Raw genomic sequence first — 57,671 nt, 5'->3', positions numbered from 1 at the left:
GGTATTTGTGAAATAATTAACCACGCTAAAATGATTACAGGTGTGGATAAAGTATTCGCAGTAATAGGTGGATTCCATTTGAGGAGAGCATTACCGACCGAATTATTGAAGATTAGAGAATTTTTTATAAAAGAAAATATAAAAGAAGTCTATGGGTGTCATTGTACTGGTAGTTGGGGAAGGCTTTGGCTGCCAAATGCTAAGGGGTTGAAAACAGGACAAGTGTTATTGGTAGGGTAATGGTGATGAGATTTATTCAGAACGAAAATTTTCATTGGGTTACTACTCAATTTTTCCCGACGTTAAGAATTGGAGTCTTTGTCTTCCTTAAACCATTTGGCCTATAAATAACGATTAGTGAATATTTCCATTGCTGATTTTATTGACATTTATTATTGCATTTTTTCTCATAGAGGGCTTTGTCGGAATTTTCTCAAAAAAGACTCAGAAAACAAAAATTTTGTACAAGTAATCATTGCCACTTTTGGTAATAAAGTGGCATGATGTACCTGTATATTATTCTTAATATTAATGTTTTCTATATTGAATTATATCTTGTTAATTTTATTAATCTTGGTTATTGTTAATTATGCTTATTTGCTTATTTGCTTATTTGCTTATTTGCTTATTTGCTTATTTGCTTATTTGCTTATTTGCTTATTTGCTTATTTGCTTATTTGCTTATTTGCTTATTTGCTTATTTGCTTATTTGCTTATTTGCTTATTTGCTTATTTGCTTATTTGCTTATTTGCTTATTTTTCATGATTTATAAAGAAATATAGCTTAATAAATGTTATTTTCGCCAAATTAATGAAGTGGAAAATTTTATTCATTAATGAACTATATTGAGTTCTTAATCATAGATTAAAGCTATAAATTCAAATCTATTTATCGCATTCTATGATATTTAATTCGTTAAAAAAGAGTTATTATATGAACTTAATGTTTGTATATTGTCACTATTCAAATAGTGCAATATTACTTAATCGGTTTGCATTAAATTAATGTATTGATTTATACCCAATAGATTTCAAGATGGATCGCGACGGTAAGGGAGCGAATCCCCGGGAGCATAGATAACTCTGTGACCGGGGTGAGTGAGTGCAGCCAACAAAGAGGCAACTTGAAAGATAACAGGTATATAAAGTTATTCATTAAATCCTATTACTGATTGGTTGGGATAAGATAGGGGTTACGGTCATGAATCAAGGTCAATTCTGGCATCGGCCAGAAAGAAAAAGGCGTTATTTTGCGGTGATTTTGGCTTCTTTGCTGGTGCTTTCTGGTTGTGACCAGTCTGACAGTTCTGATAATAGTAAAACCGCTCAATCGCAGTCCACAGAAATTCAAAGCGAGAAAACATCTCCGCAATCAAATGTTCCACCAAAATTAGCAAAACAGAAAGATGCGGCATCATTGGCTGAGTTGGCAAAACGCTATGTTGGTAAAGAGGTGACAATTTTAGATGCTTCTGAGCTTCAGCTTGATGGCGCCAGCGCAATGGTGGTGACATTTTCTGTTCCGTTAGATCCAAATCAAAATTTTGCCCAGAATGTTCATTTGGTCGATGTAAAAGAAGGCAAACTTGATGGTGCCTGGGAACTGTCAGATAACATGATGGAACTTCGTCTGCGTCATTTGCCTCCATCCCGTAAGTTGCAATTGGTCGTAGATAAAGGGGTTAAAGGTATTAATGAGCGTCAGCTTGAAGCGGCTTATGAGAAAACCCTGACAACAGCAACTATTTCTCCCTCTGTTGGTTTTGCCAGCAAGGGATCTCTGCTGCCCAGTAAAGTAGCAGAAGGTTTACCTGTGCTAGCACTCAATGTTAATCACGTTGATGTTAATTTTTTCAGGATCAAAGATACGGCATTACCTTCTTTTATTGCCCAGTGGCAATATCGCAATAACCTAAATGACTGGGAATCTGAAGACATTCTTAAAGATGCGGAATTGGTTTATACCGGTCGTTTCGATCTCAATCCAACGCTAAATACCCGCGAGAAATTGCTATTGCCATTAAATAACATTAAAGCGTTGCAGCAAGATGGTGTTTATATGGCGGTTATGCAACAGGCGGGTAAATACACCGATACTAATCCGGCAACCATGTTCACGTTAAGCGACGTTGGGGTTTCTGTGCATAGCTATCTGGATCAGATGGATGTGTTTACCCAGTCGCTGGAGCAAGGCAGTAGCTTGAAAGGAGTGGAAGTACGCCTGTTGGATGATAAAGGGCAGTTATTGTCAAAGACAATGACAGACGGTGATGGACATGCAAGTCTGGAGAAAAGTGCGAAAGCTAAATTGCTACTTGCCACTCGTGATGGGCAAACCAGCATGATAGATTTGGTGTCACCCGCGCTGGATCTGTCTGAATTTGATATTGCAGGTCCACAAGGGTACAGCAAACAGTTTTTTGTCTTTGGGCCTCGTGATCTTTATCGTCCCGGTGAAACGTTGATTGTAAATGGCCTGTTGCGTGATGGTGATGGCCGTGCAATTAAAAGCCAGCCAGTCAAAGTTGATGTGTTGAAAACAGATGGTCAGGTAGCCCGGGGTTTTGTCTGGCAACCTGAAAATGGGTTGTATCAGTATCACTACACTATTCCTCAGTCGGCGGAAACCGGTCTCTGGTCGTTACGTTTTGATTTGGGTGATAACAAGCTTCGTTACTATAAGTTTAATGTAGAAGATTTTATGCCAGAGCGTATGGCGCTGGAAATTAGCCGTGAATTGCAGCCGGTGATGAAAAACCACAATGTGGATTTTGCCATTAAAGGCCGTTACTTGTACGGTGCACCTGCGGCGAATAATCGCTTGCAAGGGCAATTATTTCTTCGTCCGGACCGTGATGCGGTAGCAAAACTACCTAGCTATGAATTTGGTGCTATCAATGAAGAAAATCTCAGCCGTACATTAGATGAGTTTGATCTTACCCTGGATAGTGATGGTGAAACTGCACTGGATGTTAAGGCGGAAAATTGGAGTTCAATCACGTCACCGGTAAAAGTGATTGTACAGGCAAGCTTGCTTGAGTCTGGTGGTCGCCCGGTTACACGTCGCGTTGAGCAAGCCGTGTGGCCAGCAGAAAAACTGGTTGGTATCCGTCCATTATTTGGTCAGAAACAAATTTATGACTATCGCACTGGCCGAGACCAAAGCCGTTATAACGTGGATGAAAATTCATTGGCTGAATTTGAATTGGTCTATGCGGATGCCAATGGTAAAAAATATGCGGCGAAAGATCTGACTGCCCGTCTGGTTTATGAACGTCGTGATTATTATTGGCGCTGGTCGGATGGTGAAGGTTGGCAATCAGGTTATGACCAGAAAGATTTGGTGATGGCAGACGAGCATATCCAGATTGCTCAGGATGGTACGGCAAAAGTCAGCTTCCCGGTTGATTGGGGTTCGTACCGTATTGAAGTGGTTAATTCAGAAAATCAATTAGTGACCAGCGTTAATTTCTGGGCCGGTTACTCATGGCAAGATAATACCGGTGGTACAGGTGCCGTTCGTCCTGATCAGGTAAAATTATCATTGGATAAACCGGCCTATCAGGTGGGCGAGAAAGTAAAATTGCATATGGTTGCACCACAGGCAGGCAAAGGTTATTTGTTGGTGGAATCCAGTGAAGGTCCGCTCTGGTGGCAGGAAATTAATGTGCCGGAGCAAGGTCTGGATGTGGAAGTGCCGATCAATAAAGAGTGGCGTCGTCATGACCTTTATCTGACTGCCGTAGTTGTACGTCCGGGTGATAAATCCCGTCAGGCGACACCAAAGCGTGCTATTGGTGTGTTACATCTGCCGCTGGCAGATGAAAACCGCAAATTGGATCTAACGTTATCTGCGCCAGCAAAAATGCGTCCGAATCAGAACCTGACAGTTAAGGTAAAAGCGACACCACAGCCAGGGCAATCGTTGCCTAAACAGGTTAATGTGTTGCTTTCAGCGGTTGATACTGGCGTACTGAATATCACTAATTTCAAAACCCCTGATCCCTATGGTGCTTTCCTTGGCCGTAAACGTTACAGCGTCGATCAATATGATGTGTATGGTCAGTTGATTGAAGGTGAAGGTCGTCTGGCAAATCTGCGTTTTGGCGGTGATGGTGATGAGGATGCCCTTGACCGTGGTGGCAGAAAGCCATTAACCGAAGTTAAGATTATCGCTGAACAAGCGCAGCCGGTGACATTGGATGAAAACGGGGAAGGGCAGATCGTTTTGCCAATCCCTGATTTCAATGGTGAATTGAGGCTGATGGCTCAGGCGTGGAGTGAGGATGAGTTCGGCCACGGTGAAAGCAAAGTTACCATTGCTGCACCGGTGATTACACAGATGGCATTACCGCGCTTTATGGCTGGTGGTGATCATTCATTGCTATCGCTGGATCTGACTAACTTGACTGAACAGACGCAAAATCTGACTTTAAACTTTACGACTGATGGTCTGATTAAACTAGAAGGTGCTGCCAATAAGGAAATAACCTTGGAAAAAGGTAAACGTACGACAGTTGAAATTCCTGTTACAGCGGATCGTGGTTTTGGTCAGGGGGAAATTTTCCTGACAGTCGATGGTCTTAATCTGCCGAGTGAAGATCTGAAACAGTATAAAAATAGTTGGAAGATTGGTGTGCGTCCGGCACAACCAGCAGAAACTATGTTGTTTGCTGATGTTATCCATCAGGGAGAAAATTGGCAGTTGCCGTTAGATGCAATATCGGGTTTAGCGCCAGAAACGCTCGAAGGTCAGTTGTTACTGACTAGTCGCCCGCCGTTACAGATTTCACGTTATATCCGTGAACTGTACGCTTATCCGTATGGCTGTCTTGAGCAGACTATCAGCGGGCTTTATCCATCACTTTATTCAAATGAAGCAGAGTTGAAAAAACTGGGTATCAAAACGGAAAGTGACAACAAACGCCGGGCGAGTATTGATGAGGGGATTATCCACTTGTTGAGTATGCAGCGCCACGACGGTGGATTTGCCTTGTGGGATAGGGCCGGTGATGAAGAATATTGGTTAACGGCTTATGCCACAGATTTTCTATTCCGTGCAAGTCAGAGAGGCTATAGCGTACCGATTGATGCACTAAATTCTGCTAATAACCGTCTGTTGCGTTATTTACAGGATAAGAGTGTCATTAACTATCGCTACAGTCAGAATCAGGAAGCCATGCGGTTCTCAGCGCAGGCTTATGCTGGTTTGGTGCTTGCCAGTCAGCAGAAAGCCCCGTTAGGCGCCCTAAGACAAGTTTATGAACGTCGTTATCAGGCAGGAAACGGCTTGTCATTAGTACAATTGGGAGTTGCACTGAAATTGATGGGTGATAACACCAGAGCAGATGAAGCGATCCGTTTGGGAATCAATAAAAACCGTAATGATGATTTTGGATTGGGTGATTACGGTAGTGCTATCCGTGATAACGCCCTGATTGTCGCTCTGTTGACTGAAAATAATATGTTGCCAAAAGATCGTGATGAGAAATTGCTGGCGCTGTCTGATGAGTTGCCATCCCGTAACTATTTTTCAACTCAGGAGAGTAATTCACTCTATCTGGCAGGGCGTTTCTTTATCAATACTTCGGAACAACCATGGGAAGCAGTGATTAATCAGCAAGTGCCACCGTTGAGTAGTAGCAGATCATGGAATCAGGTGATGAATGCAGAGCAGATCCTGCAAGGGGTTAATATCAGCAATCGTGGTGACAGTACGCTCTATTCTCGTTTGAATGTAATCGGTTATCCACAGTATGCACCGAAACCTTACTCTAATGTGCTGAATATCCAGCGTAGTTATCTGGATCTAAATGGTAATCTGGTTTCTATTGATCGTCTGAGAAGTGGTGAAATGGTGGTGGTGAAGTTGGTGGTTAACTCAGATAAATCAGTACCGGATGCTTTGGTTGTTGATTTACTGCCAGCAGGTTTAGAAGTGGAAAACCAGAACCTGGCTAATAGTAGTGCCAGTTTGAGCGATAGTGCTGCTAATCTCCAGGAATTGATTGGTGATATGCAACAAGCGACTATTCGTCATACTGAATATCGTGATGATCGATATGTGGCAGCAGTCGCAGTTGATCCATATCAGCCAGTGACATTGCTATATTTGGCCCGTGCGGTGACACCGGGTGTCTACACTATTCCGGCACCTCAGGTCGAATCTATGTATGTCCCTTACTGGCGAGCAGTGGGATCTACCCCTGAAAAACTGGAAGTTGTCCGCTAAACCTAGCTAGCCCTTACGCTTAAGCGTAAGGGCTGATTTCTTGTCAGGTATTCCAATTGATGAAGAAAACGTATCACCTTATTTGGCTGATTGTGCTGTTGTTGTTTCTGATCCCGGCGAGTTTATGGCTGGCAGATAAAGTTTGGCCTTTGCCATTGCGTGAAGCCAAAATGGCACGGATTGTCGTAAGTGAGGATGGTACTCCGCTTTGGCGTTTCGCCGATGATGAAGGGGTTTGGCGCTACCCGGTAACACTGAATCAAGTGTCGCCGGAATATATTCAAGCACTATTGACTTATGAAGATCGCTGGTTCTATCAGCATCCGGGAATTAACCCGATTTCTCTTGTCAGAGCTGCCTGGCAAGATATACGAGCAGGTAAAATTTTGTCGGGGGGGAGTACGTTGTCAATGCAGGTTGCCCGGTTGATTGATCCCCATTCACGTACTTTAGGCGGGAAGCTGAAACAGATCTGGCGTACTTTGCAGCTTGAATGGCACTACTCCAAAGATGATATTCTTGAAATGTATCTGAATCGTGCCCCGTTTGGTGGCACGTTGCAAGGAGTTGGGGCTGCGAGTTGGGCTTATCTGGGAAAACCGCCATCTGAGCTCTCTTCAGGGGAAGCCGCTTTATTGGCTGTATTGCCACAGGCACCCAGCCGTTTAAGACCAGATCGTTATCCTGAACGAGCACAGGCTGCCCGAGATAAGGTGTTGCAACGATTGGCAGAATATAAAGTTTGGCCGGCTGAGAAAGTGGCTGATATTCGGCAAGAAACATTGTGGTTAGCACCTCGACAGGTTCCACAGCTTGCGCCGCTTTTTGCCAGACGAATGGCTAAAGGTCGTCGTCAGGAAATCATCAAAACAACTATTGATGTGGGATTACAACGCCAGCTTGAGGATATGGCGGTAAATTGGAAGTATCAGTTATCGGATAAAACTTCAGTCGGGGTATTGGTGGTCGATCACACTGATATGGCTGTGAAAGCTTATATTGGTTCTCTGGATCTCCGGGATGACAGCCGTTTTGGTCATGTTGATATGATAAGTTCATGGCGTTCGCCGGGATCAACCCTCAAGCCATTTTTGTATGCCATGGCGTTGGATGATGGGCTGATTCATGGGGAATCACTTTTACAGGATGTACCCCGCCGTTTTGATTATTACCGTCCGGGAAATTTCGACAGTGGTTTTAACGGGCCGGTCAGTGCCAGTGATGCATTGGTCCGCTCGTTGAATTTACCCGCAGTACAACTGCTTGAAGCATATGGTGCTAAGCGGTTTACCGCCAATATGCGTAATGTGGGAACTGTATTACGTTTTCCTCCCGGTAGTGAGCCTAATTTGTCATTGATTCTTGGTGGAACGGCAACCCGGATGGATCAATTGGTGGCGGCTTACACCGCGTTTGCTCGTCAGGGGAAGGTTTCTCCTCTGAGATTCACACCGCAGCAGAAATTGCGTGACAGACAACTTTTCTCGCCGGGGGCAGCATGGATAGTCAGGCGGATTATGGCCGGAGAAGGACGTCCACAACCCGATGATGTATTACCGGCACAAGTGCCACTGGCTTGGAAAACCGGTACCAGTTATGGCTACCGCGATGCTTGGGCTATTGGCTTAAATGCCCGCTATACCATAGGTGTTTGGGTTGGCAGGCCGGACGGAACGCCGGTTGTGGGGCAATTCGGTTATGCCACTGCGATTCCGATAATGACTCAGATCAATAACTTGCTGTTGGCGAATATGCATAATGGTGCTAAATGGATTCCTTCTGATCCACGCCCGGCAAGTGTTAGTCAGGCAATAATTTGCTGGCCAGGAGGGCAGAGTCTGCCACAGGGAGATAGTAATTGCCGCCAACGCCGCTTGAGTTGGATACTTGATCATACGGTTCCTCCTACATTGCCAGCAGTGGGGCAAGAAGGTATTTTGGGCATTAATGAACAGGTATGGGTGGATAAAAAAGGGTTGCGTGTCGCTCCTGATTGTCCTGATGCTCAACCTAAAAATATTGCTTTATGGCCGATTACTCTCGAATCATGGTTGCCGGAGGAGGAACGCCGGGCACAACGTTTGCCACCCGTTAATCCGCAATGCCCACCGCTGAAATCAGATCAAGCACCCTTGTTGATCGTTGGTATCCATAACGGAGATGTATTGAAACGGCTTCCCGGTATTGGCAGCCTTGATTTACGTATTACGACTCAGGGGGGGAGTGGGCAGCAATGGTGGTTCTTAAATGGAGAACAGATTATGACCACTGAAAATAATCAGGCGCTGGTACAGACATTGACCCAACCGGGAAAATATCAGCTTAGTGTTTTGGATTTGGGAGGGCAGATAGATTCTGTTAATTTTACCTTGAAGTAAACGATTCAGTTAAAAGTGTGATTTGTACGAAAAAATGGTAATTTTCGCTAAGGAAAATTTAATAGATTGTTATGTTTTCTGTAGGCAACCGTCTTTCGTGCCCCTATAATCAACGCCTCTTTTATCCCTGCTAGGGTTGCGGGATGGGTATTAACCGATCAACTTTATATCGGGAATAAAAAATTAAAATTATCTGTTGCTGAAAGAAGAGCCAAGAGGTTATCCATGACGGTTGAACGTACTTTTTCTATTATTAAACCTAATGCTGTGAAGAAAAATGCTATCGGGTCTATTTATGCCCGTTTTGAAAGCGCCGGGTTTAAAATCATTGCCGCCAAAATGCTTCACCTGACCCGTGAACAGGCTGAAGGTTTCTATGCAGAGCACAAAGGCCGCCCTTTCTTTGATGGTCTGGTGGAATTCATGACTTCGGGTCCAATTGTGGTTCAGGTATTGGACGGCGAGAATGCAGTACAGCGTCACCGCGATCTGATGGGTGCAACTAATCCTGATAATGCATTGGCTGGTACTCTGCGCGCTGATTACGCAGACAGCTTTACTGAAAACGCAGTGCACGGTTCTGATGCTGTTGAATCTGCCAACCGTGAAATCGCGTATTTCTTCACTGAAGATGAAATTTGCCCACGCTAACTGATTTACAGTTAGCCGTAGCATCATTGCATTAAAGTTTGTACAATGCGGCGCCCCGTTGTTAATTCAACGGGGCGTTTATTATTTGTCACTATACTAAATTGATAGTGGTACCCGAATTGAAACTTCGCGTTGAATTCATCAGCGCAGAGCCGAAAGTGTAACAACGAGGCGATGTAAGAAATGTCCCAACCAAATACTGTGGCACAAGTTGCTGTTTCTGTCGTGTCTGAAACTCCAGAAAATAAAAGCGGTAAAATTAACTTACTTGATCTGGACCGCAAGCAAATGCGCCAGTTTTTCGTTGATATGGGGGAAAAACCCTTCCGTGCTGACCAAGTGATGAAGTGGATGTATCACTACTGCTATGACGATTTTGAGCAGATGACGGATATTAACAAAACTCTGCGAGCAAAATTGCAGCAGGTTGCTGAGATTCGTGCGCCTGAAGTTGCAGAAGAGCAACGTTCAGCCGATGGTACGATTAAATGGGCTATCAGTGTTGGTGATCAACAAGTTGAAACGGTTTATATCCCAGAAGATGATCGGGCAACGTTGTGTGTCTCTTCTCAGGTAGGATGTGCACTGGAATGTAAATTTTGCTCAACCGCTCAGCAAGGGTTTAACCGTAATTTGCGGGTTTCTGAAATTATTGGGCAGGTTTGGCGTGCAGCGAAAATTATTGGCTCACTGAAATCTAGCGGTCGTCGTCCGATTACTAACGTGGTTATGATGGGAATGGGGGAGCCTCTGCTTAATCTGAATAACGTGGTTCCTGCCATGGAAATCATGATGGATGATTTTGGTTTTGGTCTGTCCAAACGCCGTGTGACGCTATCGACATCAGGAGTGGTGCCAGCGCTAGATAAACTTGGCGATATGATTGATGTTGCTTTGGCAATTTCCCTGCATGCACCAACAGATGATATTCGTGATGATATCGTTCCTATCAACCGTAAATATAATATTGAGCAGTTCCTTGCCGGTGTACGCCGTTATTTGACTAAATCCAATGCTAATCAAGGGCGTGTGACAGTGGAATATGTCATGTTGGATCAGATTAATGACAGCGTGGAACAGGCACACCAATTGGCTGAATGCTTAAAAGATACACCAAGTAAAATCAACTTGATCCCATGGAACCCATTTCCAGGTGCGCCATATGGCCGCAGTTCTAACAGCCGTATCGACCGTTTTGCCAAGGTGCTGATGGGGTATGGTTTCACAACCATTGTTCGTAAGACCCGTGGAGATGATATTGATGCTGCATGTGGCCAGCTTGCCGGTGATGTTATTGATCGTACAAAACGTACATTGAAAAAACGTCAGGCAGGTGAACCTATTCAGGTAAGAACGGTCTGAATTCAGGCATGTCCTGTAATACAGTAACTGAAATTATTGTTATAATTGCGAATCCTTAATCTAATGAGGATAGTTATGATAAGGACGTTATCGGGAATGATTGTTGCTGCTGCATTATTGGCGGGTTGTTCCAGTCAATCAGTAAACGGAAATAAACAGCGAATAGTGGCAACAGAAACTCGGATTCAACTGGGAATGGCTTATCTGGCTGAAGGCAATTTACCGGCTGCCAGATATCACTTTGATAAAGTATTACTGGCAAAGCCTGACCATTATCAGGCTCAGTTGGGTATGGCATTATATGAGCAATATTCCGGCCAGCCGGAAGCTGCTCGTCAGCGTTATAAAATAGCAATGCAGTATGCGCCAGGAAATGATACGGTATTGCATTATTACAGCGCTTTTCTCTGTGAACAGGGGCAGTATGAAGAAGCCAAAATTTTGTTTGCCGGGAGCAATGCTGACAGGCGTATTTGTTATCAATGATTTGCCGCTAGTAAAATAGCAAATCTATTTCGCCGCGCAGGCTGTTGCATAATGTAAAAATTATCGCAAGAGAAGCAGGCGCGAAGTTTTCCACAACCTGAACAGTGCTGCATCTTCTTGCTAATGAATACTGAAACGACTCCAGAACAAGCTCATTTAACAGCAGGTCACCTCCTGCGTCAGGCCCGCGAACAACATGGGCTAACTCAGCAGACTGTGGCTGATCGCCTGTGTCTGAAACTTTCCACTATTCGCGATATTGAAGAGGACAATATACCGGCCAATATGGCGCCGACTTTTCTACGTGGTTATGTTCGTTCTTATGCTAAGTTAGTACAAATTCCAGAAGCAGAAATTCTGGCAATTCTGGATAAGCATACGCCAGCGAAAACAGCAAAAGTTTCACCAATGCAGAGTTTTTCATTGGGTAAGAAACGCAAAAAGCGTGACAATTGGTTAATGCGGATTACGTGGCTAATTATTTTGGTGGTGATCAGTTTGACTGGAGCATGGTGGTGGCAGAACCACACAGCTCAACAGAAGGAATTGATTTCGATGGCTGATCAATCTGCGGCTCAGGTTGTTCAGCAAGAGACTAACGCTGTGGATTTATCTACGGGAAATCACGAGCAGGCAACACAGTTGCAGGCCAATGAGCCGCCTGTGCCAGTTGTCCCAATGGAAAATGTAGCGCAAGCGAATAATAATAGTAGCGAAGCGACCCAGCCTGTAATATCAACTCAAAAGCAGGCAGTGGAAACACCAGAAACTCATCCACAGACTGTCCCATTACCAACTAATCCGACTAATCAGAGTACAGCTCAAATACCCGATGTTGTGGAAAATAGAACAACGGTAGTGGCTGGTGGTGATAAATTGGTAATGAATTTCAAAGCAGCCTGTTGGTTACAGGTTGTTGATGCTAATGGGAAGACGCTGTTTAGCGGAACTAAAAGGAAGGGGGATAGTCTGAATCTTTCTGGTTCATTACCTTATAAGTTAACTATTGGTGCCCCAGCGGCAGTGGATGTGCAGTTCCAGGGGCAGGTTGTCGATTTGAGTAGCTTTATTAAAGCGGGTCGTATTGCGCGTTTTAAAGTACCAGAAACACAGTAAGTGCTTGGTAATACAGCGTTAGTTTTTATTTCGTAAGTGAGCACATGGAAGTATGGGAGAAACACCAGTATGCATAATGAATCGCCGATAAAAAGACGCAAATCTACGCGTGTTTATGTAGGGAATGTGCCAGTCGGGGATGATGCGCCAATTGCGGTGCAGTCAATGACAAACACACGCACTACAGATGTGGAAGCAACGGTTAAACAGATTAAGTCGCTGGAACGTGTTGGGGTTGATATTGTCCGGGTATCAGTACCAACGATGGACGCAGCAGAAGCATTGAAACTGATTAAGCAGCAAGTTAATGTTCCTTTGGTTGCAGATATTCATTTTGATTACCGTATTGCACTTAAAGTTGCAGAGTATGGTGTTGATTGTCTGCGTATTAACCCTGGTAATATTGGTAATGAGGCACGTATCCGTGAGGTTGTGGCTTCTGCCCGAGATAAAAGTATCCCAATCCGTATTGGTGTGAATGGCGGATCATTGGAAAAGGATATTCAGGAAAAATATGGTGAGCCAACGCCAGAAGCCTTGGTGGAATCGGCTATGCGTCATGTGGATATTCTTGAAAAACTTAATTTTGACCAGTTCAAAATCAGCGTAAAAGCGTCTGATGTATTTCTGGCGGTTGGGGCTTACCGTTTGTTGGCTCAGAAGATCGATCAGCCATTACATCTTGGTATCACAGAAGCCGGCGGCGCTCGTGCGGGTTCTGTAAAATCGGCTATTGGTCTGGGGATTCTTCTGTCAGAAGGTATCGGTGATACTTTGCGTATTTCGCTAGCCGCCGATCCGGTAGAGGAAGTCAAAGTCGGTTTTGACATTCTGAAAGCATTACGTATTCGTTCTCGTGGTATTAATTTTATTGCCTGTCCAACCTGCTCTCGTCAGGAATTTGATGTTATCGGTACAGTTAATGCTTTGGAACAACGCCTGGAAGATCTATTGACACCGATGGATGTCTCAATCATTGGTTGTGTGGTTAATGGGCCGGGTGAGGCGGAAGTTTCCACTTTGGGCGTTACCGGTGCTAAGACGAAAAGTGGTTTTTATGAAGATGGGGTTCGGCAGAAAGAGCGCCTCAATAATGCTGATATGATCGATCAGCTTGAGGCTAAGATCCGTGCTAAGGCATCAATGCTGGATGAAAATAAGCGTATTGACATAAGTCAATTGGATAAATAATAAACCTGACACTGGCTCATAGTTATCGTGAGCTAGTGTTGTTTTTGTTTGCCAATTGAACCTCGTCAGTATTCGCTCCTATAATCAACATCATTTTTGAATTATTAACAGAGATAAAACGTGGCAAAAAATATCCAAGCTATCCGTGGTATGAATGACTACTTGCCAGCAGATACTGCTATCTGGCAGCGTATTGAAAACACTTTAAAACGAGTGCTTGCGGGTTATGGTTATAGCGAAATACGTACACCGATTGTAGAGCAGACCCCGTTATTTAAACGTGCTATCGGGGAAGTGACTGATGTGGTTGAAAAGGAAATGTACACCTTTGATGATCGCAATGGTGAAAGTTTGACCTTGCGTCCTGAAAATACCGCAGGCTGTGTGCGTGCGGGTATTGAACATGGTCTGCTGTACAATCAGGAACAGCGCGTATGGTATATCGGGCCAATGTTTCGTTATGAGCGCCCACAAAAAGGTCGTTATCGTCAATTTTATCAATTAGGTGCTGAAGTATTTGGTCTTCAGGGGCCTGATATTGATGCCGAACTGATTTTAATGACTGCCCGCTGGTGGCGTGAGCTTGGTATTTCTGAACATGTAACGCTTGAGCTGAACTCTATTGGTTCATTGGAAGCGCGTGCCAGCTACCGCGAAGCGCTGGTTGCTTTTCTTGAGCAGCATAAAGATAAACTGGATGAAGATTGCAAGCGTCGTATGTACAGCAATCCATTGCGTGTTTTGGATTCAAAAAATCCTGAAGTTCAGCAACTTCTTAATGATGCGCCGGAACTGTTTAATTATCTTGATGCCGAATCAAAGGAACATTTTAACAGCCTGTGCGCACTTCTTGATGCAGTTGGTATCAAGTACCGGATTAATCAGCGTTTGGTTCGCGGTCTGGATTATTATAACCGCACGGTATTTGAATGGGTGACAACGGCTCTTGGGGCTCAGGGGACTGTCTGTGCTGGTGGCCGGTACGATGGGCTGGTTGAGCAACTGGGTGGCCGCTCGACTCCGGCAGTGGGTTTTGCCATGGGAATGGAGCGTCTGATTCTGTTGGTGCAGGAAACTAACCCAACATTTGTGGCTGAGCTGTCAGTTGCAGATGTTTATCTGGCTTCTTTTGGTGAAGGCAGTCAGCAGGCTGCATTGATTTTGGCTGAACAGGTACGTGATATGTTGCCGCAATTGCACCTGATGATGAACCATGGCGGAGGTAATTTTAAGAAGCAACTAGGGCGTGCAGATAAACACGGCGCTAAAATTGCGTTGATCCTTGGTGAGGATGAAGTACGTTCTGGTCAGGTAGCCATTAAAGATTTACGGACCGGCGAACAACAAACGTTGCCGCAAGGCGAAATTGCCGCTCGTTTGGCTGAACTGTTAGGCTAAGGAGAGACTCTGTGGAAGTCTATACCAATGAAAATGAACAAGTTGATGTGATCCGCCGCTTTTTTGCCAATAATGGTAAAGCGATGGTTTTCGGGCTGGTCCTGGGCGCTGGAGCGCTGATTGGCTGGCGTTATTGGCAATCTCATCAAACAAATCAGTTACAAGCAAGTGCGGAAGCTTTTGAGCAAGTAAATCGTGGCTTAATTTCCGATGTAAAAGAGAGTCATGCTGTTGCTGAGAAATTTGCCCGTGAAGCGAATAACAGTTATGGCGTGATGGCTCATATGCAACTGGCTAAACTTGCTGTTGAAAAGAATGAGTTAGCTAAAGCGGAGCAATTTTTGTCTACAGCGGTAGAGCAGACAAAAAATGAAGATTTGCAGGCTCTGGTTAATATTCGTTTAGCCAGGGTTCAATTGGCAGAAGGTAAAGCGGATGTTGTACTGAAAACACTGGAACAGGTGAAAGGTTCTGGTTGGGTTGCAGTAGCAGAAGATATCCGTGGTGATGCACTATTGAAAAAAGGTGATATTGCTGGTGCTCGTGCAGCCTATACCAAAGGTTTGGGATCAGATTCACCTCAGGCGATCAAATCGATGTTAAATCTTAAATTGAATAACTTATCCAGCTAAGGGGATTTTTTTCAATGCAACTGCGTAAAACACTCTTGGTTGGTCTGGTTACTTCCGTTCTGTTAGCAGGTTGTTCAAGTGAGCAGGATACGGTAACTATGTCACCGTTACCACAGGTTGAAAATCAATTTAACCCAAGCGTTATCTGGGATAAATCTGTAGGTGATGGTGTTGGTCGTTATTACTCTCATTTGACACCAACCTGGCAGGGCTCTGTTGTCTATGTTGCTGATCGTAATGGCATCGTTAAGGCACTGGAAATTGATAGTGGCAAAGAGATATGGTCGGTAAATCTGGCTGAAAAAGTGGGTTTGCTCTCTTCCCGTATACCTGCGTTGCTCTCAGGTGGTCTGACGGTTTCCGGGGATCATTTATATGTAGGTACTGAACGTGCGAAAGTGATTGCGCTAAATACGGCGGATGGTCAGGTTGCCTGGGAATCTGAAGTTGCTGGTGAAGCGTTGTCGCGTCCGGTTGTGAGTGATGGCTTGGTACTGATTCATACCAGCAATGGTATGTTGCAAGCATTAGATGAGTCGGATGGTAAAATTCGGTGGTCCGTTAATATGGACACGCCATCGTTGTCATTGCGTGGTGAGTCGGCCCCTGCTGTGGCTTATGGTGCGGCGATCGTAGGTGGTGATAATGGCCGTGTTAACGCAGTACTGATTTCTCAGGGGCAACTGATCTGGCAACAACGTATCTCCCAGGTAACCAGTTCTACGGAAATCGGTCGTCTTAATGATATTGATATGACACCGGTTATTTCTGAGGGTGTGATATATGCAATAGCATATAATGGTAATTTGGTGGCGCTCGATATGCGCTCAGGTCAGCTTCTCTGGAAACGCGATTTGGGTTCAGTGAACGAGATGGTTGTTTCTGGTGATAATATTTACATTGTTGATCAAAACGATCGGGTTATGAGATTGCGTCAAAGTGATGGTGTGACTCTGTGGACTCAGACAAAATTACAGCACCGTAATCTGACTGCGCCTGAAATGTATAATGGTTATTTGGTTGTTGGTGACAGTGAAGGTTATCTACATTGGTTGAATATGGATGACGGTAAGTTTGTTGCTCAGCATAAAGTTGATAGCTCTGGTTTACTGAGTCGTCCGGTTGTCGCCAGCGATAAACTGATGGTACAGGCGAAAGACGGTACGGTTTATCTGTTTACCCGTTGAGTACTTCTTACTGTCTGTTTACCGGAAATAGAGAATAAAGAGTTGTTATAATCCCACGGCTCCTGAAAAGCACAGGGGCCGTTTCGTCTTTTTAGTGTTTTGTTGCAGCTAACGATGAGTAGCAAAATACTGATTTCAAATTTAGTCATGAGGCATCAACAAATGACACCTGTCGTCGCTCTGGTAGGGCGCCCAAATGTGGGTAAGTCCACGTTATTTAACCGTTTAACCCGTACAAGAGATGCGTTGGTAGCGGATTTTCCCGGTCTGACCCGCGATCGCAAATATGGTCGGGCCGAAGTTGAAGGACAGGAATTTATAATCATTGATACTGGTGGTATTGATGGTACCGAAGATGGTGTTGAAACCCATATGGCGGCACAATCTTTGATGGCGATTGAAGAAGCCGATATTGTTCTGTTTATGGTAGATGCCCGTGCCGGGCTGATGCCGGCAGACCACGCTATAGCAAAACACCTGCGCAGCCGTGAAAAAGCCACTTTTTTGGTGGCGAATAAAACCGATGGTATTGATATTGATACATCCGTAGCTGAATTTTATTCACTTGGATTGGGTGATATATATTCCATCGCCGCTTCTCATGGTCGTGGTGTCACCCAACTTATCGAACGGGCATTGCTGCCTTTTTCCGGTAAAGGTGAGGAAGAAGAGGTTGAGCTGACAGAGGAAGAAGCGAACGCAGCCTATTGGGCCGAGCTGGAGCAGAATGAAGTGGAAATGGCGGAAGAGGAAGAAGATGATTTTGATCCATTAACTCTGCCATTAAAATTAGCCATTGTCGGCCGGCCAAACGTCGGTAAATCTACCTTGACGAACCGTATCTTAGGTGAAGAAAGGGTTGTGGTTTATGACATGCCGGGTACTACCCGTGACAGTATTTATATTCCTATGGAGCGTGATGGCCGCGAATATATCCTGATTGATACCGCGGGTGTGCGTAAGCGGGGTAAGGTTACCGAGACGGTTGAAAAATTCTCAGTCATCAAAACCCTTCAGGCGATTGAAGATGCTAACGTTGTATTACTGGTGATCGATGCCCGTGAAGGCATTTCCGATCAGGATTTGTCGTTATTGGGTTTTATTCTTAATAGCGGGCGTTCATTGGTTATTGCGGTCAATAAGTGGGATGGCATGTCGCAGGAAGATAAAGAGCAAGTGAAAGAAATGCTTGATTATCGTCTTGGCTTTGTTGATTTTGCCAGAGTGCATTTTATCTCCGCTTTACATGGCAGTGGTGTGGGTAACTTGTTTGACTCGATTCTTGAGGCTTATGACTGCGCGACTCGCCGGGTGAATACTGCACTGTTAACCCGTATCATGCGTATGGCTGAAGAAGATCACCAACCGCCGATGATCCGTGGGCGCAGGGTGAAAATGAAATATGCCCATGCTGGTGGCTATAATCCACCCATTGTTGTGATCCACGGTAATCAAGTAGCTAATTTGCCTGATGCTTATAAGCGTTATCTGATGAACTATTTCCGTCGGTCCTTGAAAGTGATGGGGACACCCATTCGGATTCAGTTTAAAGAAGGGGCAAACCCCTTTGCTGATAAACGTAATACTTTGACACCGAATCAGATGCGTAAACGTAAGCGTCTGATGGCTCATCTGAAAAAGCGTTAGTTTCTAATAAAGAGAGGGGGTGGTGATTAACCACCCTTTTTGCTGGCATCCCATATTTGAGTAATTATTTCTGGTGCATCTAATTCTGGAAATATGAAGTGATATTCTTCATTTCCGGTGATGATACAGAGCAGATAATAATGTTGATCAGGACAGGGTGATAGCGGCATAGAATCAGAAAAATTCCGTTCTATAGCCTGAACAAATAGTTGTTTCTGGTGGGGAGATAATGATTTTAAATTCACTGTTTTATCTTGGCTAAGACCCGGTGTAGCAGCAAATCCTCCTTGCAGGGAAATCGTGATTTTACTATCAGTTGTGAGTTCGATGATTTTATTGTTCATGATATACCAGTTTTGCACGGTTAATTTTTACGTTTCTACAGTATAGCGTGAAATTCGGCGTTAACAATTTTAGCACCTTTCATTAGCTATCTTTCTTTATTAATAGGAGCTGTCAGGTTAGGTGTTACAAATAATAGAATATCGCTGGTATTAAACCAGCGATATATTTACAGATTAAACTTTAGTTTCTCCCTTATCTTTTCCTTCGTCTTTGCCTTTATCTTTATCTTTATCTTTATCTTCTTCCTTCACTTTAATGCCCACTTCTTGCCAGCTGTCTATAGCGGCTTTTTCAACATCCTCACCTAAATCACGAGCATGTTTAACTGTTAACTTGGCAAAGGATAAGAAGGTAGTATCGCGTGCAAGATCTTTATCCAGCAGTGTGTTGTACCATATCTTTCCTGCTTTTTCCCAAGCATATCCGCCTAATTTTATCGCGAGATTATAAAAGGCTTTATTAGGAATACCTGAGTTAACATGAACACCACCATTGTCTCTATAAATCGGGTAGTCTTTAAAATCATCCATATGACCAGGCTGAGGATCTTTACCAAGAAGCGGATCATCATATGCCTTGCCGGGTTCTTTCATTGAACGAATCCCTACGCCTTTAATACCTTTGGCCAGTAATTCTTCTCCTACAACCCAGCTTGCTTCATCAGCTTTCTGTTTTAGATAATGTTGCCTTACCAGTGAGCCAAAGACATCGGCAATTGATTCATTCAATGCGCCGGACTGGAAGAAATAGATCAAATCTGCTGTTTTTTCGATAACACCATGAGATAATTCATGACCAATTACATCGATAGATGTGGTGAAATTATTGAAAACCTTACCGTCACCATCACCAAACACCATTTGTCCTCTGCCCCAATACGCATTCATGTATTCTTTGCCGTAATGCACGGTGGCAATCAATTTCATTCCTTTATCATCTAATGAATTGCGGTTAAAAACTTCTTTGTAGAAATTGTAAGTTGCTTCCAGATATTTATATGCATTATCAACGGCTACGTCGCCATTATCTGGATCACCTTCATCTCGTACTAAAGTTCCGGGTAACCTGGTTTCATTTTTTGCATCATAAATACTACGATGTAGAGTATCGCTGACAACTTCATTATCAGTATTATCAATAGAGTCTGATGTTTTAATAACACTGTCCAACATTAAACTCTGGGTATGATTTAATGTCATTAATACGTTATCTTTTTCACTTTCACTGTTATTCTTATAAATATTTTGAAGAATGTACGGTGGTATTAAACCTTTGTAGTTATTGTTTTGCATTTGCATAAAATATCTCCTGGAATAAATTATTAGTTATTAATTAGATGTACTCTTTAGGTACATTTTCATATTAAACACGTTTCCATCGGATAGTCATCAGGGCCAGCCTGCTTCTTTTGTGTTAAGGGGTTGTTAACGAGATGTTGTATTTGTTGTATAGAGGATTTTTGTATTGGCTATATTAAAAATATAAATAGTTAGGAATAATTGAGTGTAATATTCCTAACATAATAAAAATCATATCCAGCTTTTTACTGGAAGAAAATCAATATACAAAGAAGCTTCCGCAGATCCTGGTTCAGGGTGATAATCATATTCCCAGCGTACTAAGGGTGGCATGGACATTAAAATAGATTCTGTTCGTCCACCGCTTTGTAATCCGAATAAAGTTCCTCTATCCCAAACTAAGTTAAATTCCACATAGCGACCACGGCGATATAGTTGAAATTGTCGTTCACGCTCACCCCATAATAGAGTTTTCCTTTTTTCCACAATAGGTAGATAGGCATCAAGAAAGCCCTTACCTATATCTTGAGTAAAGTTAGAACAATATTCAAAGTTAGGGGTATTTAAGTCATCATAAAATAAGCCGCCAATTCCACGAGCTTCATTACGATGTTTAATATAGAAATAGTCATCACACCATTTTTTATATTTTGGGTAAATATCTTCGCCATATGGCTGGCATATATTTCGGGCAGTAGTATGCCAGTGAATAGCATCTTCCTCAAAACCATAATAAGGCGTTAAATCAAAACCGCCTCCGAACCACCATACTGGAGATTCACCTTTTTTTTCTGCAATAAAAAACCGGACGTTGGCATGGCTGGTTGGTATATATGGATTTAAAGGATGAATAACTACAGAGACCCCCATTGCTTGATAACTACGACCAGCTAATTCGGGGCGATGGGCTGTTGCTGATAAAGGAAGCATGGTTCCTGATACATGGGAAAAATTAGCGCCTGCTTGCTCGAATACAGTACCTTCTCTCATGATCCGACTACGGCCCCCTCCACCTTCTTCCCGTTGCCAGCTCTGTTCTGTAAATTTCGCTGTACCATCTGCTTGTTCCAGTTGTTGGCAAATTTTATCCTGTAATGAAAGGAAAAAAGATTTAATTTGATTAACGTTTGGTATGTTCACTACCCTTTTCTCATTGTAATGGGATGATTACCATATTATACCTATTGTGATAGAGAACGCATTTTCGTATTGATTCCGGGAGTAAAGCGGAGATAATGAGAAAATTGTTATTTCAATAAAAACAGGTTGGTTAGGGATGGAAATTCGGGTATTTCGACAAGATGATTTTGAAGAAGTGATCACCTTATGGGAACGCTGCGATTTACTTAATCCTGGTGTTGATCCTGAAATGGATATTGAGCGTAAGTTGACTCATGATCCTGACCTGTTTTTAGTCGCGGAAGTGGGTGGTGAAGTGGTTGGGACTATTATGGGAGGTTATGATGGTCACCGGGGTTCAGCTTATTATCTGGGGGTTCATCCTGAGTTTCGGGGGAGGGGAATTGCAAATGCATTGATTTCCCGGTTGGAAAAGAAACTGATGGCCCGTGGTTGTCCAAAAATAATTTTCATTGTTCCAGAGGATAATGACGCCACTCTCTATATGTGTGAAAAGCTGGAATATGAAGATCGTCATCAGGAGAGTGTCATTTTCAGCAAACGTCTGATTATTGATCAGGAATACTAAGTTGAGTCATGTGGCTGAATGAGTGTCATTCAGCCACAAATCATTAGTGCAATTTAGTCACTTTTTTTACATCAACTGTCAAAGAACTCCACTCTTTATCGACTTCACCTTCAAGGCGGACTTTATCCTGAGGTGTTATTGTTTGACCATTCCAATACTTATGATCAATTTCGACTTCAATGACTCCTGCGTTATCACGGAATATGAAGTGATCACCACGGATACGGGATTCGATACTTCCTTCCATCACGACCCAACTGTCATCCCACATATTTTTGGCTTGTTCAGTGGTCGAAATTTTTACATTGTTATCGATAAAACCACCTTGTGGGGCTGTCTGCGTTTGTGTCAGTGCTGCATTGGGGCCAGAAAAACCACCCGATTGCATATGTGAAGTTTGCGCTGTTAATGGTGCACTGAATAAAGCAATTAAGGCGGTGGTTGTAAATATTTTTTTCATCATGTTGACCTTGTTTTAGAGATGGTTTTTTATCGGAAAAGAAGAATACCGATAAGTGATATTTAATCAATACAATATTCACTCACTGTTAGTAATATTAGCAAACTTTTTGTGCTTTCTGAAACTAACAATCAGGTGTGATGTCTCAGTAGCCATCCCTGTATTTAATCAAAAGGAGTCAATTATGCAGGAGTTTTCTTTAGCTAACATTTTATCAGGATTACGTTTTGTCATAATGGGTAGTTCGCTATTACTGGCCGGTTGTGCAGGGCCATCCAGTTTTTCATGGTCAGGTCTATCGCCTTTTAGTTGGTTTGGCAACTCGCTACAAATTTCAGATCAGGGCGTTGGAGAAATAAATGCTCTAACAGCAATCAGTAAAGACGCGATAGATAAAGGGTTGCATGAGAAGTACCATTTACGCGGTGGTATGGAGACTAAGAATGGTCAGTTGGTGACAGTATTTCAAGCATTGGACGGTGACCAACTGAAAATAGAGCTGTTTAGTCAGACAGATGGAAAAGTGAGCCGTATTGAAGTGTTAGATGAAGATGTTAAAACCGTCTGGGGAACAAAGGTTGGTACTCCATTCTCGGCGCTTTATAACAAAGCATTTGGTGCTTGTCGAAATATGGTTAGTGAATCAGAGAAGAGAGCGATCATCTGCGTATCTCCTCAGAGCAAAAATGTCAGTTATCTGTTTACAGGCAACTGGAATGGCCCTGACGGTTTGATTCCTTCTGATGATGTGCTGAAAAATTGGAAAGTGGAACGTATTGTCTGGGTGCGATAAAAAGCCATGGTTGATTGAAGTATTGCTCTTTCCTCATATGCGGCGCCATAGCAGGCCCGCATTTTTCATTTAAAAAACTTACTGCTCTGTCAGCTTATTGCGTTTCATACTTTCTAATTGCAATTCGGTATATTAAACGGCAATAGTTATCTACCCTGTTATAAATAAACTGGATACATTAGTCACTGGCGTGTTTTTAGTGAAATCACAGGTTGAGAACCTATTCATTAGGCTATTTTGTTTTCCTGCACCAATAACCCCTATTGAGGTAGGTACTAAGGTGAGCAATGAAGAAGCATTCAATAAAAAATAAAATACTAAACGGACTGGTGGCAGTAACTTTATTGGGCAGCAGTAATGCCTTTGCTGTAGAGCTGTTAAACAGCTCTTATGACGTTGCGCGTGAGCTATTTTCTGCACTTAACCCTGAATTTGAAAAACAGTGGAATGAACTGCATCCACAAGACAAATTGCTAATTAAACAATCCCACGCGGGTTCTTCCAAACAAGCATTGGCAATTATTCAGGGATTGCGGGCTGATGTTGTCACTTACAATCAAGTGACAGATGTACAAATTTTGCATGATCGTGGTGATTTGATTCCAGCTAACTGGCAAAAACGACTGCCAAATAGCAGTTCACCTTACTATTCCACAATGGCGTTTTTGGTGCGCAAAGGTAATCCCAAAAATATTCATGATTGGGGTGATTTAGTGCGTAAGGATATTAAATTAGTTTTCCCAAACCCTAAAACTTCCGGTAATGGCCGTTACACCTATCTGGCCGCCTGGGGAGCGATGCAACAGAAAAATCACGGTGATAAAGGGAAAACCCGCGAGTGGATGAAGCGTTTCCTGAAAAATGTCGCCGTGTTTGATATTGGCGGTCGCGGTGCAACAACTTCATTTATTGAGCGTGGTTTGGGTGATGTGCTGATAAGTTTCGAATCTGAAGTAAATAATATCCGTAAGCAATATGGTGACGACAAATATGAAGTGATCGTCCCGCCGGTAGATATTCTGGCAGAATTCCCTGTGGCTTGGGTTGATAAGAATATTGTGAAAAACGGCACTGAGGAAGCAGCTAAAGCTTATCTGCATTATCTTTATAGCCCACAGGCACAGCAGATCATCGCCAGCTTTAATTATCGTGTCAACGATCAGGAGGTGATGGAGCAGCAGAAAGCCCGTTTTCCAGAAACCAAATTGTTCCGGCTGGAAGATCAGTTTGGTGGTTGGTCACAGGTGATGAAAATTCACTTTAATACTGGCGCTACGCTGGATCAATTGCTAGCGGAAGGGCATAAGTAATGTTTACGGTTTCCAGTAAACGGGTATTGCCTGGTTTCGGGCTGAGTTTAGGTAGCAGTTTGTTCTATACCTGTCTGATCTTATTATTGCCCTTGAGTGCATTGGTTGTGCAGCTTTCCAGTATGACCTGGGAACAGTATTGGCAGGTTATTGCTAATCCCCAAGTGGTGGCGGCTTATAAAGTCACATTATTAGCAGCGGCGGTTGCCAGCTTGTTTAATGCAGTATTTGGTATGTTGATGGCATGGATACTCACTCGCTATCGTTTCCCCGGTCGTAGCTTACTGGATGGTTTGATGGATCTCCCTTTTGCGTTACCTACTGCGGTAGCCGGTTTGACACTAGCAACCCTGTTCTCTGCTACCGGTTGGTATGGTTCATTGCTTGGGCATTTTGATGTGAAAGTGGTGAATACCTGGCTGGGTATTGCAGTAGCGATGGCGTTTACAAGCTTGCCATTTGTAGTGCGAACGATTCAACCAGTACTTGAAGAGTTGGGGCCAGAGTATGAAGAAGCAGCTCAGACGTTGGGTGCGAGCCATTGGCAGACTTTCTGGCGTGTAGTATTACCGGAATTATCTCCAGCTTTAATTGCGGGAACGGCACTCTCTTTTACCCGCAGTTTGGGGGAATTTGGTGCAGTGATCTTTATTGCAGGTAACCTCGCATGGCAGACAGAAGTGGTATCGTTGATGATTTTCATCCGATTGCAGGAATTTGATTATCCAGCTGCCAGTGCCATTGCATCAGTTATATTGGCTGTATCCTTGATATTACTATTTAGCATTAATACCTTACAAAGCCGCTTTGGTAAGCGGATTGGGGGGCATTGATGGCCGATTTATCTGAATTTTATATAGCGCAATGGACTCCTGTAAATTGGGGGAAATGGGCACTTATCGCAACAGGAGTACTGTTTTCAGTCTTGCTGTTAGTGATCCCAATTGTGTGGATTTTTATGACAGCCTTTTCTAAAGGAATTGGCGTAGTCACTCAGAATCTTTTAGATCCTGATATGTTGCATGCCATTTGGTTAACGGTATTGATTGCATTGATCACAGTTCCGGTAAACCTAATTTTTGGCGTAATGATCGCTTGGTTGGTAACGCGTTTTCAGTTTCCTGGGCGGCAATGTTTGCTGACGTTAATTGATATCCCATTTGCTGTTTCTCCAGTAGTGGCTGGTTTGCTCTACCTATTATTTTATGGTTCGAATGGTTGGGCAGGGAGTGTACTGGAATCCTATGATATCCAATTGATGTTTTCTTGGCCGGGAATGGTGTTGGTAACCGTATTTGTTACTTGCCCGTTTGTTGTTCGAGAACTGGTGCCAATGATGCTTAGCCAAGGGAGTCAGGAAGATGAAGCAGCAATATTGCTAGGAGCATCTGGTTGGAAAATGTTTTGGCGGGTGACGTTACCAAATATCCGTTGGGCGTTGTTATATGGTGTGGTTTTGACCAATGCCCGGGCGATTGGTGAATTTGGTGCTGTTTCAGTGGTATCTGGTGCTATTCGTGGTGAAACTTACACATTGCCGTTGCAAGTTGAGTTATTGCATCAAGATTACAATACCGTAGGGGCGTTTACCGCGGCGGCGTTGCTGGCGTTGATGGCAATTATCACATTGGTTGTTAAAAGTGCTTTGCAATGGCGGTTAAACCGCCAGCATGGTTAAAGCAGGAGCGAATATGAGTATTGAAATTAACAACATCAGTAAATATTTTGGTCGAACTCAGGTTCTGAGCGATATCACTCTGAATATTTTTTCCGGAGAAATGGTCGCTCTGCTTGGTCCGTCCGGCTCCGGTAAAACAACCTTGTTAAGGATTATTGCTGGTCTGGAACAACAGACTACGGGAAAACTGAGTTTCCACGGACAAGATGTTAGCCGCATGCATGCCAAAGACCGGCAGGTTGGATTTGTATTTCAGCATTATGCGTTGTTTCGGCATATGACCGTATTTGATAACGTTGCCTTCGGGTTGACAGTACTTCCACGACGTAAGCGTCCTGATACGGCTTCTATTCGCCGTAAGGTGATGGAATTGTTGGAGATGGTGCAATTGACTCATCTCGCTGAACGTTATCCGTCACAGCTTTCTGGTGGTCAAAAGCAGCGGGTAGCACTGGCAAGGGCTCTAGCTGTTGAACCACAAATTTTGTTACTGGATGAGCCATTTGGTGCACTGGATGCTCAGGTAAGAATGGAGTTACGTCGTTGGTTACGTCGACTCCATGAAGAATTGAAATTTACCAGCGTTTTTGTGACTCATGATCAGGAAGAAGCTATGGAAGTGGCTGACCGGATTGTTGTCATGAGCCAGGGCAGTATTGAACAAGTAGGTACACCCCAAGAGGTATGGCGTTATCCGGCAAGCCGTTTTGTTATGGAATTCTTGGGGGAGGTTAACCACCTGCGTGGTGAGATTAAAGGTTCTCAACTTTTGATTGGCGGGCAGCACTTGCCTCTCAAGGTGACACCAATCTATCAGGGGAGCGTTGATGTCTTCCTGCGTCCGTGGGAAGTCATGATGAATCCGCAGCCTACACCATCTAGCCCCCTGCCTGTACAGGTGACGGAGGTCAGCCCTCGTGGGCATTTTTGGCAGCTTTCCGTTCAACCTCTGGGTTGGCATCAGGAGCCAGTTGCTATTATTTGGTTTGATGAAACCTCAGTACCGGCGAGGGGAAGCCGTTATTTTATTGGTGGTACTGAAGCGCGTTTATATGCTGGTGATAAACAACTGCAAGCCCTTAGTTTAGCCCAGACCGCTTGATAATAATTTAAATTTTGGTTGGTACCATTTGCTCATCTCTTTACCGCCAGGAGATGAGCATTTTTTATTTAAAGTCTTGTGATATATTTCTGAATATGGTTATTTCGCTTTTCTATTAAATAAAAATTAGGTAATAGCTGTGGCAAGCTTGGAACACTTTATAGGTAATACCCCGCTGGTAAAATTACAACGAATGACCAATCAGCTAGGTGTGGAAATATGGATAAAACTTGAAGGTAATAACCCAGCAGGTTCAATAAAAGACAGAGCAGCGCTGTCAATGATTCAGCAGGCTGAATTACGAGGTGAAATTTCTCCTGGTGACGTATTAATTGAAGCAACTAGTGGAAATACAGGTATCGCGTTGGCGATGATCGCTGCGGTAAAAGGTTATCAGCTTAAATTATTGATGCCTGACAATATGAGTCTTGAACGTCAAGCTTCTATGCGTGCTTATGGCGCAGAACTTATTGTGGTGAGTAAAGAAGTGGGTATGGAAGGTGCACGTGATTTAGCACAACAAATGGAGCGTAATGGTGAAGGTAAGGTTCTTGATCAATTCAATAACCCGGATAATCCATTGGCACATTTTACCACTACAGGACCAGAAATTTGGCAACAAACAAAAGGGCGTATTACACATTTTGTTTCCAGTATGGGAACAACGGGGACAATTACCGGTGTTAGTCGCTATTTGAAAAGCCAGTCTGATAGTGTTCAAGTTATTGGATTACAACCCGCTGAAAATAGTCATATCCCAGGTATTCGTCGTTGGTCGCCAGCCTATCTGCCTGGTATTTTTCAAAAGGAGCTGGTGGATAAGGTACTGGATATTACTCAGAAGGAAGCTGAAGACACCATGCGCCTGTTAGCCCGGAAAGAAGGGATTTTTTGTGGGGTCAGTTCTGGTGGTGCTGTTGCTGGCGCATTAAAAGTGGCAGCTCAAAACCCGGACGCAGTAATTGTTGCAATTATCTGTGATCGTGGTGACAGATATCTTTCTACCGGAGTATTTAATTAATCTGATTAAAATATCCGTCAGTATCGTTCTGAGTTTATATCATAGTCTGAAAAGAGGAACACAGCAGGAAGTCCAAATGCTGTTATGCTGGCAGATATCAATAAGTTGGAACAAGTAAAGGCAAAAGTAACAGTCTCAATAAAGGTAAACGATGCCCACATTACCTGATTATTGAATTGGAAGGTTAGATAAGTTAAATAATGGGACGAAAAAACAGCCGCAATTGTCGGCTGTTTTTTTAAGATGAAAATGGTATTTCGATATTAAATGAACGTATTGTTACTTTTTAATCCGCATAATGGGCGTTTCGCCAACAGTGACAGAGCCACTCAGTTTGGATAATTCTTTAATTTCATCCATGTTGGAAATAACAACAGGTGTCAGAGTTGATTTCGCTCTTTCTTCGAGGAGTTTAAGGTCAAACTCCAAAACTAAATCTCCCTTCTGCACACGTTGACCTTCTTCAGCAATGCGCTTAAAGCCTTCACCTTTAAGCTCAACCGTATCAATACCAAAGTGGACAAATAGCTCAATACCGCTGTCCGATTCGATAGAAAACGCATGGTTGGTTTCAAAGATTTTGCCAATAGTCCCATCAACAGGAGCAACTATCTTATTGCCAGCAGGTTTTATAGCGATACCGTCACCGACAATTTTCTCGGCGAAAACAACATCTGGAACATCTTCAATATTGACAATCTCACCAGACAAAGGCGCGATTATTTCAATAGTGCCGCTGTTTTTTTTATCATCTGAAACCAGAGATTTCAGTTTATCAAACAGACCCATGAATCTTCTCCTAATTGTTTATACTGGACCGCGTTTTAACCGATATTGTTAGCAAAGTGTTTTTTCTTTGATGAAAGTATCAACTAACTCCATCAATTCCTTGGCAGTTGGCTGAGAAAGGGCTTGATCAGCCAGTGCCTTTGCATCTTCGTAACGAGTATTACGAATAATTTTTTTGATGCCGGGAATAGAAATTGCACTCATACTAAACTCATCTAGCCCCATACCTAATAACAACAGTGTAGCACGTTCATCACCCGCAAGCTCGCCACACATCCCCGTCCATTTACCTTCAGCGTGTGAAGCATCGATGGTTTGCTTAATCAGGCTCAATACTGCTGGTAGCATCGGGTTATAAAGATGAGAAATCAACTCGTTACCACGGTCTACAGCGAGAGTATACTGAGTTAAATCGTTTGTCCCAATACTGAAAAAGTCAACTTCTTTTGCCAGGTGACGAGCAATAACCGCTGAAGCTGGTGTTTCAACCATCACACCCACTTCAATTGCTTCATTGAATTTTTTGCCTTCTTCACGTAATTGACCTTTCAGTAATTCAAGTTCTGCTTTCAGCTCCCGTACTTCTTCTACAGAAATAATCATTGGAAACATAATACGTAATTTACCGAAAGCAGATGCACGTAAAATAGCACGTAACTGAGAATGTAAGATCTCTTTTCGATCAAGGCAAATGCGAATTGCACGCCAACCGAGGAATGGATTCTCTTCTTTCGGTAGATTCATATAGGGCAGATCTTTGTCACCGCCGATATCCATCGTGCGTATAATAACCGCTTGGCTGCCCATTGCCTCAGCAACAGCTTTATAAGCCTGGAATTGTTCTTCCTCTGTTGGCAATGAATCACGATCCATAAACAAAAATTCTGTGCGGTATAAACCGACACCTTCGGCACCGTTGCGTTCAGCGCCAGCAACATCCCGAACAGTTCCGATATTGGCGCAGACTTCAACTTGATGGCCATCAAGCGTAATTGCTGGCAAATCTTTCAGTTTCGCAAGTTCAGTTTTTTCTGCCAGATATTCGTTTTTGGTTTTCTTTAACTGCTCAATTTTTGTATCGGATGGGTTGACATAAATATGGTTATTTACCGCATCCAGGATTAGGTAATCACCATTCTGGATTTCTGTTGTTGAGTTAGTCGTACCGACAATTGCCGGAAGCTCAAGGGAACGGGCCATGATTGATGTGTGGGAAGTGCGGCCACCGAAATCAGTAATGAAACCAAGCACTTTTTCCAGATTGAGCTGTGCAGTTTCAGAGGGGGTTAGGTCGCTAGCAACCAGAACGACTTTTTCTGAAATTGAACCAAGATCGACAATAGGCATACCTAGAATGTTTTTCAGCAGGCGTTTACCGATATCTCGCACATCTGTCGCTCGTTCTTTCAGGTATTCATCATCCAGTTCCTCAAGGGCATGGGCTTGAGTTTCAATAACGGAATAAACCGCAGCATCCGCAGTTTTGAGATCATTTTTGATTAACGAAATAATTTCTTGTTCAAGTTCTTCATCTTCCAGCAGCATGATGTGTCCTTCGAAGATTTCAGCTTTTTCTTCTCCGAGGTTTTTTGCCGCTATGTTCTTGATTATTTCTAATTGGGATGAGGCTTTTTCACGACCTTGCTTGAAATGGGAGATTTCTTGCTCGACTTGTTCTTGGTTGATTTTTTTCTGATTAATAATGATGGGGTCTTCTTTCAGTAATAGAGCCTTACCGAAAGCGATGCCTGGTGATACTAAAATGCCTGAAATCATAATGTTACCTAACTACTAATAATTATTTTCTAAAGAGCCAGCCTGCAAATGGTTTGCTGTTTTAGGATATGCATTTAAACTGACATCCCCTGATAAATGTTTATCTGGGGATGGAGGACGGCTAAGTGAATATCGGTTTATTCATAACGTCTGAATCTTGGCTGGCTTTGTGGCTAACAGGTTGTTATTCCAGTTCTGCCATTAATTTAACCAAGTGTTCGATTGCTTTTTGCTCATCTTCACCTTCAGCAGAGATGGTCACAACGGTGCCTTGAGTCAGTCCTAAAGTTTGCAGTTTAAACAGGCTTTTCGCACTGGCAGTTTTGCCGCCGGAAGTTAGCGTAATGTCGGAGGCGAAACTTTTTGCTTCTTTAACAAACTGTGCAGCCGGGCGGGTGTGTAGGCCATTTGGCGCGGTAATAGTGACTTCTTGCTGGAACATAACGTTTCCTCAATAACTTAGATTTCTGCTGTTAAGCTAAGATTATGTGTAGTGGATAAATCTTAACTTGAGTATTCATTATTAAAAAATTGTTTCTTCCGATGCTTCTGATTGATAGTTTGAAGTAAAGATAGATCGCAGAACTCCTTAACCGAAACTACTACTTCTGTTAATTAATTTCGAGCATCGAAATAATTATTATTGGTTAAATACTAAACCCATTGTAAGAAATCATCTGGCAAAGTGTAAAAGTTTGATCTACTACACAGAAAAAGCACCATTTAGGTGCTTTTTTATCAATAAAACTAAGTAATTTACTCAGATACTTTTATTCATCGGATAAGTCAGCAAACAGCACACTGCTCAGATAACGTTCACCTGATGAAGCCAGAATGACAACGATATTTTTATCTTTAAAGTCTGGTTCTTGGGAAAGTTTCACCGCAGCTGCAACGGTCGCACCAGAGGAAATACCCGCTAGAATGCCTTCTTTCATCGTGATTTCACGGGCAGTTTTGATAGCTTCTTCATTACTGATTTTGAAAACCCGATCAACTAGTTTGAGATCAAGGTTATCTGGAATAAAACCAGCACCAATACCTTGAATTTTATGTGGACCTGGTTTTATTTCTTCACCGGCTAAAGTCTGAGTGATTACTGGAGAGTCTTCGGGTTCTACTGCAACCGCAGTAATATTTTTACCTTTGGTATTTTTGAGATAACGGGTGACGCCGGTTAATGTACCGCCAGTACCTACACCAGCAACAAATACATCTACTTCACCATCTGTATCTTCCCAAATTTCTGGCCCTGTGGTTTTTTCGTGAATTTCTGGGTTTGCTGGATTGCTGAACTGTTGCAGAATGATATAGCGATATGGATCACTGGCTTGAATTTCATTAGCTTTCTCAATGGCGCCTTTCATGCCTTTAGCGCCTTCAGTCAGCACCAGATTTGCTCCCAGTGCTTTCAGTAGCTTACGCCGCTCAATACTCATGGTTTCAGGCATAGTCAGAGTTAATTTGTAGCCGCGAGCTGCAGCAACGTAAGCAAGTGCTATTCCTGTATTGCCGCTCGTTGGTTCTACCAGCTCTTTCCCTGGTTGCAGAATACCGCGTTTTTCAGCATCCCAAATCATGTTAGAACCGATACGACATTTCACACTAAAACTGGGATTACGGGATTCCACTTTTGCCAGAATGCGTCCATTACCAAAGTGTTTTAAGCGAACTAACGGGGTACGACCAATAGTTAAAGAATTATCTTCATAAATTTTACTCATACTCGTTTTTCAACTCCCTTTAGTGATATCTTTGATGATATCCGGTTAATAATACGCCAACAATCAATTTATGGAAATATAGATTAAATATATTCTTATCGTCTAAAAGAATAACTTTGAATTAATATTTTTGCATAATATGAATTGCATACTTATCACGGTAGCGATCTACCCACATCGCGGTGGCAGCGCATACTGCGATTGGCATAATCACTAAGTTGACAATAGGGATCATTGTTAAAATACTCACTATGGCGCCAAATTGCAGATTATCTATTTTATTTTGACGAAGGGCATTACGCATTGTTGGAAAACTGACTTTATGGTTATCGAATGGATAATCACAATATTGAATCGACAACATCCAGGCACTGAAAATAAACCAGATAACAGGTGCGACAGTTTGTCCAATAACAGGAATGAAATAAAGAAGCAGCAATAGCAGAGCGCGGGGAATATAATAGAGCAGTTTTACTAATTCCCGTTTTAAGATACGCGGAACATCTTTTACCAGTTCTATAACTCCGGTATCTGGTGCAGGGATTCCTGTTAAATCCGCTTCCAGTTTCTCCGCTAGCAAGCCATTAAATGGTGCAGCTATAAAATTCGCTATCGTGCTGAAGAAATAAGTAAAAATCAGCAGAATAGAAATCACTGCCAGCGGCCATAAAATATAACTCAGCCATTGCATCCAATCTGGTACTTTGCTCAATATCCAGTGGACCCAGCTTTCCAGTTTCTGGTAGAGCCACCAAAATGAACCACCAAGTAACAAAATATTTGCCAGCAAAGGCAATAGAACGAATCTTTTGATGCCTCGTCGAGTAATTAATCTGCAACCTTGCATCAAATATTGAAAGCCGCTCAAGTTTTTGGGCGGTTTTGTCAAATTAAGCATACTTCCTATTCTCTTCTATATGATTGAAACGCTATCATATAGGCAGGATTTTCGACTGACTAGCCTCATTCTGTACAAAAAAAACGCAAAAAATGCTTGTCAGGCATGTTTCTGAGAAGAAAAGTGTGTATAAGCTTGCACTTGTGTTATTTGACAAATAGAGTTAATACAGAAAATGTTCTGCCGTGGTGGCATATTAATTTAAACAACAGAGATAGCAATGATGCAGGATTTGCGTCTGATATTAATCATTGTTGGTGCGATAGCAATAATAGCTTTGCTGTTACATGGGTTGTGGACCAACCGTAAAGAGCGTTCTTCGCTTTTTCGTGATCGCCCAGTGAAACGTCATAAACGTGATCGTCAGAATAGTTTCGTCGATGACAGTGAAGATGAAGTGTTCGACAATCAGCAAAAGCCTTACGCCCATAAGCAGGTGAAACCCCATCAGGAGCATAAAGCTGAGTCGGTGATTGAGCGCCGTCAGTCAATTGACACTGCAATTCCTGAAGAGAGAAATGATCCATTGCTTGCTGGTCGTCAGACTGAGACGACAGCCAGGAGAGCAGTACCAGAAGAGCAGGAACCGCAGCTCGGACTGTTTGAATCCGAAGAGCTGGAAGAGTTTGAGAAAAATGCATCTGTGGTGGAAGAAAAATCTCAGGAAGTAGCAAAAGAGGGAACTGTTGCAGAAGAGGAGCAAGCCAAAGCGAAAGAAATTGTTTTGGTTCTTCATGTGGCAGCACACCAAGGCCAGGTATTGAATGGTGAATTTCTGTTGCAAAGCATTCTGCAATCTGGTTTCCAATTTGGAGAAATGCAGATTTTTCACCGTCACCTAAATCCATCAGGTAGCGGTCCGGTGTTATTCAGTCTTGCTAATATGGTGAAGCCAGGTTCATTTAATCCTGAATCGATGGTTGATTTTACTACTCCAGGGGTTTCCATGTTTATGATGGTACCTTCTTACGGAGAATCGAATCAGAATTTTAAGCTAATGTTGCAGGCCGCTCAGCGTATCGCTTCTGATGTTGGAGGCGTGGTGCTTGATGATGAACGCAAAATGTTAACACCGCAAAAAATCGAATTATATAAGGCTCGTATTCGCAGCACACTCGATGCTCAGGTATAATCAACTTATCGAACATTCAAGCCTCCGCTAGTCGGGGGCTTTTTATCGCTGGCTATAAGTTATGAAATCAACTGCTCAACAAATAGAAAATCTCAGAAAAACATTACGTTATCATGAATATCTGTATTACGTTATGGATGCGCCAGAGGTCGCGGATGCAGAGTATGATCGGTTAATGCAGGAACTAAAAATTCTTGAGGAACAATACCCTGAACTGATTACATCTGATTCACCAACTCAGCGGGTTGGGGCTGCTCCTTTGACTGCTTTTGAACAAGTCCGCCATAAAATTCCTATGCTGTCACTGGATAATGTATTCGATGAAGAGAGTTATCTGGCATTTGATAAGCGGGTACGTGACCGCCTGAAAGATGCTCAGGATTTGGCCGTTTGCTGTGAGCTGAAACTGGATGGTCTGGCGGTTAGTCTGTTGTATGAAAATGGTGAGTTGGTACAGGCGGCAACCCGTGGTGATGGGACAACAGGGGAAAACATTACATCGAATGTACGGACTATCAACGCGATTCCGCTGCGCCTGACTGGAGAAAATATTCCTGCCCGTATTGAAGTCCGTGGCGAGGTTTTTATACCACAAAAAGGGTTTGAGAAACTGAATGAAGAGGCTCGTCGCACAGGTGCAAAAGTATTTGCTAACCCGCGTAATGCGGCAGCTGGTTCTCTACGTCAGCTTGATCCCCGTATTACCGCTAAACGTCCATTGTCTTTTTTCTGTTATGGTGTTGGTGTTCTGGAAGGGGGAGAGTTGCCGGCTAGTCACTATGAGCGATTGATACAGTTTAAGAAATGGGGATTGCCAGTCAGCGATAAAGTTGAAATTTGCTCTAATAGTCAGCAGGTTATTGATTTTTATCATGATATTGAAAATCAGCGCTCAACGTTAGGATTTGATATCGATGGTGTTGTTGTCAAAGTGAATTCGCTGGAATTACAGGAAACGTTAGGTTTTGTCGCTCGCGCGCCACGCTGGGCGACGGCATTCAAATTTCCTGCTCAGGAACAGATGACGATTGTTCGCGATATTGAGTTTCAAGTTGGTCGTACTGGTGTGATTACACCGGTAGCGCGTTTAGAACCTGTGCAGGTCGCTGGTGTGACGGTAAGCAATGCGACGTTGCATAATGCGGATGAGATTGAACGTTTAGGTTTGCGTATTGGTGATACTGTTATTATTCGTCGTGCTGGTGATGTTATTCCACAGGTTGTAGGTGTTGTGGAGGACAGAAGGCCGCAGGACAGTGATGAAGTGATTTTCCCTGAACATTGTCCAGTCTGTGGGGCAGATATTGAGAAGATTGAAGGGGAAGCGGTAGCTCGTTGTACAGGGGGGTTGGTATGTGGTGCTCAGCGTAAAGAAGCGCTGAGACACTTTGTTTCCCGGCGGGCGATGGATGTTGACGGTATGGGAGAAAAGATCATCGATCAACTGGTGGATAAGGAATATGTCGAAACCCCAGCAGATCTTTTCAGGCTTACGGCAGGTAAATTAACCGGGCTTGATCGTATGGGGCCGAAATCTGCTCAGAATGTGGTAGACGCTCTGGAAAAAGCGAAAAAAACCACATTTGCCCGTTTCCTTTATGCCTTGGGTATCCGTGAGGTTGGGGAAGCGACAGCCGCTAATTTGGCCGTTCACTTTGGCGAGCTGGATAAATTACGTGCCGCTGATGAAGAAGCGCTGAAAGAAGTTCAAGATGTTGGTGAAGTGGTGGCAAAACATGTGGTTAACTTCTTCAGTGAACCTCATAATCAAAAAGTTATTGATGATCTGATTGATAATATAGGAATTAACTGGGAACCTATTGTCGTGACAAAGGCCGAGAAGATTGATAGCCCCTTTGCGGGTAAAACAATTGTGCTCACTGGTTCATTGCATCAGTTATCCAGAGATGAAGCCAAAGATAAACTTATTGTGCTTGGGGCAAAAGTTACTGGCAGTGTTTCTAAGAAAACAGATTTGGTGATCGCTGGTGAAGCTGCTGGTTCAAAATTGGCTAAAGCTAATGAGCTAAATATTTCGGTTATTGATGAAGAAGAAATGATCCGTTTATTGGGTGAATAATTTTTTGTTTGCATGCGGATTATTGAGAGATTTTCTCAATAATCCGTAATGTGTAATAGATATTTTTAAATCTGATTTATACGATTCAGTTGAAAATGTGAGCAGTCCCACTAAATATAGATTTAGGACAAGAATTATTTCAAACTAGTGTGATATTTATCCCATTTTATTAACTCTTATTACATAGAATGCATTTATAAACTAGTTTGGAGTATGATATGTCTCAGATCCTGCATTTCCTTTTAGCTCTGGTGGTTATTGGTGGCCTTGCTATTCTGGCGAGTAGTAACCGTAAAGGGATTCGTCCTCGCTATATTATTCAACTGCTTGCTATTGAGCTTGTTCTGGCGTGGTTTTTCCTGAATTCTGGTGTTGGCCAGGAATTTGTCATGGGATTTGCTGGCTTGTTTGAGCAATTGCTGAAATTTGCGGGTGAAGGAACTGAATTCATTTTTGGCGGCATGATGGATGCAAAACTGGCATTCTTCTTTCTGAATGTATTGTGCCCGATTATCTTTATTTCTGCACTGATTGGGATTTTGCAGCATATCAAAGTATTACCAATTTTCATCCGGGTTATTGGTACTCTACTGTCTAAAGTTAACGGCATGGGTAAGTTGGAATCATTCAATGCGGTTAGCTCTTTGGTACTTGGTCAATCTGAAAATTTTATTGCCTATAAAGATGTGCTAGGCAAAATGTCTGAGCGCCGAATGTACACAATGGCAGCGACTGCGATGTCAACGGTTTCTATGTCGATAGTGGGTGCTTACATGACAATTCTGGAGCCTAAATATGTTGTGGCGGCCCTGGTGCTTAATATGTTCAGTACTTTTATCATTTTGTCACTCATTAACCCGTATACTGTTGACAGTGAAGAAGATATTCAAATGAGTAATCTTCACGAAGGCCAAAGTTTCTTCGAAATGCTGGGTGAATATATTTTGGCTGGTTTTAAGGTAGCATTGATTGTTGCCGCTATGTTGATTGGTTTTATTGCTCTGATTGCGGCTATTAACGCGCTGTTTAGTGTGATTTTTGATAAGAATTTTCAGGAAACTTTGGGTTATGTGTTCTATCCATTTGCTTGGATGATTGGTATCCCCGCTGATGAAGCGCTGAAGGTTGGCAGTATCATGGCAACCAAACTGGTTTCTAACGAATTTGTTGCGATGCATAGTTTGCAGTCAATTGCTACAGAACTTTCTCCGCGTTCACAGGGTATTTTATCGGTATTCTTGGTTTCATTTGCTAATTTCTCTTCAATTGGGATTGTTGCCGGTGCGATTAAAGGCTTGGATGAGAAGCAGGGTAATGTAGTTTCTCGCTTTGGTTTGAAACTCCTGTTTGGTTCAACTCTTGTTAGCTTTCTATCCGCAGCTATTGCAGGTTTGGTGCTGTAAAAATATAAAGTTTGATAGTGGGATATTGCGTCATGGATGATGCAATTTTTCTTTATTTCCTTTCGCATATTTCTTCTTTACTCCGTAAACTGAGACTACCTTTTTTAATTGATATATATGCAAGTTATGGAAAAAGAAAATCTGATAGAGATTGCTAATACGGTTATGCCATTTGGTAAATATAAAGGTCGAGCACTCATTGACTTACCAGAAGAGTACTTATTGTGGTTCTCCCGTAAGGGTGAATTTCCACAAGGCAAATTAGGTGCACTGATGGAGATGACTTTGGCAATAAAAATAGAAGGATTAGATTCGCGGTGAAACCATTGAAGAAAGGTCAGCCAAAGTAAGGAGTTATTAATGGTAGTGATAAACTGTGATAAGTAAAAGGCCCTGAAAGCATATGGCTTTCAGGGCCTGATAATTTTGGTGGAGCTAAGCGGGATCGAACCGCTGACCTCTTGCATGCCATGCAAGCGCTCTCCCAGCTGAGCTATAGCCCCACGATTGTGGTTTTTCCTAATTTTAGTACCAAATCCTTTACTTTGGTGAAAGTATTTGGTGGAGCTAAGCGGGATCGAACCGCTGACCTCTTGCATGCCATGCAAGCGCTCTCCCAGCTGAGCTATAGCCCCAATCAAAATTAATGGAACGGGGCGCATAATATGAAACCCAGCAAATACTGTCAACGGCTAACTTATCATTCTCAGCACAAGCGTTGAAAAAGCCATCAGTTTTGTGATAAATCGACAAAATAAAGGTTAGCCAATGGGTTGCCGTGAGATGGAAGGCGGTTTAAGGCGTGTGATTCGATGGATAATATGATCAAGCTAAACGAAAACCTTTTAAAGCAGAAGGCATCACTATAGAGCCAGTGATGCCTTTGTTGCATTAATTACTGTTGGGTTTCACGCTGAGCAATGAACTCCAGAGCCTGATTAATACGAGATAGAGTACGGGTTTGTCCGATAGCATGAATAGTCACATCTAAACCTGGAGACTGTCCAGCACCAGTGGCAGCCACACGCAGCGGCATACCGACTTTACCCATACCAACTTCCAGTTCATCAGCTGTAGATTGAATGGCATGATGAATATTTTCTGCTGTCCAGTCAGTAATTGAGGCCAGCTTCGAATAAACAACTTCAAGAGGTTGACGGGCAACTGGACGCAAATGTTTCTTCGCTGCATCTGCATCAAATTCAGCAAAATCTTCATAAAAGTAGCGGCAGGATTCAGCTATTTCTTTCAGAGTTTTACAGCGTTCACCCAATAATTTAATCAGATCAACCAACTGTGGGCCATTACGGGTATCAATGCCTTGCTGCTCAATATGCCATGCCAGATGAACAGCAACTTTCTCTGGGGGTAAAGTATTAATATAATGATGGTTCAGCCATTGCAGTTTTTCTGTATTGAATGCACTAGCAGATTTATTGATAGCATCAAGACTAAAAAATTCAGTCATCTCTTCGAGACTAAAAATCTCTTGATCACCGTGCGACCAACCTAGACGAACCAGATAATTCAGCAGGGCTTCTGGTAGATAGCCATCATCACGGTATTGCATAACGCTCACTGCGCCATGGCGTTTGGACAGTTTTTTACCATCATCCCCTAGGATCATCGAAACATGCGCGTATTCTGGAACTGGTGCACCCAGAGCTTTCAGAATATTAATTTGGCGTGGGGTATTATTGATATGGTCTTCACCGCGAATTACATGGGTAATTTCCATATCCCAATCATCAATAACAACACAGAAATTATAAGTTGGTGAGCCATCGGTACGGCGGATAATCAGATCATCAAGTTCCTGATTACTGAATTCAATTGGACCACGGATACTATCGTTAAAAATAACAGAGCCTTCCTGTGGATTGCGGAAACGAACAACATGGGGTTGATCTGGGTTATGCTGACATTGACTATCACGACAACGACCGTCATAGCGAGGCTTCTCGCCATTGGCCATCTGAGTTTCACGCAATTCTTCCAAACGATCTTTAGAACAGTAGCAGTGATAAGCAGTTCCTTGTTCTAGCATTTGATCAATGACTTGGTTATAACGATCAAAACGCTTTGTCTGATAAAAAGGGCCTTCATCCCAATTCAGATTTAACCAGTTCATACCGTCCATAATGGCATCAATGGCTTCCTGAGTTGAGCGTTCAAGGTCAGTATCTTCGATACGCAATACAAATTCGCCCTCACTATGGCGGCTGTATAACCAGGAATAAAGTGCGGTACGTGCACCACCAACATGGAGATAGCCAGTTGGGCTTGGTGCAAAACGGGTTTTAATTTTACGCATTGAGGATTGCCTTAACTACGTTTCACTTTTCAATGAACGTTATTGGTAATTTAAAGTAACAAAATGGGGAGTTATTTTATCACTGCACTTTAATTCCTCAATGCTGTTAGCGGGATGTTGTTGAGAAAAGTCAGCATATCTGCTTAAACCGTACCCTAAATGATGATAATTATCTCACGTTTGTTTAATTTTGAGACGAACGATATTTTTACCTAGAAAAAGCGTTGACTCATCCTGAACTATCCCTATAATGCGACTCCATCACGACGGGGCGATTAGCTCAGTTGGTAGAGCATCTCCCTTACAAGGAGGGGGTCATCAGTTCGAATCTGGTATCGCCCACCATCTCGTTGTGATAGAAATGATTTTATGATTGGGCGATTAGCTCAGTTGGTAGAGCATCTCCCTTACAAGGAGGGGGTCATCAGTTCGAATCTGGTATCGCCCACCAATCATAAATTCAGTGATATAAAATGCAGTGATAGTCCTTATGAAGTGGGCGATTAGCTCAGTTGGTAGAGCATCTCCCTTACAAGGAGGGGGTCATCAGTTCGAATCTGGTATCGCCCACCACTTCATTAGATTGTTACAGCAATTTTGCATCTTCTTGGCATGGGTCGTTAGCTCAGTCGGTAGAGCAGTTGACTTTTAATCAATTGGTCGCAGGTTCGAATCCTGCACGACCCACCATTCAAAAAAGCGTAATTAAATCGAAATACCATCTTAGATGGGTCGTTAGCTCAGTCGGTAGAGCAGTTGACTTTTAATCAATTGGTCGCAGGTTCGAATCCTGCACGACCCACCATTCAAAAAAGCGCAATTAAATCGAAATACCATCTTAGATGGGTTGTTAGCTCAGTCGGCAGAGCAGTTGACTTTTAATCAATTGATCGGCAGGTTTGAGCCGAGCGAAGCGAGACAACAATGCGACGCGTTGGCCCGCAGGGCGAGGGCGTAGCCCGAGTCATCCTGCACGACCCACCATTCAAAAAGCATAATTCAAATAACCCTCCAATGTACTGTTAGCTCAGTCGATAGAATAGTTGTGTTTTAATTTATTGGTTTCGGGTTCTGGTTGAGCAAACTAACTTCATGTACTACGCATGTGCCTTGATTGTGTGAGCTATTTACGTTCAAACTACCTATACCAATAATGCTGGATGGGATAAGCTTTACATATATTGTTGTACTAATTAATTATTGGGATATAAAAATGAACCTCTGCGGACTGGTGGCTGATATTGGTGGCACGAATGCCAGATTGGCACTTTGTAATTTGAAAAATGGGGCTATTGAGCAGATTGAAACATATAGCGCAAGACAATACGCTGGATTAGAGTCTATTATTAGCCATTATTTGGCCGAGCAAAATACAGTAGTAACTTGTGCTTGTATCGCTATTGCTTGCCCGATAAGTGGTGATTGGGTAGAAATGACTAATCACCAATGGGCATTTTCTGTTAGTGAGCTAAAACAGACGCTTGGGCTAGAAAAATTAGATGTTATTAATGACTTTACTGCCGTTTCTATGGCTATTCCCATGTTGACAGAGGAACACAAAGTTCAGTTGGGAGGGGGAAAAGCAGTTGAAGATAAACCGGTTGCTGTTTACGGAGCTGGAACGGGCCTTGGAGTCGCTCATCTGATAAAAGTAAACAAGCAATGGATAAGCTTGCCAGGTGAGGGAGGGCATGTGGATTTTGCAGCGAATAGTGAAGAGCAAGATGCAATATTGGCTATTTTACGTCGCAAGCTGGGCCATGTTTCAGTTGAAAGAATTTTGTCAGGTAGTGGACTGGTGAATCTCTATCAGGCTATTACTATTTTGAACCATAATCAGCCGGAAGATTTGGAACCAGAAACAGTGACACAGCGAGCACTGGATGAAAGTTGCCAATATTGTCATCGTGCTCTCGCGTTATTTTGTGAAATTATGGGGAGATTTGGCGGAAATTTGGCGTTAAATCTGGGGACTTTTGGTGGTGTGTACATCGCTGGTGGTATAGTGCCACGATTTCTTGATTTCTTTAAGCGGTCAGATTTCTTGGATGGATTTGAAGATAAAGGGCGCTTTAAAACATTAATACAACAGATTCCTGTTTATTTGATTACTCATCCGCAACCTGGATTGTTAGGTTCAGGTACATATTTACGGCAACAGTTATCGCTGATTGATTAAGTTATAAAGACAGATATATACATATTAGAATTAATAATTGTATATATCTGGTCAAATTTTTTAAAGTATAATTTTATTAAATGTAAATTGATGAGTTAAATAATTATTGGGGGATGCTGGTGTTATTTTTACTAATAAATATAAAAATAGAGTTGGTTTTTTATTTATTTGCATGTTTTCTTGTTTGGAGAATAATAAGTCTTTAAAATAAATAATGAAAATATTTCAGTTGGATTTTCGATAATATATTTATCCCTTGGTTACAATAGAATTGTAGATGGGCTTACAAATAAATAATTTTATAGATTTAATCATGTTTTATCTATTTGAAATTATTAAAAATTTTATTTGATGATGGGGTGATTACGTTTTTATTGGAAGTTATTATTTTTATAATTAGTGTTTAATGGCATTATTTGATTTTTGAAATAAAGTTAAATAATGTTTTAAATAAACATTATAATGAATTTTTTGTTTTGATATAAAATTTAAAGCGTATAATTAAATATATATGATTTTATTGAATGAATAAGAATATAATTCATTGAAAAAGATAATAAAATTAAACGACTTTAAATTAATTTCAAATGTTTATAACTTTGATAAGTTGAATAAGGTTTTATATCCGATTTATTATATAATGAATATTTAATTTTTTATATAAAGATATTAATTTATATAAAAAATAATATTATTTTATTTGTATATTATCTTGAGATTTTCTTATATCTCTCAAAATATTGCATATGTGGTTATTGGTTCTGTTAATGGCGTCCCCTGCAGGGATCGAACCTGCAATTAGCCCTTAGGAGGGGCTTGTTATATCCATTTAACTAAGGGGACAACCGCTGCATTATAACTGCTTTTTCTTCCTAAGATAAGACGTTATGAACTGTTTGCTTATTTAACGACCACTCAAATTGAGTACCATTCAAGTTGAATTGTCAGTAATATTTATATTTATTGATGATCATCGGCAGGTAGTACGACAAGATTGGTTTGCCGGATCTAAGAGATTGTTACTTGGAGAATTGTATGAAGTATCGTTTGGGTGTAATCGCTCTTACAGCCACATTACTTGTGGGATGTGCCGGTTCATCTAATAGTGTTGAACAGGGGCGTTCAGACCCTCTGGAAGGTTTTAACCGTACAATGTTCAACTTTAATTATAATGTCCTTGATCCCTATATCTTACGTCCGGTAGCTGTAACGTGGCGCGACTATGTACCAATGCCTGCACGAAATGGTTTGGGCAATTTTCTCAGTAATCTCGAAGAGCCAGCCAGTATGGTAAACAGTTTCTTGCGTGGTGACCCATATCAGGGAATGAAACATTTTAATCGTTTTTTCCTGAATACCATTTGGGGTATAGGTGGCTTGATTGATGTTGCAACTATGGCAAACCCTAAGTTGGCAAAAGAAGAACCAAAACGTTTTGGTAGTACTTTGGGCTATTATGATGTGGGATATGGTCCTTATGCTGTATTACCGGGATATGGCAGTTTTACTCTGCGTGATGAAGGGGGAAACTGGGCTGATATGACTTACCCAATGTTGAGTTATTTGACCATCTGGATGTCAGCGGGTAAGTGGGTATTTGAAGGTATTGAAACTCGTGCTCGTTTGCTGGATTCTGATGGTTTGTTGAAGAATTCATCAGATCCTTATCTGATGATGCGTGAGGCTTACTTCCAGAGCCATGATTTTATGGCAAGCGGCGGTAAGTTGGAAGCCACAAAAAATCCAAATGCTGAAGCATTACAGGGTGATTTGGACAGTATTGATTGATCGTTATTGTCCGATTTAACTTCATAAATAAAAAGGATAGCTGTAGAGCGCTATCCTTTTTTGAGAACTACATTTGATTAGAATGCATAGTTGAAGTTCACACCATATAACCAGGCAGAACCTTTTGCATCAAATTCATATGTGTAAGGCAGTTTTTCAGACAATTTCTCTTTAACTGTGACTTTCTGTCCATGCATATAAGAAACACCTACGTCCAGAGACATGTCTTTATTAAATGCGTAGGTTGCGCCAGCACTTAGCCAAAAACGGTCTTGATCCGGAATAGAGATAGAACGGTTTTCAGCAGGAATCGGGCTGTCATCAAAGGCGATACCAGTACGGAATGTCCAGTTATCATCGTGATAATAAGTTGTACCTAAAGCAATACGATAGGCATCTTTGAAGCCTTCATGTTTACTAAACAGAACTGCGCCATCTTTATTTCTGGTCCCTTTCAGTTCATTAAACTCACTCCAGCCTGTATATGCCAGGCTATAGTGGATAGCCCATTTAGGTGCTACGCGGTTGTAACCAGAAACTTCCCAGATGTCCGGCAAATTGAGGTCTAATTTACCGCCAATAGTTTGACCACCGGTGGCAGGTAAGGATATTCCTGCGTTCTGAAGTATTGCCCCTAGCTGGACGGGAATGTCATTTTTATAGTCACCGTTTTTAAATTTGACTTTAACTTTAGAACGGTAAGTCAGGCTGTAGCGGTTATTTTCATCCACTTCATACATGATGCCCGCGTTCCAGCCATAGCCCCAATCTTTACCTTCCAGATTAGAAACTTCATCTGTTGGTTTGATAAGACCTTTTAGTTGAGGGGCTTTCATCGCCAGAATGTCTGACAGAGCGCCCGCATGACGGACGACTGTTGCATCAGCATAAATAGCGTTAAGTCCTAAACCAAAGCTGAAATTATCGTTTAGTCGATAAGCTCCGCTCAGGTTGAAGTTCAATGTTGTTAGGTCAGTTTTACCACCGATAGGGCCTGCGTCGTAGTTATTGCTAAAATCAGTAGCCAGACCAAAGTTAGTGGTGACTGAAGTACCAACAAACCATTGATCATCAATAGGCATAATAAAATGTAGGTTAGGTATCCAAGCTACTGGCGCAATATTTTTAGCGTTGGTACTTTTACCCGTCACTGGGGATTTACCTGTAATATCAACATCTGGGTTGATATAGACGGCACCAATAGAAAAGGATGGGCGATCAAACAGGGTCATCGCTGCTGGGTTACGGCTTCCTACCGTTGCGTTATCAGCAACAACGCCTTCCCCGGAAAAAGCTCGGCCTAAAGCCGAAGTAGAAAATTCATTTAACTGGAAACCAGCGGCACCCGCGTTGGATGAGATTAGAGCCACTGCAACCGCTAATGCTGAACGGGTGAACAGGTTTTTCTGGTTCATGACCAAAACCCTCTTGTTTATTATTTAACTATGCCACTTAACTTAGCAAGGAGCGCAGGATTGTAGAGTCGGTTTGTCTTCATGACAAATCAGACCAGTGGTGAAGTATAGGTCTGACATCTGTTGGTGTTGCAAGAGTGTTTTTAAAATATGTCCAAATTGATATCAAAAACGCGACTCAGTTAACAAAAAAATGATTTTAGGTGTTAATAAAAACGTTTGGAAATAAATTTTTGAAATCAGATTTCAATAGGATAAATATACTTATAAAGAGTAAGTGATTAGTTTTCCTATGATGAGAGGAATAAAATATTAAGATGCGTGATTAATATTTGGAGAATGGAGTATGACGAATGAAATGTAGTGCAGAAGAGACGGTTGCTTGCTGCTGCGTAGATGTAGGTGCGGTGATAGATAATACAGACTGCATCGTATCTTACCAGCATGTTTTTGCTGATAAGCAGGAAGTAGAAACAATGCTTAACACTTTGATTGAAAGAGCAAAGTCTATTGAATCAGAACCTTGTGTTATTAATCATAAAATTGAGCCAGTTGATGGAGGGATTCAACTAATTGCTGATTTCGTTTTCTGTTGCCAGGCAGAAGCACTAATTTTCCAGTTGGGATTGCGTTAATCCAAGGGCTGGTTTTCTCCGCTGTCTTAAGTAGATAGCGGAGGTATTTCACTGAGTCCCTCCTTCTCGTTATTTATTTTTTTACTGTTTGCAAAGATGTTCGAAGAGGCATTGAGATCATTTAGACATTAAATAAATTAAAGTTGCGCTTGCTCTCATTTTTAATTTATTCAGGTTTGCTATTTATAGACATTACGCTAACAATGATCTATCAGGTCAGACCTGTCCAGGTTGGTTAAAAAAATTTTTCAGTAATTTGATGTATACCCAATAGATTTCAAATTGCAGCGCGGCGGCAAGTGAACGCATCCCCAGGAGCATAGATAACGATGTGACTGGGGTAAGTGAAAGCAGCCAACAAAGCAGTAACTTGAAGGATGAAGGGTATAGTTGATAATAATCTTTCAGGAGCCGTTATGAGTCGTCCTTTAACAAAAGTGACACAGCAAGGTGATCGTATCGCAATTGTCAGCGGGCTACGCATTCCATTTGCTAAACAGGCAACATCGTATCACGGCATACCGGCTGTGGATTTGGGTAAATCAGTGGTCAGTGAACTGGTAGCCAGGAGTGGTTTACTCCCTGAAAAGATTGACCAATTGGTGTTTGGACAAGTGGTGCAAATGCCTGAGGCACCGAATATTGCCCGTGAAATCGTTCTTGGTACTGGGTTAAGTGTGAATACAGATGCTTACAGTGTATCCCGTGCATGTGCGACTAGTTTCCAGGCGATTACTAACGTGGCGGAAAGCATTATGGCAGGTACGGTGAATATCGGAATTGCGGGTGGAGCGGATTCTTCTTCTGTATTGCCGATTGGTGTAACTAAATCTCTTGCTCGTACTCTTGTTGATATGAATAAAGCGAAAACTTTATCACAGCGCCTTAAGCTACTTAGCCGCCTCAAATTTCGTGACTTATTGCCTGTATCTCCGGCAGTAGCGGAATATTCGACAGGTCTGCGTATGGGAGATACCGCAGAACAAATGGCGAAGACCTACCGTATCAGTCGGGAAGATCAGGATGCGTTGGCACACCGTTCCCATATTCTTGCAGCAAAAGCTTGGGAACAGGGTTTGTTGGCTGATGAAGTCATGACGGCCCATTTCCCTCCATATCGTGAAGCATTGCTTGAAGATAATAATATTCGTAAAAATTCCGTATTAACTTCTTATGCGAAGTTGCGTCCGGCATTTGACCGCAAGTATGGTACTGTTACCGCGGCAAACAGTACACCGCTGACAGATGGTGCAGCAGCAGTCATTTTGATGCGTGAGTCTGTGGCTAAAGTGTTGGGAATAAAACCGCTTGGTTACCTGCGTAGCTATGCATTCTCAGCTATTGATGTCTGGCAAGATATGCTATTGGGGCCATCGTATGCGACACCGATAGCGCTCGATCGTGCCGGTATTACACTAAAAGATCTAACTTTAATTGATATGCATGAAGCTTTTGCTGCTCAGACATTGGCAAACTTGAAAATGTTTGCCAGTGATGAATTTGCCCGAAATAAATTAGGGCGCACTCAAGCGATTGGTGAAGTTGATATGGATAAATTTAACGTCTTAGGTGGTTCAATTGCTTATGGGCACCCGTTCGCAGCAACAGGAGCTCGCATGGTGACGCAGGTATTGAATGAGTTGCGGCGCCGTGGAGGAGGGCTTGGGTTGACAACTGCTTGTGCTGCTGGTGGGTTGGGCACAGCTATGGTATTGGAGGTGGAATAATGACTCAGTCTCAGCATGATGCTGCAACCATCACTATGGATACAAAACAGGCGGTTTCTGTTTTCAATTTTGATGTCAGGCCGGATAAAATCGGCGTTATCACTATTGATGTGCCAGGAGAAAAAGTAAATACGCTGAAAGCAGAATTTGTTGATCAATTTCTGAATGTTTTCAAACAAGCTCAGCAGTCTTCTGGCCTTAAAGGATTAATATTGATTTCCGGTAAACCGGATACTTTTATTGCCGGTGCTGATATTTCCATGATTGCCGGGTGTAAAACCAAAGAAGAAGCACAAGATCTGGCTGAAAAGGGTCAGAAATTATTTTCTCAAATAGCCAATTATCCTTTGCCTGTTGTAGCGGCAATTCATGGTGCTTGTTTGGGGGGCGGTTTGGAATTGGCGCTGGCGTGTCATTGGCGTATATGTTCACTGGATGATAAAACCCGTCTTGGATTACCTGAAGTTCAGCTTGGGTTATTACCTGGTTCAGGTGGTACTCAGCGATTACCGAGACTTATTGGTGTCAGTTCGGCGCTGGATATGATCCTGACAGGTAGGCAATTAAGAGCGAGACAGGCATTACGGCTGGGAGTCGTGGATGATGCTGTGCCATTAGATATTTTGCTGGAAGTTGCTGTTGAAAAAATCAAAAAAGGCATTCCTGTGCGTAAGTCTTTACCGTGGCAACAGCGGTTATTGGTAGGGCCTGTAGGAAGATACTTTTTGTTTAATATCGTTCGTAAAAAAACACTGGCGAAAACTCGTGGGCACTATCCTGCACCTGAACGAATTATTGAGGTTGTCAAAGAAGGTCTTGAAAAAGGCATGAACCAAGGTTTACGGGCCGAAGCAATGGCATTTGGTGAACTAGCAATGACACGGGAATCAGCTGCTTTACGTAATCTGTTTTTTGCTGCAACGTCATTAAAAAATGAGACAGGCTCATCAGAAAAACCGGCAAAAATCGAACGTGTTGGCATATTAGGTGGTGGTTTGATGGGGGGGGGAATTGCGAATGTAACCGCTACCCGAGGTAAATTACCCGCGCGTATCAAAGATATTAATGAAAAGGGTATTAGTCAGGTACTGAAGTACACTTGGGATTTGTTGTCCAAGAGAGTGAAGCAAAAGCGATTACGTCCGGCAGAACGGGCTAAGCAAATGATGCTTATTTCAGGAACAACGGATTATCGTGGTTTCGAACAGGTGGATATTGTTGTTGAGGCGGTATTTGAAGATTTATCACTGAAACAACAGATGGTGGCAGAAATTGAAGCGAATGCCAAACCAGAAACGGTATTTGCATCTAATACATCTTCGCTTCCTATCCATCAGATTGCTGAAAAAGCTCAACGACCAGAGCAGGTTATTGGTCTACATTATTTCAGCCCGGTAGATAAAATGCCTCTGGTGGAAGTTATTCCGCATCAAGGAACCAGTGAGAAAACGATTGCTACAGCAGTTGCTTTGGCTAAGAAGCAAGGTAAAACCGCTATTGTGGTCGGTGATAAAGCCGGATTTTATGTAAACCGTATCCTTGTTCCTTATATCAGTGAGGCATCAAATTGTCTGGTAGCAGGAGAGCCAATTGATCATATAGATAAGGCACTAGTTAATTTTGGTTTTCCAGTAGGGCCAATTAATTTATTAGATGAAGTAGGAATTGATGTTGGCACCAAAATTATGCCGATTTTGGTAGAGCAACTAGGGGCACGTTTTGCGGCGCCTGAATCGCTTAATGCTGTACTGAAAGATGGCCGCAAAGGTAGGAAAAATGGTCGTGGCTTCTATTTATATACATCAGAATCCAGAAAATCTTGGCGGATTGGGAAAAAAGGTAAAAAAGTTGATAGTTCAGTTTATGCCTTGCTGAATATAAAACCTGAATCTCGTATGCTTTCTTCAGAAATTGCTCAGCGTTGTGTGATGCTGATGCTTAATGAAGCCGTGCGTTGTTTGGATGAAAGGGTTATCAGAAGTCCGCGTGATGGTGATATTGGTGCGGTATTTGGTATAGGTTTTCCACCATTCTTTGGTGGTCCATTCCGCTATATTGATAGCCTTGGTTGTGCCAGAGTGGTGGAAATTCTACGCAAGTTGGAAAGTCAGTATGGAGATAGATTCGTACCTTGTGATCGTTTGGTGAAAATGGCTGAACAGAATAAAAATTTCTATCCATAGTAACCTATACATTGCATTTGTGAAGAAATCGATGCCGGCGCCATATTGGAGCGCCGGCATCATCTTTAGGACGGCTCAGGGCGGAGAGCAGTCACAGCAGGATGCTCATTCACTATATACTGAAATGTTTTTGTGATAACAATTTTTGTTGTATAACTCATGTGGCAATTACTGATATTTATTATTAGTAAGATAACTATGTTAACTCATTCATACGGTGGATTATGCAAGTTTTTATTATGCGTCATGGTGAAGCAGCTTTAGATGCAATCAGCGATTCAGCCCGGCAACTCACTTTCCGCGGCTGTAATGAATCACAAGAAATGGCTCGTTGGTTGGCACAGAAGGAGCCTAAGATTGATCTGGTATTAGTGAGTCCTTATATCCGTGCTGAGCAGACGTTACAGGTTGTTCGTAAATCTTTATCATTACCGGTTGGTGAAGAAGTGTTGCCGGGGTTAACGCCATCAGGTGATGCTGCTATGGTCAATAGCTATCTACAGGTTATTGCTGAACAAGGGCATAATGCCGTTTTGATTGTCTCTCATTTACCGTTAGTTGGTTATTTGGTTGCTGAGCTCTGCCCAGCAGAGACTCCACCGATGTTCGCAACATCTGCAATTACATGTGTGGATTTAAACAGCCAGACGGGTAAAGGCACGCTTGTCTGGCAGGTCAGCCCATCACAATTGGCAGCAAGGGCCTGATAATTCAGCGACGTATAGGCTCATCAAGTTCGACAAGTATTAATAATGCGGCGTTACCTCCCCATTCCTTTGGTGCTTGATGGAAGGCCATAATATCTGGGTGTTGGGCTAGCCACAGTGGAGTTTGTTGTTTGAGAATATGTTTCCCATGACCGTGCATGATGCAGGCACAATAGACATGTTCACGGCGGCAAGCAGCGATTAGTGCACCAATTTCCTGCTTGGCCTGCATTTGTGTTAACCCGTGTAAATCAAGAAACAGTTCTGGCGAATAATCACCTCGGCGTAGTTTTTTCAGTTCGTAATGGCTTACATTTCCCCGTATGTAACGGGTAGGGCCTTCTGTATCAAGATTGGGCTGGAATTCATCAGAAAAATAGTAGCTGGCATCAATTTGCTCTTGCTGTACTCGCTCAGGGGTAATATGGCTGGCTTTTTTTCTTATGGGAGGATGTAAGACAGTATCCTGGTTCATGCGTTTGATACCTGCTACCGACTCTTTAAACAAGTTAATCTCTTCCTCATTCAGGGAATGTTTATTTTTCATCATTGCTCAATTAATCAAACTATTTTGTGACAAGTGTACGGTATCTTTTTAACTGTTTAACCTGATTATGTCTAATAGAACCTGGTTTTGCCTGATTTATTGACTGAAAATGCGGAGTAAGAAGCTATGTTCAGGTAGTCAACGAAATAATTTGACAATTACTGTTGGTTAGAAAATAAATGTATATACAACTAATGGCCTGAGCTATCAGATACAGACAAATACAGGATTCTAAACATGACAATAGAACTGCGTGATACTGATGTCGTCTGGCGTAACGCTAGACTGGCAACAATGGACCCTTCTATCAATGCAGCTTACGGATTATTAAAAGAACATGATCTTCTGGTACGTGATGACAAAATTTTAGCTATTTTTCCCACAGCAACATTACAGACGGGTAGCTGTCAGGTAATTGATGTCCAACAACGCCTGATTACCCCCGGTTTAATCGATTGTCACACTCATTTAGTTTTTGGTGGTAACCGGGCTTATGAATGGGAGCAGCGTTTAAATGGTATGTCCTATGCTGAACTCAGTGCGCAGGGAGGGGGTATCAATGCGACAGTTTCAGCAACCCGAACCAGTTCTCTTGAACAACTTGGACACTCTGCCCAGCAGCGTTTGGCTGCATTTATGGCTGAAGGCGTAACCACTATTGAGATTAAATCGGGTTATGGATTAGATCTGGAAAATGAAGAAAAATTGCTACAGGTTGCACGAAACTTGGGGAAATATAATCCGATAGAAATCAGCGCGACATTGCTCGCTGCTCATACTTGCCCGCCTGAATATAAACACAATCCTGATGCCTATATAGATCTGATTTGTGAAATTATCCTGCCGCAACTTTGGCGAAAACAGCTGTTTGACGCAGTAGACGTTTTTTGTGAAAGCGTAGGGTTTAATTTAGCGCAAACCGAGCGGCTTTTTCAGGAAGCACAGCGCTGGGGCATTCCAGTAAAAGGACATGTGGAGCAATTGTCCAATTTGGGAGGGAGTGAACTGGTCGCTCGTTATCACGGTCTTTCAGTTGATCATATTGAATATTTGGATCAGGCAGGAGTGGAAGCTCTTAGCCACAGTGGTACGGTTGCTGTTTTGCTTCCCGGCGCTTTCTACTTTTTGCAGGAAACGCAGCACCCGCCTGTCGATTTATTACGACAATTTAATGTACCGATAGCTGTATCTACGGATTTTAATCCTGGAACCAGCCCATTTGCTTCTCTGCGTATGGCGATGAATATGGCTTGCGTGCAATTTGGGCTGACTCCTGAAGAGGTATGGTTAGGTGTTACTCGACATGCCGCTCGTGCATTGGGTAGAGGAAATAGTCACGGACAGCTACGCGCGGGTGCTTATGCTGATTTTATTGTTTGGGATGCAGAAAATCCTGTCGATATTTTCTATGAGTTAGGCCATAACCCGCTGAATACCAGGGTATTTCGTGGTGCTATTGCTCATTCCAATATATAGCAGATAAGGAGCAGTAAATGAATTTATGGCATGCTACTTTGCCTACTATTTGGCAAGGGCGAAATGATTTGGCAGAAGCGGATAATGCACTGCGGATTTTTCAAACGATCAAACAATCTCCCTATTTTACACCGGAAGAATTTTCTCACCATATTGCACTACTGGGGTTTGAATGTGATGAAGGTGTAAAACGCAATCAGGGTAGGCCGGGGGCCAATCAAGGCCCTGATTATTTGCGGCGGTCATTGGCAAATATGGCTAGTCATAAAGGGCATGACAGATTGGTGGACTTGGGAAGTATTCGCGCCAATCCTAATCAATTGAGTGAGGCACAACAAGCCTTGGCTGATGCAATTATTCAATGCCAACATCAGCATGTGCGCACTCTGGTGCTGGGTGGTGGACATGAAACGGCTTTCGCTCATGGTGTTGGAATTTATGATGCTTTTCCACATCAACGCGTTGGTATTATTAACTTTGATGCTCATCTTGATTTACGGCGGTCATTGCAACCCACTTCCGGTACACCATTTCGTCAGCTCGCCGAGTATTGTCAGCAACACCACCGACCGTTTCACTATACTTGCATTGGCGCCAGTTTGGCATCTAATACCCAAGCATTGGTGGATGAAGCAAGCCACTTGAATGTTAAGATCATCTGGGATAATCAGTGTAGTGAAACCGAACTGGACAAAATACAACAGCAGATACAAGATACACTTCAGCAAGTTGATTTGATTTACATGACAATCGATCTGGATGTATTACCTGCTTATCAGATGCCAGCAGTTTCTGCGCCGGCAGCACTCGGGCTACCATTGGAACTCCTTCTGCAATTGATTCAGCCAATCTGTCAGAGTGGGAAATTACAAGCGGCTGATCTGGTTGAACTCAATCCAATATTTGATATTCAAGGGATAGGCGGGAAAGCAGCAGCGCGTCTTGCTTGGCAATTAGTGCATTGGTGGTATTGATTGTCTAAAATAACAGTACTATTGTGCTGTTATTTTTTGGTAAAGATAGCCTGATAAAATTAGTGTAATTAATCACTTACATTTTTATAGCGACAAGGAATTTATTGTGACGACACATTTATCAGGATCATTTGCCAAACCTATACCTTTATATGCCAGAGTAAAACAATCCATTATCGAAAAAATCTATACCGGTGAATGGAAATCTAATGATCGTGTTCCATCAGAAGCTGAGTTGGTTAAGCAATTTAACTGTAGCCGTATGACCGCCAACCGTGCGTTGCGTGAATTGACTGCTGAAGGGCTATTAGTACGGCTGCAAGGGGTGGGATCTTTTGTCGCTGAGCCAAAAGGGCAATCCGCACTGTTCGAAATCCACAGTATTGCTGATGAGATCTCATCCCGTTCTCATCAGCATCGCTGTAAAATATTAAAGTTATCAGAGCTGAACGCTAACGTAAAACAAGCTGCCGAATTGGATATTATCGCCGGCACGCCGATTTATCAGTCAGTTATTGTCCATTATGAAAACGATATTCCGGTTCAGATAGAAGATCGTTACGTCAATGTTCAAGCGGTTCCTGGCTATTTGCAGCAAGACTTCACCAAACTGACTCCGCACGATTATTTGTCAATGATTGCACCGCTAACGGAAGGTGAACATATTGTAGAGGCTATTGCTGGTGATCCCCGGTCCTGTAAATTATTGCAGATTGAGTCGGGGGCTCCTTGTTTATTAATTAGTCGCCGAACTTGGTCAACTCATTACACCGTTTCCAGTGCCAGGCTGCTATTTCCCGGTAATCGCTATAAATTGAAAGGACGTTTCAGTTCATAGCTATACCATGTTTTTAGCAAGAAGCGCTGTAAACTCTTATCTAATAGAGGTTGCTGCTAAAGATATATGTCTTAACTTCAAATGTAGACCCTTATAACCACATTCATACGATGACTGATGCCCTTAATTGTTTACATGGAGCATCAGTTTGTCACGACTCAGAACTTGCCTGTGTATTGGTGACAAACCAAACAAAATCTTTCCTTCCTTAAATTATATTTTTGTAAAATTAATGTAAACAAATTGTGATTATAAACACAAAAATAAGAAAAATATTACTTCTTGATAATAAAAAAGAAATAATATTAACAAATTGATTTATAAGAAAATAATAACAATAAACTCATAAATATATCATTTTAGCTAACAGTTTGGTCTATTGAATATACATGTATATACAACTATACATTTAACAAATATACAAAGACAAACAAGGAGCCAAACCGTGACCGCCCAGAAAAGTAAATTTCGTAATGTTGATATCCGGGCACCCAGAGGAACGAAATTAACCGCTAAAAGTTGGTTAACCGAAGCTCCTCTGCGTATGTTAATGAATAATCTTGATCCGGAAGTGGCTGAGAATTCGCATGAATTGGTGGTGTATGGCGGTATTGGTCGAGCTGCCAGAAATTGGGAATGCTATGACAAGATTGTTGAAACACTGAAAAAACTGGAAGACGATGAAACTCTGCTAATTCAGTCAGGCAAACCGGTTGGGGTATTTAAAACCCATAAAAATGCACCTCGGGTACTGATTGCAAACTCGAATCTGGTACCGCACTGGGCTACCTGGGAGCATTTCAACGAGTTGGATGCGAAAGGGCTGGCTATGTACGGTCAAATGACGGCGGGTAGCTGGATCTACATTGGCAGTCAGGGGATTGTGCAAGGCACTTATGAAACGTTCGTGGAAGCTGGCCGGCAGCATTATAACGGTAATTTACAAGGGCGTTGGGTGCTAACCGCTGGTTTGGGTGGTATGGGGGGAGCACAACCGCTGGCTGCAACATTAGCCGGAGCCTGTTCGTTGAATATTGAATGCCAACAAAGCCGGATCGATTTCCGCCTGCGTACTCGTTATGTTGATGAACAAGCGAAAGATTTGGATGATGCACTGGCTCGGATTGAAAAATACACTCAGGAAGGCAAAGCCATCTCTATCGCATTGTGCGGTAATGCTGCTGAAATCTTGCCAGAAGTAGTTCGTCGTGGTGTACGTCCGGATTTGGTCACTGACCAGACAAGTTCACACGATCCTCTCAACGGCTATCTGCCAAAAAACTGGAGTTGGGAAGAATATCGCCAACGTGCTATTTCAGCACCAGCAGAAGTTATCGAAGCAGCAAAATTTTCGATGGCAGAACATGTTAAGGCGATGTTGACTTTCCAGCAATGGGGTATTCCTGTTTTTGATTACGGCAACAATATTCGCCAAATGGCGTATGAGGTTGGTGTAGAAAATGCCTTCGATTTTCCTGGTTTTGTTCCTGCTTATATTCGCCCGTTATTCTGCCGTGGTATTGGCCCCTTCCGCTGGGTAGCACTTTCTGGCGATCCACAGGACATCTACAAAACTGACGCCAAAGTTAAAGAATTGCTCCCCGATGACAAACATTTGCATCGCTGGCTGGATATGGCAAGGGAACGCATTAGCTTTCAGGGATTGCCCGCTCGTATTTGCTGGGTTGGTTTAGGGGAACGAGCCAAGCTGGGGTTAGCTTTTAATGAAATGGTACGCAGTGGTGAACTTTCTGCGCCTATTGTCATTGGGCGCGACCATCTGGATTCCGGTTCTGTCTCCAGCCCGAATCGCGAAACCGAATCTATGCGTGATGGCTCTGATGCAGTTTCAGATTGGCCGCTGTTGAATGCTTTGCTTAACACTGCTAGCGGTGCTACTTGGGTTTCTCTGCATCATGGCGGTGGTGTTGGTATGGGTTTCTCACAACATGCCGGTATGGTGATTGTTTGTGATGGAACTGATGAAGCCGCTGAGCGTATAGCCCGGGTACTACACAACGATCCAGCTACCGGAGTTATGCGTCATGCCGATGCAGGTTATGAAATCGCTATCCATTGTGCCAAAGAGCAAGGATTAGATTTGCCGATGCTCAATACAAAATAAGGAACATTATGAAACAGTTAACTATTTACCCAGGCAAATTGACCCTTGATGAATTACGTCAGGTTTATCTACAACCGGTAAAAATAACGCTGGATAGCCAGATTTTTCCTGCTATTGAACGTAGCGTGGAATGTGTTAATGCTATTCTTGCTGAAAATCGCACTGCTTACGGAATTAATACCGGATTCGGACTATTAGCCAGTACACGGATTGAAGAAGATAATTTAGAAAAACTACAACGTTCGCTTGTCGTGTCTCATGCTGCTGGGATAGGTGAAGCGTTGGACGATAATATGACCCGGTTGATCATGGTATTGAAGATTAACAGTCTTTCCCGTGGTTACTCTGGTATTCGTCTTGAAGTTATTCAGGCATTAATTGCATTAGTTAATGCGGAAATTTATCCTCATATTCCCTGTAAAGGATCGGTGGGAGCTTCTGGTGATTTGGCACCGTTGGCACATATGAGCTTGTTATTACTTGGGGAAGGGCAGGCTCATTATCAGGGAGAGTGGTTGCCAGCTAAAGAAGCTCTGGCAAAAGCCAATTTACAACCCATTACATTGGCAGCTAAAGAAGGCTTGGCATTGCTCAATGGTACTCAAGTATCTACGGCTTTTGCTTTACGTGGATTATTTGAGGCAGAAGATCTGTTAGCGGCAGCAATAGTTTGCGGTTCTTTATCTGTAGAAGCGGCGTTGGGTTCTCGCAAACCATTTGATGAGCGTGTACATGCCGTACGGGGGCAACAGGGACAGATTGACGTTGCTACATTGTATCGTTATGTATTAGAAAAAAGCAGTGAACTATCAGATTCTCATATAAATTGCCCCAAGGTACAAGATCCTTATTCATTACGTTGTCAGCCACAGGTCATGGGAGCTTGTTTGACTCAATTGCGTCATGCTGCCGATGTTATCCTGATTGAAGCTAATGCCGTATCTGATAACCCATTGGTATTTGCTG

Annotated in this window: 45 protein-coding genes, 9 tRNA genes and 1 pseudogene (2 of these 55 cut by a window edge); 40 read left to right on the top strand and 15 right to left on the bottom strand. The window is 42.6% G+C overall.

Features of this window, described 5'->3' with window-relative positions; translation table 11 throughout:
* The 12 genes from C5469_RS14650 to der all read left to right on the top strand — a co-directional run.
* On the top strand, positions 1-240 hold the 3' end of the coding sequence (locus C5469_RS14650) for an MBL fold metallo-hydrolase (RefSeq protein ID WP_166308053.1). The gene continues 561 nt to the left of window position 1, outside the view; 240 of the gene's 801 nt are visible here — the last part of the coding sequence; its start codon lies off the left edge, out of view; it ends in the stop codon at positions 238-240.
* Between the two features lie 961 nt (positions 241-1,201).
* The gene (locus C5469_RS14645) at positions 1,202-6,232 is read left to right on the top strand and encodes an alpha-2-macroglobulin family protein (RefSeq protein WP_166308050.1); all 5,031 of its coding nucleotides are present in this window, start codon (positions 1,202-1,204) and stop codon (positions 6,230-6,232) included.
* A 59-nt stretch (positions 6,233-6,291) separates the two neighbouring features.
* A complete protein-coding gene (pbpC, locus tag C5469_RS14640) occupies positions 6,292-8,610 on the top strand; it encodes a peptidoglycan glycosyltransferase PbpC (protein ID WP_166308047.1) in 2,319 nt (772 codons plus the stop codon).
* A gap of 225 nt (positions 8,611-8,835) precedes the next feature.
* The gene (gene ndk, locus C5469_RS14635) at positions 8,836-9,261 is read left to right on the top strand and encodes a nucleoside-diphosphate kinase (protein ID WP_166308044.1); all 426 of its coding nucleotides are present in this window, start codon (positions 8,836-8,838) and stop codon (positions 9,259-9,261) included.
* Between the two features lie 183 nt (positions 9,262-9,444).
* Positions 9,445-10,623: a dual-specificity RNA methyltransferase RlmN gene (gene rlmN, locus C5469_RS14630; protein WP_166308041.1), complete on the top strand. Its 1,179-nt coding sequence runs from the start codon at positions 9,445-9,447 to the stop codon at positions 10,621-10,623.
* A 75-nt stretch (positions 10,624-10,698) separates the two neighbouring features.
* Positions 10,699-11,109 (top strand): tetratricopeptide repeat protein, encoded by a 411-nt coding sequence (locus C5469_RS14625; protein ID WP_166308038.1) that lies wholly within the window; start codon positions 10,699-10,701, stop codon positions 11,107-11,109.
* A 123-nt stretch (positions 11,110-11,232) separates the two neighbouring features.
* Positions 11,233-12,225 carry a cytoskeleton protein RodZ gene (gene rodZ, locus C5469_RS14620; protein ID WP_166308035.1) on the top strand — a complete coding sequence of 331 codons (993 nt, stop codon included), beginning with the start codon at positions 11,233-11,235 and terminating at the stop codon, positions 12,223-12,225.
* Positions 12,226-12,294: 69 nt separating this feature from the next.
* The gene (gene ispG / locus C5469_RS14615) at positions 12,295-13,416 is read left to right on the top strand and encodes a flavodoxin-dependent (E)-4-hydroxy-3-methylbut-2-enyl-diphosphate synthase (RefSeq protein ID WP_166308032.1); all 1,122 of its coding nucleotides are present in this window, start codon (positions 12,295-12,297) and stop codon (positions 13,414-13,416) included.
* A gap of 120 nt (positions 13,417-13,536) precedes the next feature.
* Complete coding sequence (hisS, locus tag C5469_RS14610; protein WP_166308029.1) at positions 13,537-14,814, top strand: histidine--tRNA ligase; 1,278 nt, start codon at positions 13,537-13,539, stop codon at positions 14,812-14,814.
* Positions 14,815-14,825: 11 nt separating this feature from the next.
* Entirely contained in the window at positions 14,826-15,446 is a 621-nt protein-coding gene (locus tag C5469_RS14605; RefSeq protein WP_166308026.1) for a tetratricopeptide repeat protein, read from the top strand.
* Between the two features lie 14 nt (positions 15,447-15,460).
* A complete protein-coding gene (bamB, locus tag C5469_RS14600) occupies positions 15,461-16,633 on the top strand; it encodes an outer membrane protein assembly factor BamB (protein ID WP_166308023.1) in 1,173 nt (390 codons plus the stop codon).
* Positions 16,634-16,795: 162 nt separating this feature from the next.
* Complete coding sequence (der, locus tag C5469_RS14595) at positions 16,796-18,280, top strand: ribosome biogenesis GTPase Der (RefSeq protein ID WP_046973565.1); 1,485 nt, start codon at positions 16,796-16,798, stop codon at positions 18,278-18,280.
* Positions 18,281-18,306: 26 nt separating this feature from the next.
* On the opposite strand, the gene C5469_RS14590 is transcribed toward der, so the two are convergent.
* The 3 genes from C5469_RS14590 to hemF form a co-directional block, all read right to left on the bottom strand.
* Positions 18,307-18,624 carry a protealysin inhibitor emfourin gene (locus tag C5469_RS14590; protein WP_036838225.1) on the bottom strand — a complete coding sequence of 106 codons (318 nt, stop codon included), beginning with the start codon at positions 18,622-18,624 and terminating at the stop codon, positions 18,307-18,309.
* Between the two features lie 174 nt (positions 18,625-18,798).
* The gene (gene prtS, locus C5469_RS14585; protein WP_278249766.1) at positions 18,799-19,923 is read right to left on the bottom strand and encodes a metalloprotease PrtS; all 1,125 of its coding nucleotides are present in this window, start codon (positions 19,921-19,923) and stop codon (positions 18,799-18,801) included.
* 231 nt (positions 19,924-20,154) lie between these two features.
* Complete coding sequence (hemF, locus tag C5469_RS14580) at positions 20,155-21,063, bottom strand: oxygen-dependent coproporphyrinogen oxidase (protein WP_166308020.1); 909 nt, start codon at positions 21,061-21,063, stop codon at positions 20,155-20,157.
* 136 nt (positions 21,064-21,199) lie between these two features.
* Between hemF and C5469_RS14575 the strand changes: the two genes are divergently transcribed.
* Positions 21,200-21,631: a GNAT family acetyltransferase gene (locus C5469_RS14575; protein ID WP_166308017.1), complete on the top strand. Its 432-nt coding sequence runs from the start codon at positions 21,200-21,202 to the stop codon at positions 21,629-21,631.
* A gap of 43 nt (positions 21,632-21,674) precedes the next feature.
* Here the strand turns inward: C5469_RS14575 and C5469_RS14570 are convergent, their stop codons facing one another.
* On the bottom strand, positions 21,675-22,091 hold the full coding sequence (locus tag C5469_RS14570) for a YgiW/YdeI family stress tolerance OB fold protein (protein ID WP_166308014.1): 417 nt from the start codon (positions 22,089-22,091) through the stop codon (positions 21,675-21,677).
* A gap of 184 nt (positions 22,092-22,275) precedes the next feature.
* On the opposite strand from C5469_RS14570, the gene C5469_RS14565 reads away from it, so the two are divergent.
* From C5469_RS14565 to cysM, 6 genes are all read left to right on the top strand, one after another.
* Positions 22,276-22,884: an RpoE-regulated lipoprotein gene (locus C5469_RS14565; RefSeq protein ID WP_166308011.1), complete on the top strand. Its 609-nt coding sequence runs from the start codon at positions 22,276-22,278 to the stop codon at positions 22,882-22,884.
* A gap of 287 nt (positions 22,885-23,171) precedes the next feature.
* On the top strand, positions 23,172-24,194 hold the full coding sequence (locus tag C5469_RS14560) for a sulfate ABC transporter substrate-binding protein (protein WP_166308008.1): 1,023 nt from the start codon (positions 23,172-23,174) through the stop codon (positions 24,192-24,194).
* A complete protein-coding gene (gene cysT / locus C5469_RS14555) occupies positions 24,194-25,027 on the top strand; it encodes a sulfate/thiosulfate ABC transporter permease CysT (RefSeq protein ID WP_166308005.1) in 834 nt (277 codons plus the stop codon). The genes C5469_RS14560 and cysT overlap by 1 nt, the downstream gene beginning before the upstream one ends.
* Positions 25,027-25,872, top strand: a complete 846-nt coding sequence (cysW, locus tag C5469_RS14550; RefSeq protein WP_166308002.1) for a sulfate/thiosulfate ABC transporter permease CysW — start codon at positions 25,027-25,029, stop codon at positions 25,870-25,872. The genes cysT and cysW overlap by 1 nt, the downstream gene beginning before the upstream one ends.
* Positions 25,873-25,885: 13 nt before the next feature.
* Positions 25,886-26,974 carry a sulfate/thiosulfate ABC transporter ATP-binding protein CysA gene (cysA, locus tag C5469_RS14545; RefSeq protein WP_166307999.1) on the top strand — a complete coding sequence of 363 codons (1,089 nt, stop codon included), beginning with the start codon at positions 25,886-25,888 and terminating at the stop codon, positions 26,972-26,974.
* Positions 26,975-27,113: 139 nt separating this feature from the next.
* Positions 27,114-27,995: a cysteine synthase CysM gene (gene cysM, locus C5469_RS14540; protein ID WP_166307996.1), complete on the top strand. Its 882-nt coding sequence runs from the start codon at positions 27,114-27,116 to the stop codon at positions 27,993-27,995.
* A 279-nt stretch (positions 27,996-28,274) separates the two neighbouring features.
* On the opposite strand, the gene crr is transcribed toward cysM, so the two are convergent.
* The 5 genes from crr to cysZ form a co-directional block, all read right to left on the bottom strand.
* Positions 28,275-28,784 carry a PTS glucose transporter subunit IIA gene (gene crr / locus C5469_RS14535; RefSeq protein WP_015833547.1) on the bottom strand — a complete coding sequence of 170 codons (510 nt, stop codon included), beginning with the start codon at positions 28,782-28,784 and terminating at the stop codon, positions 28,275-28,277.
* Between the two features lie 48 nt (positions 28,785-28,832).
* Positions 28,833-30,560, bottom strand: coding sequence for a phosphoenolpyruvate-protein phosphotransferase PtsI (gene ptsI / locus C5469_RS14530; protein WP_166307993.1), 1,728 nt, complete (start codon positions 30,558-30,560; stop codon positions 28,833-28,835).
* Positions 30,561-30,744: 184 nt separating this feature from the next.
* Positions 30,745-31,002: a phosphocarrier protein Hpr gene (gene ptsH / locus C5469_RS14525; RefSeq protein ID WP_011145702.1), complete on the bottom strand. Its 258-nt coding sequence runs from the start codon at positions 31,000-31,002 to the stop codon at positions 30,745-30,747.
* A 328-nt stretch (positions 31,003-31,330) separates the two neighbouring features.
* The gene (gene cysK / locus C5469_RS14520; RefSeq protein ID WP_166307990.1) at positions 31,331-32,284 is read right to left on the bottom strand and encodes a cysteine synthase A; all 954 of its coding nucleotides are present in this window, start codon (positions 32,282-32,284) and stop codon (positions 31,331-31,333) included.
* Between the two features lie 121 nt (positions 32,285-32,405).
* Positions 32,406-33,152, bottom strand: a complete 747-nt coding sequence (cysZ, locus tag C5469_RS14515; protein ID WP_207629062.1) for a sulfate transporter CysZ — start codon at positions 33,150-33,152, stop codon at positions 32,406-32,408.
* 250 nt (positions 33,153-33,402) lie between these two features.
* Here cysZ and zipA point away from each other — a divergent pair, with 250 nt between their 5' ends.
* The 4 genes and pseudogenes from zipA to C5469_RS14495 all read left to right on the top strand — a co-directional run bounded on the left by zipA (position 33,403) and on the right by C5469_RS14495 (position 38,147).
* On the top strand, positions 33,403-34,314 hold the full coding sequence (zipA, locus tag C5469_RS14510; RefSeq protein ID WP_166307984.1) for a cell division protein ZipA: 912 nt from the start codon (positions 33,403-33,405) through the stop codon (positions 34,312-34,314).
* 61 nt (positions 34,315-34,375) lie between these two features.
* Positions 34,376-36,394 (top strand): NAD-dependent DNA ligase LigA, encoded by a 2,019-nt coding sequence (gene ligA / locus C5469_RS14505; protein WP_166307981.1) that lies wholly within the window; start codon positions 34,376-34,378, stop codon positions 36,392-36,394.
* A gap of 218 nt (positions 36,395-36,612) precedes the next feature.
* Positions 36,613-37,797: a NupC/NupG family nucleoside CNT transporter gene (locus C5469_RS14500; protein WP_166307978.1), complete on the top strand. Its 1,185-nt coding sequence runs from the start codon at positions 36,613-36,615 to the stop codon at positions 37,795-37,797.
* Positions 37,798-37,923: 126 nt separating this feature from the next.
* Positions 37,924-38,147 (top strand): annotated as a pseudogene (locus C5469_RS14495) (DUF3820 family protein).
* A 77-nt stretch (positions 38,148-38,224) separates the two neighbouring features.
* Here the strand turns inward: C5469_RS14495 and C5469_RS14490 are convergent.
* From C5469_RS14490 to gltX, 3 genes are all read right to left on the bottom strand, one after another.
* Positions 38,225-38,300 (bottom strand) — tRNA-Ala (locus C5469_RS14490).
* Between the two features lie 56 nt (positions 38,301-38,356).
* Positions 38,357-38,432 (bottom strand) — tRNA-Ala (locus C5469_RS14485).
* A gap of 260 nt (positions 38,433-38,692) precedes the next feature.
* Positions 38,693-40,111, bottom strand: coding sequence for a glutamate--tRNA ligase (gltX, locus tag C5469_RS14480; protein WP_166307972.1), 1,419 nt, complete (start codon positions 40,109-40,111; stop codon positions 38,693-38,695).
* Positions 40,112-40,380: 269 nt separating this feature from the next.
* On the opposite strand from gltX, the gene C5469_RS14475 reads away from it, so the two are divergent.
* From C5469_RS14475 to glk, 7 genes are all read left to right on the top strand, one after another.
* Positions 40,381-40,456, top strand: a tRNA-Val gene (locus tag C5469_RS14475).
* 30 nt (positions 40,457-40,486) lie between these two features.
* Positions 40,487-40,562: transfer RNA gene (locus C5469_RS14470), tRNA-Val, on the top strand.
* Between the two features lie 46 nt (positions 40,563-40,608).
* Positions 40,609-40,684: transfer RNA gene (locus C5469_RS14465), tRNA-Val, on the top strand.
* Positions 40,685-40,725: 41 nt separating this feature from the next.
* Positions 40,726-40,801: transfer RNA gene (locus C5469_RS14460), tRNA-Lys, on the top strand.
* Between the two features lie 39 nt (positions 40,802-40,840).
* Positions 40,841-40,916: transfer RNA gene (locus C5469_RS14455), tRNA-Lys, on the top strand.
* A gap of 39 nt (positions 40,917-40,955) precedes the next feature.
* Positions 40,956-41,095, top strand: a tRNA-Lys gene (locus C5469_RS14450).
* A gap of 229 nt (positions 41,096-41,324) precedes the next feature.
* On the top strand, positions 41,325-42,290 hold the full coding sequence (glk, locus tag C5469_RS14445; protein ID WP_166307969.1) for a glucokinase: 966 nt from the start codon (positions 41,325-41,327) through the stop codon (positions 42,288-42,290).
* Between the two features lie 768 nt (positions 42,291-43,058).
* Here the strand turns inward: glk and C5469_RS14440 are convergent.
* Positions 43,059-43,133, bottom strand: a tRNA-Arg gene (locus tag C5469_RS14440).
* A 192-nt stretch (positions 43,134-43,325) separates the two neighbouring features.
* On the opposite strand from C5469_RS14440, the gene mlaA reads away from it, so the two are divergent.
* Positions 43,326-44,078: a phospholipid-binding lipoprotein MlaA gene (mlaA, locus tag C5469_RS14435; RefSeq protein ID WP_166307966.1), complete on the top strand. Its 753-nt coding sequence runs from the start codon at positions 43,326-43,328 to the stop codon at positions 44,076-44,078.
* A gap of 77 nt (positions 44,079-44,155) precedes the next feature.
* Here mlaA and fadL read toward each other — a convergent pair whose 3' ends face one another.
* Positions 44,156-45,493 (bottom strand): long-chain fatty acid transporter FadL, encoded by a 1,338-nt coding sequence (fadL, locus tag C5469_RS14430; protein WP_166307963.1) that lies wholly within the window; start codon positions 45,491-45,493, stop codon positions 44,156-44,158.
* Between the two features lie 353 nt (positions 45,494-45,846).
* On the opposite strand from fadL, the gene C5469_RS14425 reads away from it, so the two are divergent.
* From C5469_RS14425 to sixA, 4 genes are all read left to right on the top strand, one after another.
* A complete protein-coding gene (locus C5469_RS14425; protein ID WP_166307960.1) occupies positions 45,847-46,128 on the top strand; it encodes a YfcZ/YiiS family protein in 282 nt (93 codons plus the stop codon).
* Positions 46,129-46,544: 416 nt separating this feature from the next.
* On the top strand, positions 46,545-47,855 hold the full coding sequence (gene fadI, locus C5469_RS14420) for an acetyl-CoA C-acyltransferase FadI (protein ID WP_166307957.1): 1,311 nt from the start codon (positions 46,545-46,547) through the stop codon (positions 47,853-47,855).
* The gene (gene fadJ / locus C5469_RS14415) at positions 47,855-50,038 is read left to right on the top strand and encodes a fatty acid oxidation complex subunit alpha FadJ (RefSeq protein WP_166307954.1); all 2,184 of its coding nucleotides are present in this window, start codon (positions 47,855-47,857) and stop codon (positions 50,036-50,038) included. Before fadI ends, fadJ begins: the two co-directional genes overlap by 1 nt.
* A gap of 224 nt (positions 50,039-50,262) precedes the next feature.
* The gene (sixA, locus tag C5469_RS14410) at positions 50,263-50,745 is read left to right on the top strand and encodes a phosphohistidine phosphatase SixA (RefSeq protein ID WP_166307951.1); all 483 of its coding nucleotides are present in this window, start codon (positions 50,263-50,265) and stop codon (positions 50,743-50,745) included.
* A gap of 4 nt (positions 50,746-50,749) precedes the next feature.
* On the opposite strand, the gene smrB is transcribed toward sixA, so the two are convergent.
* A complete protein-coding gene (gene smrB / locus C5469_RS14405; protein ID WP_166307948.1) occupies positions 50,750-51,292 on the bottom strand; it encodes an endonuclease SmrB in 543 nt (180 codons plus the stop codon).
* A gap of 237 nt (positions 51,293-51,529) precedes the next feature.
* On the opposite strand from smrB, the gene hutI reads away from it, so the two are divergent.
* The 5 genes from hutI to hutH all read left to right on the top strand — a co-directional run.
* Positions 51,530-52,768 carry an imidazolonepropionase gene (hutI, locus tag C5469_RS14400; RefSeq protein ID WP_166307945.1) on the top strand — a complete coding sequence of 413 codons (1,239 nt, stop codon included), beginning with the start codon at positions 51,530-51,532 and terminating at the stop codon, positions 52,766-52,768.
* A 17-nt stretch (positions 52,769-52,785) separates the two neighbouring features.
* Positions 52,786-53,742, top strand: a complete 957-nt coding sequence (hutG, locus tag C5469_RS14395) for a formimidoylglutamase (protein WP_166307942.1) — start codon at positions 52,786-52,788, stop codon at positions 53,740-53,742.
* 106 nt (positions 53,743-53,848) lie between these two features.
* Positions 53,849-54,580 carry a histidine utilization repressor gene (gene hutC, locus C5469_RS14390; RefSeq protein ID WP_339414429.1) on the top strand — a complete coding sequence of 244 codons (732 nt, stop codon included), beginning with the start codon at positions 53,849-53,851 and terminating at the stop codon, positions 54,578-54,580.
* 445 nt (positions 54,581-55,025) lie between these two features.
* Complete coding sequence (gene hutU / locus C5469_RS14385) at positions 55,026-56,705, top strand: urocanate hydratase (protein ID WP_166307939.1); 1,680 nt, start codon at positions 55,026-55,028, stop codon at positions 56,703-56,705.
* 8 nt (positions 56,706-56,713) lie between these two features.
* A protein-coding gene (gene hutH, locus C5469_RS14380; RefSeq protein WP_166307936.1) for a histidine ammonia-lyase crosses the window boundary here: on the top strand, positions 56,714-57,671 show its 5' portion. It continues 587 nt past the right edge of the window; the window shows 958 of its 1,545 coding nt (coding positions 1-958); the start codon lies at positions 56,714-56,716; the stop codon falls past the right edge of the window.

The organism is Photorhabdus cinerea, assembly GCF_011189575.1.
Lineage (GTDB): Bacteria > Pseudomonadota > Gammaproteobacteria > Enterobacterales > Enterobacteriaceae > Photorhabdus > Photorhabdus cinerea.
Note: the sequence above shows the minus strand (reverse complement) of the source record. Positions and strands in the feature narration are given on the sequence as shown.

What these genes read in the sequence shown, in the direction of transcription:
- bamB (WP_166308023.1), top strand. Translation starts at nt 15,461, where the DNA reads ATGCAACTGCGTAAAACACTCTTGGTTGGTCTGGTTACTTCCGTTCTG.
- zipA (WP_166307984.1), top strand. Translation starts at nt 33,403, where the DNA reads ATGATGCAGGATTTGCGTCTGATATTAATCATTGTTGGTGCGATAGCA.
- sixA (WP_166307951.1), top strand. Translation starts at nt 50,263, where the DNA reads ATGCAAGTTTTTATTATGCGTCATGGTGAAGCAGCTTTAGATGCAATC.
- pbpC (WP_166308047.1), top strand. Translation starts at nt 6,292, where the DNA reads ATGAAGAAAACGTATCACCTTATTTGGCTGATTGTGCTGTTGTTGTTT.
- cysA (WP_166307999.1), top strand. Translation starts at nt 25,886, where the DNA reads ATGAGTATTGAAATTAACAACATCAGTAAATATTTTGGTCGAACTCAG.
- crr (WP_015833547.1), bottom strand. Translation starts at nt 28,784, where the DNA reads ATGGGTCTGTTTGATAAACTGAAATCTCTGGTTTCAGATGATAAAAAA.
- smrB (WP_166307948.1), bottom strand. Translation starts at nt 51,292, where the DNA reads ATGAAAAATAAACATTCCCTGAATGAGGAAGAGATTAACTTGTTTAAA.
- C5469_RS14625 (WP_166308038.1), top strand. Translation starts at nt 10,699, where the DNA reads ATGATAAGGACGTTATCGGGAATGATTGTTGCTGCTGCATTATTGGCG.
- cysW (WP_166308002.1), top strand. Translation starts at nt 25,027, where the DNA reads ATGGCCGATTTATCTGAATTTTATATAGCGCAATGGACTCCTGTAAAT.
- C5469_RS14500 (WP_166307978.1), top strand. Translation starts at nt 36,613, where the DNA reads ATGTCTCAGATCCTGCATTTCCTTTTAGCTCTGGTGGTTATTGGTGGC.
- cysT (WP_166308005.1), top strand. Translation starts at nt 24,194, where the DNA reads ATGTTTACGGTTTCCAGTAAACGGGTATTGCCTGGTTTCGGGCTGAGT.
- ptsI (WP_166307993.1), bottom strand. Translation starts at nt 30,560, where the DNA reads ATGATTTCAGGCATTTTAGTATCACCAGGCATCGCTTTCGGTAAGGCT.
- ispG (WP_166308032.1), top strand. Translation starts at nt 12,295, where the DNA reads ATGCATAATGAATCGCCGATAAAAAGACGCAAATCTACGCGTGTTTAT.
- rodZ (WP_166308035.1), top strand. Translation starts at nt 11,233, where the DNA reads ATGAATACTGAAACGACTCCAGAACAAGCTCATTTAACAGCAGGTCAC.
- C5469_RS14645 (WP_166308050.1), top strand. Translation starts at nt 1,202, where the DNA reads ATGAATCAAGGTCAATTCTGGCATCGGCCAGAAAGAAAAAGGCGTTAT.
- C5469_RS14565 (WP_166308011.1), top strand. Translation starts at nt 22,276, where the DNA reads ATGCAGGAGTTTTCTTTAGCTAACATTTTATCAGGATTACGTTTTGTC.
- gltX (WP_166307972.1), bottom strand. Translation starts at nt 40,111, where the DNA reads ATGCGTAAAATTAAAACCCGTTTTGCACCAAGCCCAACTGGCTATCTC.
- der (WP_046973565.1), top strand. Translation starts at nt 16,796, where the DNA reads ATGACACCTGTCGTCGCTCTGGTAGGGCGCCCAAATGTGGGTAAGTCC.
- glk (WP_166307969.1), top strand. Translation starts at nt 41,325, where the DNA reads ATGAACCTCTGCGGACTGGTGGCTGATATTGGTGGCACGAATGCCAGA.
- C5469_RS14425 (WP_166307960.1), top strand. Translation starts at nt 45,847, where the DNA reads ATGAAATGTAGTGCAGAAGAGACGGTTGCTTGCTGCTGCGTAGATGTA.
- rlmN (WP_166308041.1), top strand. Translation starts at nt 9,445, where the DNA reads ATGTCCCAACCAAATACTGTGGCACAAGTTGCTGTTTCTGTCGTGTCT.
- ptsH (WP_011145702.1), bottom strand. Translation starts at nt 31,002, where the DNA reads ATGTTCCAGCAAGAAGTCACTATTACCGCGCCAAATGGCCTACACACC.
- fadL (WP_166307963.1), bottom strand. Translation starts at nt 45,493, where the DNA reads ATGAACCAGAAAAACCTGTTCACCCGTTCAGCATTAGCGGTTGCAGTG.
- ligA (WP_166307981.1), top strand. Translation starts at nt 34,376, where the DNA reads ATGAAATCAACTGCTCAACAAATAGAAAATCTCAGAAAAACATTACGT.
- C5469_RS14575 (WP_166308017.1), top strand. Translation starts at nt 21,200, where the DNA reads ATGGAAATTCGGGTATTTCGACAAGATGATTTTGAAGAAGTGATCACC.
- cysK (WP_166307990.1), bottom strand. Translation starts at nt 32,284, where the DNA reads ATGAGTAAAATTTATGAAGATAATTCTTTAACTATTGGTCGTACCCCG.
- hutI (WP_166307945.1), top strand. Translation starts at nt 51,530, where the DNA reads ATGACAATAGAACTGCGTGATACTGATGTCGTCTGGCGTAACGCTAGA.
- ndk (WP_166308044.1), top strand. Translation starts at nt 8,836, where the DNA reads ATGACGGTTGAACGTACTTTTTCTATTATTAAACCTAATGCTGTGAAG.
- C5469_RS14590 (WP_036838225.1), bottom strand. Translation starts at nt 18,624, where the DNA reads ATGAACAATAAAATCATCGAACTCACAACTGATAGTAAAATCACGATT.
- prtS (WP_278249766.1), bottom strand. Translation starts at nt 19,923, where the DNA reads ATGCAAATGCAAAACAATAACTACAAAGGTTTAATACCACCGTACATT.
- C5469_RS14570 (WP_166308014.1), bottom strand. Translation starts at nt 22,091, where the DNA reads ATGAAAAAAATATTTACAACCACCGCCTTAATTGCTTTATTCAGTGCA.
- mlaA (WP_166307966.1), top strand. Translation starts at nt 43,326, where the DNA reads ATGAAGTATCGTTTGGGTGTAATCGCTCTTACAGCCACATTACTTGTG.
- fadI (WP_166307957.1), top strand. Translation starts at nt 46,545, where the DNA reads ATGAGTCGTCCTTTAACAAAAGTGACACAGCAAGGTGATCGTATCGCA.
- hutG (WP_166307942.1), top strand. Translation starts at nt 52,786, where the DNA reads ATGAATTTATGGCATGCTACTTTGCCTACTATTTGGCAAGGGCGAAAT.
- C5469_RS14560 (WP_166308008.1), top strand. Translation starts at nt 23,172, where the DNA reads ATGAAGAAGCATTCAATAAAAAATAAAATACTAAACGGACTGGTGGCA.
- fadJ (WP_166307954.1), top strand. Translation starts at nt 47,855, where the DNA reads ATGACTCAGTCTCAGCATGATGCTGCAACCATCACTATGGATACAAAA.